Below are 42,534 nucleotides of genomic sequence, written 5' to 3' on the forward strand. Positions count from 1 at the left end.
ACGGTGGGGCCGTTTACGCTATTGGTCATGGGGCATGTGATGATCGCCGCCCCGACACGAGGAGAGGGTCTGTAATGAGCGAAGTGGAACGGCACTGCGACAAGGGGCTCGTCGAGACCAGCTCGGCGCTGCTTACAGGTGTCAGCCTACCGGCGGCGGTGATTCATGAGGCGCCCCTGACCCATAACCTGATCTGGATGCAGCGCTTCGCCGAGGCTCATGGTGCCCGACTGGCCCCCCACGGCAAGACCACCATGAGCCCGACGCTGTTCCGGCGCCAGCTCGAGGCCGGCGCCTGGGGCATTACCCTGGCCACGGCGCCCCAGTGTCGCGCCGCCTTCGCCCATGGAGTGACGCGACTGCTGATGGCCAACCAGCTGGTGGGGGAGGCCAACATGGCCATGGTGGCGGGGCTGATCCAGGCCGGGGCGGAGTTTTACTGCGTGGTGGACAGCAGCGACAACGTGGGTCAGCTGGGACGCTTCTTCGCCGATCGGGAACTGCACCTCAATGTGCTGATCGAGCTCGGTGTTCCCGGCGGGCGCTGTGGCTGTCGCAATACCGCCGAGGTCGAGGAGCTGGTAGCGGCGATCGCCGAGCAGCCGGCCCTGCGCCTGGTCGGTATAGAGGGCTATGAGGGTCTGATCGCCGGCGGCGACGAGGTCGCGGCGGTGCGTGCCTATGGGGAGCGGCTGGTCGAGACCGTCAAGGTACTGCACGGCAGCGGGGTGCTGGCGAGCGAGGCGCCTATCGTCACCGCGGCGGGCTCCCGATGGTTTGACCTGATTGCCCAGGCCTTCGACGAGGCGGAGTTGCGAGAGCACTACACGCCGGTGCTGCGGCCGGGGTGCTATGTGGTGCATGACCACAGGCTCTATGCCGATGCCATGGCCGAGGTGAAGGCGCGCGATCCGCACCTCCAGGGCGAGCTGCAGCCGGCGCTGGAGGTGTTCGCCCATGTGCAGTCGCTGCCCGAGCCGGGACTTGCCATCGTGGGCCTGGGCAAGCGTGATATCGGTCACGAGCCGGACATGCCTCTGCCGTTGCGGCACTATCCTCGCGACACGCTCGCAACGGGGAGTGGGGCGGTGACTGCGCCCGGTAGCTGGCGCGCCACGCATATCATGGATCAGCATCTCTTCCTGGAGATCCCCCATGATTCCAAGATGGGTAGTGCCGAGCTCGCGGTCGGTGATGTTATCGCCTTCGGCACCTCCCACCCCTGCCTGACCTTCGACAAGTGGCGCCACCTGCTGCTGGTGGACGAGACATTGACGGTCACGGAGTCCGTGGCGACCTGCTTCTAGAAGGCTCAGGGCCTCCAGGCCTCCTCGTTGACCAGGCTGATGGGACGCTGTCCCTGTAGGGCCCGGGTGATGTTGTCCACGGCACGCTGTGCCATGGCATCCCGGGTCTCGCGAGTCGCGGAGCCGATATGCGGCAGGGCGACCACGTTGGGCATATGGGGCAGGGGGGACTCGGGAGAGAGCGGCTCCTGCTCGAAGACATCGAGCCCGGCGGCACGCACCTGGCCCTTCTCCAGCGCCGCGATCAGGTCCGCCTCCCGCACCACTCGGCCGCGGGCAATATTGACGAAGATCGCCGAGGGCTTCATCAGGCTGAATTCACGAGCGCCGATTAGGTGTTCGGTCTCGGCGGTCAAGGGAACGGTCACACAAATGATATCCGCCTCTTCGAGTAGCGCGTCCATCTCACGACGCTCGGCCCCCAGCTCCTGCTCCAGGGCCGGCTTGGGGGAGGCGTTGGAGTAGAGCACGCGCATGCCGAACCCCAGGGCACCGCGGCGCGCGATGGCGGCGCCGATGCGGCCGAAACCGATCATGCCCAGCGTCTTGCCGTACACATCGCTACCGAACTGTGCCTCGCCGATACTGGCCTGCCAGTCGCCGCGCCTGACGAAGTCGGCCAGTTCGACGACACGGCGAGATGCCGCGAGTATCAGCGCGAAGCCGGTATCTGCCGTGGTCTCGGTAAGCACATCGGGCGTGTTGCAGAGCAGGATGCCGCGCCGTGTCAGCTCCTCCACCGGGATGCCGTCGTAGCCCACGGAGATGGTGGCGATCGCCTCCAGGTTCGAGGCGGCATCGAGCCACTCGGGGGTGATTGCGAGTCCGCTGCCGATCAGACCATGGGCCCTGGGCAGGGCGGCGAGGAAGTCGGGGTCCTCGGCAGGGGTGGCGCCCTGACAGACCTGAACCTCGAAGCGTTCGCCGAGCTGTGCCAGCTGGGCGTCCGTCAGGCGGCCATGGACCAGGATATGTTTCTTCATGCTGCACCGTTCCATTAATCAGTCATCGATGAATATCGAAGCGGGACCATTATCTGGTATCTGAAGGTATAACACCTCGCGTTCTGCCTGTGCCCTTGCGAGTCACACCGGGCAGTGGAGCATCAACCAGGGCAGATACAAAACGGGCGGCCCTGAGGCCGCCCGTAAATCATGCGAGATGTGCTTAGCGCACCTTGGGGTCCAGCTCGCCGCTTGCGTAGCGCTCGTACATCGCCTCCAGGTTGATCGGCTTGATCTTGGAAGCGTTGCCGGCGGTGCCGAAGGCCTCGTAGCGATCGATGCAGAGATCGCGCATGGCGGTGACGGTCTCCTTGAGGAACTTGCGCGGGTCGAACTCGCTGGGGTTCTCGGCCAGGAAGCGACGCACCGCGCCGGTGGAGGCCAGGCGCAGGTCGGTATCGATATTGACCTTGCGCACCCCGTGCCTGATGCCCTCGATGATCTCCTCGACGGGCACGCCGTAGGTCTCGGGGATCTCGCCGCCGTGGGCGTTGATGATCTCGAGCCACTCCTGGGGCACCGAGGAGGAGCCATGCATCACCAGATGGGTATCGGGGATGCGGGCGTGGATCTCCTTGATGCGCTGGATGGAGAGGGTGTCGCCGGTGGGCGGCCGAGTGAACTTGTAGGCGCCGTGGCTGGTGCCGATGGCGATGGCCAGGGCGTCCACACCGGTGGCCTTGACGAAGTCGGCGGCCTCTTCCGGGTCGGTGAGCAGCTGATCCATGTCCAGCTTGCCCTCGGCGCCGATGCCATCTTCCTCACCGGCCATGCCGGTTTCCAGGCTGCCCAGGCAGCCCAGCTCGCCCTCCACGGAGACCCCGCAGGCGTGGGCCATCTCCACGGTGCGACGGGTGACGTCGACGTTGTAGTCGTAGTCCATCGGGGTCTTGCCGTCCTCGCCCAGGGAGCCGTCCATCATCACCGAGGAGAAGCCCAGCTGGATGGAGCGCTGGCATACCCCGGGGCTGGTGCCGTGATCCTGGTGCATCACCACCGGGATGTGCGGAAACTCCTCCACCGCGGCCAGGATCAGGTGGCGCAGGAAGGGGGCACCGGCGTACTTGCGGGCACCGGCAGAGGCCTGGACGATCACCGGGGAGTCGGTGCGGTCGGCGGCTTCCATGATGGCGCGCATCTGCTCGAGGTTGTTGACGTTGAAGGCCGGCACGCCGTAGCCATGTTCGGCGGCGTGGTCCAGCAGCTGGCGCATGCTGATCAGTGCCATATTCTCACCTGTCGTTCGTGGTGGCGGCGGCGCCCGGAGGCAGCCGCCGCGTGGAGAGTCGTGTCGGGATTCGTCTAGTCTCTAGTCTATCAGGCCTGGGCCGCGGCGGCTTCCAGGGCGGCGACCGCCGGCAGGGTCTTGCCCTCGACATACTCGAGGAAGGCGCCGCCACCGGTGGAAATATAGGAGACCGCATTGGCGATACCATACTTGTCGATGGCCGCCAGGGTATCGCCGCCGCCGGCGATGGAGAAGGCCGGGCTGTCGGCGATGGCCCGGGAGATCACCTCGGTGCCCTTGCCGAACTGGTCGATCTCGAAGACGCCGACCGGGCCGTTCCACAGAATGGTGCCGGCATCCTTGAGCATGGCCCCCAGGCGAGCGGCGCTCTCCGGACCGATATCGAGGATCATCTCGTCATCGGCGACTCGGTCCACCGGCTTGACGATGGCCTCGGCGGCGTCGGAGAACTCGGTGGCCACCACCACGTCGCTTGGCAGCGGGATCTCCACCTTGTCCATCAGTGCCCTGGCCTGGCCGATCAGGTCGGCCTCGTGCAGCGACTTGCCCACGTTGTGGCCGGCCGCGGCGATAAAGGTGTTGGCGATGCCGCCGCCGACGATCAGCTGGTCGCACTTCTCGGAGAGCGCCGTCAGCACCTCCAGCTTGGTGGAGACCTTGGAGCCGCCGACGATGGCGGCCATGGGGCGGGCCGGAGTGGCCAGGGCCTTCTCCAGGGCATCCAGCTCGGCGGCCAGCAGCGGGCCGGCACAGGCCACCGAGGCGAAGCGTGCCACGCCATGGGTGGAGGCCTGGGCGCGATGGGCGGTGCCGAAGGCATCCATCACGTAGATATCGCAGAGGGCGGCGTACTGCTTGGCGAGCGCCTCGTCGTCCTTCTTCTCACCCTGGTTGAAGCGCACGTTCTCGAGCAGCACCACCTCGCCATCGGTCACCTCGACCCCGCCGTCCAGGTACTCCTTGACCAGCCGTACCGGGCGGCCCAGCAGCTCGCCCAGGTGGTCGGCCACCGGCGCCAGCGAGAACTCCTCGGCGGGCTCGCCCTCGGTGGGGCGGCCCAGGTGGCTCATCAGCAGCACCCGGGCGCCGCCATCCAGGGCGGTCTGGATGGAGGGCAGGGCGGCACGCAGGCGCGCATCGCTGGTCACCTTGCCGTTCTTGACGGGCACGTTGAGGTCCTCGCGGATCAGCACTCGCTTTCCGCTGAGGTCGAGGTCGGTCATCTTGCGCACGTTCATCGGGGGGTGTTCCTCATCTTGGGGAAACCGTAAGGGGATCAGGGAGCGTCGAGGGGCATGACGGCCAGGCGCCGCGTGACATCGAGCATGCGGTTGGCGAACCCCCACTCGTTGTCGAACCAGCACAGCAGCTTGATCAGGCGGCTGCCGGCCACCCGGGTCTGGGTGGCGTCCACGATACCGGAGCGTGGGTCGTGGTTGAAGTCGACCGAGGCCATGGGTTCCTCGGTGTAGCCCAGCAGGCCGGCCAGGCGTCCGCGACTGGCCTCGGCGAGCAGGTCGTTCACCTCGCTGGCGCTGGTGTCCTGGCGCACCGTGATGGACAGGTCCATGGCCGAGACATTGATGGTCGGCACCCGCATATGCAGGCACTCGAAGCGACCGGCCAAATGAGGCATCAGGCGGTTGATGCCACGGGCCAGGCCGGTGTCCACCGGCACGATGGAGTGCATCGCCGAGCGGGTCAGGCGCAGGTCGGTCTGGTGGTAGGCGTCGATCACCGGCTGGTCGTTCATCGCCGAGTGAATGGTGGTGGTGACGCCGTGTTCGATGCCGAGTGCCTCGTCGAGCACGGTGAGCACCGGCACCAGGCAGTTGGTGGTGCAGGAGGCCGCCGAGACGATACGCCGGGCGGGGACCAGTTCGTGGTCGTTGATGCCGCTGACGATGGTGGCGTCGACGTCGGCCTCCGCCGGCTGGGAGAACAGCAGGCGGCCGGCGCCGGCGTTCAGGTGGCACTCGGCCGTGGCGCGATCCTTGAAGCTGCCGGAACACTCCAGCACCAGATCGATATTGAGCTCCTGCCAGGGCAGGCGGCGGGGGTCCGGCTCGGAGAGCACGCGAATCGCCCGGCCGTCGATCATCAGGTGGTCGCCATCGACCTCGACCCGCGCCGGAAAGCGGCCATGGGTGGTGTCGTAGCGGGTCAGGTAGGCGATGGTGTCGAGCCCCGACAGCTCGTTGATGGCCACCACCTCGAGCTGTGGCTCGGCACGCTCGATAAGGGCGCGCAGCACGCACTGGCCGATGCGGCCGTAACCGTTGATGGCGATGCGATAGGCCATGGCGTCGAGCGTCTCCCCAGCGGGTAGTGAAGACCGGCGATTCTAGCGTATTTCAGCCGACGAGTCCCGGCAGCCGCCAGGCCAGCGGCAGCAGCAGGGCGGTGAGGATGCCGGTGAGGCTCATGCCCAGCGAGGAGAAGGCACCGGCGGTGGGGCTGATCTCGAAGGCGCGGACCGTGCCCAGGGCATGGCCATTGATGCCCAGCGCCAGGCCGAGCAGGCGCTCGTCCTGGATGTCGAGCCAGCGTGCCACCAGGCTGACGCAGCCGATCGCCGCCACACCGGTGACCAGCAGGCCGCCCATCAGCAGCGCCACCGAGCCGCCCAGGCGTTCGGTGATGCCGATGGCGATGGGGGCGGTGACCGACTTGGGGGCCAGGGAGGCGAGGATCTCGGAGGGGGCACCCATCACCCAGGCGATGCCTACCGCGTAGAGGGCAGCCATGGTGGCGGCGATGGGCAGGCAGAGCAGCAGCGGTCGCCACAGCTCGCGGATCTTGCCCATCTGCTGGTAGAGGGGCAGGCCCAGAGCCACCGTGGCCGGCCCCAGCAGCAGCGTCATCCAGCCGGCTCCCGCACGGTAGTCGGCATAGTCGATGCCGAACAACCATAGCGCGGTGGCCAGCAGCAGGGCGGCCACCAGCAGCGGAGGGCACCAGGCGGGGGCACGCAGGGCACGAAACAGCCGGTCGCCGGTGAAGTAGGCGGCGAGCGTGAGTGCCACGGCGGCGAGGGGGTTGGCCATCAGCTGCTCGATCAGATCACTCATGGGGAGCCTCCCGGCTGTCCGCGCTGGCATCGGCCACCAGTCGACGCATCAGCCACAGGGTGGTGAAGACGCTGAGCAGGGTGCCCAGCAGCAGGGCGACCAGGATGGCGGTGAGCTGGCCGGCGAGCTCGTCGAGGATAAAGAAGATGCCGACCACGCCGGGCATGATCAGCAGTGCCAGGGCGGCGATCAGCGGCCGGGCCGCGGCGGCGATATCGTCGAAGCCGCCGCCGTGGAGCGCTAGCCAGGCGGTGAGCAGCAGCATGCCGATCACGCCGGCGGAAACCGGCAGGCCGGTGAGGAGGACCAGCGCCTCACCGGCCAGCAGAAAGCCGATCAGCCAGAGGAAACCACGCAGTGTCGTCAAGCCAGCCTCCGGTCCTAGGGTGCCATGGGACGGTACCGTTCCAGCAGTGTGGCGGCCATGGTCACTCCTGTTGTGTGACGGCAACGCCCTGCTCGGCAAAGACCTCCTGTGCCACTCGCAGGGCGTTCAAGGCCCGCGGGAAGCCGACATAGGGGATAAGGTGAATGATGCAGCCGGCTATTTCGTCGGGCGTCAGGCCAACGTTCAGGCCGGTTACCACATGCATGCCGATCTGGGGCGTGCCCTGGGCAACCAGCGCCGAGATGGTCGTCAATACCTTCTGCTTGTTGTCGAGACCCGGGCGGGCATAGACATCGCCGAAGGCGAACTCCACCACCATCCGGGTCAGGTCGGGGGCGACATCCTTGAAGCTCTCGCCGATCTCCATATGGCCCGTGGGGCTGTTCTCGTCGGGGATGCTCAGCTCCATCAGCTTGTCCATGCCCTTTTGATAACGATCAGTTGTCATATCGCTCTCCTTTCGTCTCCGGCGGTTGCAGGTTGCATCGCCGGGCTTGGCGACGCTTGTCGCGCAAGGGTTCCACATGAAAGATTCCACAAGAAAGGGGCTCGGCAATCGCCAGCCCCTTTCAGGTGTCGCCTCGGCCTTGCCTGTCCCTCCGGCTGACCTGTTCGCGGAGGCCGGAAGGCTAGGGCCGCGTTGGCGTCGAGGTCAGCCGTCAGTGCCCTCGAGCAGCTCGGTGGCCTGATTGATCACGTTTTGCACGGTGAAGCCGAAGTGCTTGAACAGCTCGCCCGCCGGGGCGGACTCGCCATAGCTGCGCATGCCGATCACGCGACCGTCGAGGCCCACATACTTGTACCAGAAGTCGGCATGGCCGGCCTCGATGGCGATGCGACGGGTCACGGCCCTGGGCAGCACGCTCTCGCGGTACTCGGCATCCTGGGCGTCGAAGCGGTAGGTGGAGGGCATGGAGACCACGCGCACGGCGTGGCCGGCCTGCTCCAGCTCGGCGGCGGCGTCCATGGCCAGGCCGACCTCGGAGCCGGTGGCGATCAGGATCAGGTCGGGGGTGCCGTCGCAGTCCTTGAGCTCGCTCTCTTTCAGCACATAGCCGCCGCGCTGGATATTGGCCAGCTGCTGCTTGGTGCGCGACTGGTGGGGCAGGCCCTGGCGGGAGAGCACCAGCGCCGTGGGGCCGGCGTTGCGCTTGATGGCGGCATCCCAGGCGGCGGCGGTCTCGGTGGCGTCGCAGGGGCGCCAGGTGGCCAGGTTGGGCGTGGTGCGCAGATTGGTGAGCTGCTCCACCGGCTGATGGGTGGGACCGTCCTCGCCCAGGCCGATGGAGTCATGGGTGAAGACGTAGATGGCGCGCTTGCCCATCAGGGCCGCCATGCGCACCGCGTTGCGCATGTACTCCATGAAGATCAGGAAGGTGGCGCCGTAGGGGATAAAACCGCCATGCAGGACGATACCGTTCATGATCGCGCCCATGCCGAACTCGCGGACCCCGTAGTGGAGGTAGTTGCCCTCCGGGGTCTGCGGGGTGATCGCCTGCGCCCCCTCCCAGAAGGTCAGGTTCGAGGGGGCCAGGTCGGCGCTGCCGCCGAGCAGCTCGGGCAGCTGCGGCCCCAGCTCGTTGAGGCAGTTGAGCGAGGCCTTGCGCGAGGCGATGGACCCACCCTTCTCCTGGGCACGCTGCACCATGGCTTCGCTGGTGAAGGCGGTGGGCAGCTTGCACTCCATGCGGCGAGCAAACTCGCGAGCCAGCTCCGGGTGGGCCTGGGCGTAGCGCTCGAAGCGGGCCTGCCACTTCTCCTGCTGGGTCTGGCCGGCCTCGCTGGCGTCCCAGCCACGATAGATCTCCTCGGGCACATGGAAGGGCGCGTGGGGCCATTCGAGCCGCTGACGAGCGGCGGCCACCTCGTCCTCGCCGAGCGGGGCGCCATGGGTGGCGGCGGTACCCTGCTTGCCGGGGGCGCCGAAGCCGATGATCGTCTTGCAGATGATCAGGCTGGGCTTGTCATCCTGGCTGCGTGCCATCTCGATGGCGGCCTGTATCTCCTCGGGCTTGTGGCCGTCGACGTTGGGCACCACGTGCCAGCCATAGGCCTCGAAGCGCTTGGCGGTGTCCTCGGTGAACCACTCCTCGACCTCACCATCGATGGAGATGCCGTTGTCGTCATAGAGGGCGATCAGCTTGCCGAGCTGCTGGGTGCCGGCCAGGGAGCAGGCCTCGTGAGAGACGCCCTCCATCAGGCAGCCGTCGCCGACGAACACATAGGTGTAGTGGTCGACGATATCGTGACCGGGGCGGTTGAACTGGGCCGCCAGGGTCTTCTCGGCGAGTGCCATGCCCACGGCGTTGGCCAGGCCCTGGCCCAGCGGTCCGGTAGTGGTCTCGATCCCCGGGGCGTAGCCGTATTCGGGGTGGCCGGCGGTCTTGGCGTGGAGCTGGCGGAAGTTCTGCAGCTCCTCGAGACCGAGCTCGTAGCCGGTGAGATGGAGCAGGGAGTAGAGCAGCATGGAGCCGTGACCGTTGGAGAGCACGAAACGGTCGCGGTCGGGCCACTTCGGGTCGGCCGGGTTGTGCTTGAGGTAGTCGTTCCACAGCACCTCGGCGATGTCGGCCATGCCCATGGGCGCGCCGGGGTGGCCGGAGTTGGCCTTCTGGACGGCATCCATGGAGAGGGCGCGAATGGCGTTGGCCAGTTCGAAACGTGACGGCATGGGAGAGCTCCTCGCCTGCGTTCCACGCCGTACGGTGGCGGGGACGGGCTGTCTGGCTGGATCGGACGCCACGCGGGAGGGGCGTGGCGCGGTCGAATTCGGTGGCGTATTGTCGCCGACTTGACGGCGCGCTTCAAATCGTGGATGCCTCGCCACCTGCCAGCGTGTAGACTCTTGGCCCCAATATGAGGCCCACCGCGGCCTGTTTTTTGTGACTTGTTGTGACATCCGTGACTCCACGGTCGAGGACGCCATGAGCGAATACTCCCTGTTTACCTCCGAATCCGTCTCCGAGGGGCATCCGGACAAGATCGCCGATCAGATCTCCGATGCCGTTCTCGACGCCATCATCGCCCGCGACAAGCAGGCGCGGGTGGCCTGTGAGACCCTGGTCAAGACCGGCGTGGCGATCGTCGCCGGCGAGATCACCACCTCCGCCTGGGTCGACCTCGAGGCGATAGTGCGCGAGGTGATTACCGGTATCGGCTATACCTCCTCGGATGTCGGCTTCGATGGCCTGACCTGTGGCGTGCTCAACTTGATCGGCAAGCAGAGCGTGGATATCGCCCAGGGCGTCGACCGCAGCAAGCCCGAGGACCAGGGCGCCGGCGACCAGGGCTTGATGTTCGGTTACGCCACCAACGAGACCGACTCCTTCATGCCGGCGCCGATCCACTTCGCCCATCGTCTGGTGGAGCGCCAGGCGGAGCTGCGCAAGCAGGGCCTGCTGCCCTGGCTGCGCCCGGATGCCAAGAGCCAGCTCACCTTCCGCTACGATGCCGAGGGCAAGCCCTGCGCGGTGGATGCCATCGTGCTCTCCACCCAGCATGACCCTGAGATCGACCAGCAGGAGCTGCGCAAGATGGTGCGGCGCGAGATCATCGAGCAGGTGGTGCCTGCCGAGTGGCTCTCCGACCAGACCAAGTACCATATCAACCCGACCGGCAAGTTCGTGATCGGCGGCCCGGTGGGCGACTGTGGCCTGACCGGCCGCAAGATCATCGTCGACACCTACGGTGGCACGGCCCGCCACGGTGGTGGCGCCTTCTCCGGCAAGGATCCGTCCAAGGTGGATCGCAGCGCCGCCTACGCCGGTCGCTACGTGGCCAAGAACATCGTCGCCGCGGGACTCGCAGACAAGTGCGAGATCCAGGTCTCCTACGCCATCGGCGTGGCCGAGCCCACCTCGGTCGCCATCAACACCTTCGGTACCGGCAAGGTGGATGAGGCGAGGATCATCGAGCTGGTCCGCGAGCACTTCGACCTGCGACCCAACGCCATCACCCGCATGCTCGACCTGCTGCACCCCATGTATCGGCTGACCGCGGCCTACGGTCACTTCGGCCGTGAGCCCTTCGAGACCTCCTATACCTGGATCGATACCGATGGGCAGCAGCACACCGAGACCTTCACGGCCTTCCCCTGGGAGAAGGTCGACCGGGCCGCTGCCCTGCGTCAGGCCGCCGGCCTCCAGGAAGGCATGACGCAGTAGGCTCAGGCCTGCGCGAGATAATGGGCCCCGCCGGCAGCGCCGTGCGGGGCCCGTTGCTAGGGTAAGAGCAAACCCCTCGCCGAGGTGCCGCCCATGCACCTTCTACGCCTTTCGCACCTTGCTCACCTTTCGCACTCACTGCACCTGACCTGCTTGCCGGTCCTTCTTCTTCTGGTTCTGGCCGTGCCGGTTGCCTCTGCTTCCTGCCCGTCATCGCCGTCGTCGGATTCCGTCGCCACCCTGCTGGCTCGCCTGGCCGAATGGGACGACGCCTACTACCGGCGTGGCGAGTCGCTGGTGAGCGACGCTATCTACGATCAGGCCCGGGCGCGACTCGAGGTCTGGCGGCGCTGCTTTCCCGATCGGCTGCCCGCGATGGCAGCGCCGAGTTATCCCGCGGGCGAAAGCGTTCACCCCGTCCCCCAGACCGGTCTTGCCAAGCTCGCCGATGCCGATGCCGTGGAGCGCTGGTTGATGCGCCGCCCCGACGCCTGGATTCAGCCCAAGGTGGATGGGGTGGCGGTGACCCTGGTCTATCGTGATGGCCGTTTGGTGGCCGCGATCAGTCGCGGCGATGGCGTGACCGGGCAGGACTGGATCGGGCGCGTGCAGCGCCTGCCGTCGGTCCCACCCCGGCTGCCCGGGTCGTTCGATGGCGTGCTGCAGGGGGAGCTCTACCTGCGTCAGGAGGGGCATGTGCAGGCCGAGCGCGGCGATGCCGGGGCGCGTGCCGAGATCAGCGGCCTGATGGCGCGCAGGGTGCTGAACGCTGACGACGCGGACCGGGTCGGGCTGTTTATCTGGGACTGGCCCGACGGTCCGGCCGATATGGGCGAGCGCCTGGCGGGGCTCTCGAGGCTCGGCTTTGTCGATACGCTGCGCTTTACCCATCCGGTAGCGGATCTGGCCACGGTCAAGCAGTGGCGCCGCGCCTGGTTTCAGGGACCGCTGCCCTTCGCCACCGATGGGGTGGTGCTGCGTCAGGCCTCGCGGCCACCCGCCGAGGCCTGGCGGGCCGAGCCGCCGGAGTGGGCGGTGGCCTGGAAGCATCCGTCCCGGGAGGCACTGGGCGAGGTGCGCGGGGTGGAGTTTCGCATCGGCCGCACCGGGCGCATCACCCCGCTGCTCCACCTGCACCCGGTAACGCTCGAGGGGCGCACCATCCGGCGAGTCAGCGTGGGGTCACTCTCCCGCTGGCAGGCGCTGGACATTCGCCCCGGGGACCACGTCATCATTGCCCTGGCGGGATTGACCATCCCGCGCCTGGAGGGCGTGGCCTGGCGCGCTGTCGAGCGTCGCCCGCTGGTGGTGCCGGCCCCCGCTCGCTACCACACCCTGAGCTGTCTACGCCTGGTGCCGGGCTGTGAGGAGCAGTTCCTGGCGCGGCTGGAGTGGTTGTCCGGCGATCAGGGGCTGGCCATGACCGGCGTCGGCCCGGGGACCTGGAGGGCGCTGGTCGAGGCGGGGCGGGTCGAGGGACTGCTCGACTGGCTGGAGCTGGATCGACAGGCGCTGCGCCGCGCCCGTGGCATCGGTGAGGTTCGGGCAGGCTCCCTGGCGGCGACCTTCGCGACGGCAAGAGAGGCACCCTTTGCGCGCTGGTTGCAGGCGCTGGGAGCGCCGCCCGGAGTCGAGGCCGCCCTGCCGGCCGACTGGCACACCCTGGAGCGTCACGCCGAAGACGACTGGAGGGCCATGCCCGGCATAGGACCGGGGCGCGCCGAGGAGCTTGGCGAGTTCTTCGCCCACCCGGAGGTGCGGCGCCTGGCCGAGCGGCTGGGCGGGCTCGGGATCGCCGGGTTCGAGCGTTGATTGTCGACCGCCGGAATCGCCGCCTATAGTGAAGGTCACGCTTTCAGCACGTGACGAGGTGCGCCCATGAACCAGCCCGCCGTGACCACTCCCGCCCAGCAGGACTTCAAGGTTGCCGATCTCGCCCTGGCCGACTGGGGCCGTCGCGAGATTCGCATCGCCGAGACCGAAATGCCGGCGCTGATGACGATCCGTGAGCAGTATCGCGATGCTCGGCCACTGGCCGGTGCCCGCATCGCCGGCTGCATTCACATGACCATCCAGACCGCGGTGCTGATCGAGACCTTGATCGATCTCGGGGCCAGCGTGCGCTGGTCTTCCTGCAACATCTTCTCCACCCAGGACCACGCCGCGGCGGCCATCGCCGCCGCCGGCATCCCGGTATTTGCCTGGAAGGGGGAGACGGAAGAGGCGTTCTGGTGGTGCATCGAGCAGACCGTCACCGGCCCCGACGGCTGGACCCCCAATCTGGTACTCGACGACGGCGGTGACCTGACCCTGCTGCTGCACGAGAAGCGCCCGGAGCTTCTCGATGCCGTTCATGGCATCAGCGAGGAGACCACCACGGGTGTGCATCGGCTGCAGGAGATGCTGCGCGACGGCACCCTGCGTGTGCCGGCCATCAACGTCAATGACGCCGTGACCAAGTCGAAGAACGACAACAAGTATGGCTGCCGCCACTCGCTCAGCGATGCCATCAAGCGCGCCACCGACCACCTGCTGGCCGGCAAGCAGGCGCTGGTGGTGGGCTATGGCGATGTGGGCAAGGGGTCGGCGGCGTCGCTCCGTCAGGAGGGAATGATCGTCAGGATTGCGGAGATCGACCCGCTGTGCGCGATGCAGGCCTGCATGGACGGCTTCGAGGTGGTCTCTCCCTACATCGGTGGCATCAACCGGGGCGTGGAGAGCATCGACCGTGAGCTGCTGCGTCGCATCGATCTGGTGGTGACCTGCACCGGCAATATCGCCGCCTGTGATGCCGCTATGCTGCAGGCCCTCAAGCCCGGGGCAGTGGTGTGCAATATCGGCCACTTCGACAGCGAGATCGACACCGGCTACATGCGCCGCCACTGGCACTGGGAGGAGGTGAAGCCCCAGGTGCACAAGGTCTACCGCGACAGCAGGCCGGGCGACTTCGATCCCGCCAGCCGCGACTATCTGATCCTGCTCTCCGAGGGGCGCCTGGTCAACCTGGGCAACGCCACCGGTCACCCCTCCCGGGTCATGGATGGCTCCTTCGCCAACCAGGTGCTGGCGCAGCTGCATCTCTACCGGGGGCGGTTCGCCGAGCTGCCGGCCGAGGAGAAGGGCGAGGCGCTCGGGGTGAGCGTGCTGCCACGCCATCTCGACGAGGAGGTGGCCCGCTATATGGTGGAGGGCTTCGGTGGGGTGATCACCCGCATGAGCGAGGCCCAGGTCGAGTACACCGGCGTGCCGGCGGATGGCCCCTTCAAGCCGGACCACTATCGTTATTGAATGGTCGGCGTTATTGAAGGGCCCGCGCTAAAGAGGGGCCCGGTGAACCAGCTCCCCGGGGGTTCTGCCGAACTCCTCGCGAAAGGCGGCGATAAACGCCGATAGGCTCTCGTAGCCGCAGGCCAGGGCGACGTCGGTGACCCGCTCACCGGCTTCCAGCCGGGGCAGGGCGGCGAAGAGCCGGCAGCGCTGGCGCCAGCGACGAAAGCGGAGTCCGGTCTGGGCACGAAAGGCGCGGCTCAGGGTACGCTCGGCCACCCCCAGCCGACGGGCGTGCTCGCTGAGCCGGTGGGGCGCGTCGGGGCGTGCCTGGATGCGCTGACATAACCGGGCCAGTCGAGGGTCGCGGGGCCAGGGCAGCATCAGCGGCACTCGGGGGGCGGCCCGTAGACGATCCAGCAGCACCTGGGCCAGCCGGTTGTCAGCGCCCTCCAGATCATAGAGCACCGGCAGCTCGCCGAAGGCGCGAATCAGCTCGCGCAGCAGCGGCTGTACCTCCAGCACATGGCAGTCGGGCCACTCCAGGTCGCAGGCCACCGGATCGAGATAGAGGCTGCGGATCTCGCTGTCGCGGGAGCAGCGTACGCCGTGGAGGCGGCCGGGGGGAATCCATACCGCGCGGTCGGGCGGGGCGATGAAGCGCGCCTCGGGGGTGGCCACTTCGACCACCCCCCGGGCGGCGTAGGAGAGCTGGGCCCAGGGGTGGCGATGGCGGCGTGGGATGGCGCGGTTGGGTAGCGTCTCGCGATGGCCGTAGAGCGGACGGGGCAGGCGCTTCAGCTCACCGAGGCGCGTCGGTTCTGGGGGTGGGGTGTCCGTTTGTCGATACATGGTGTCTTGTTGGCGTGAAAACGACGTGACCGTTCAGGATAGTCTGTGGCGATCCCTTCGGTCATGGCCTTTCTGTCACTCGAGGTGCCCCCATGTTGTCGCGACTGCGTACCCTGTTCGATACCTTCACCCTGCTGCTGATGGCGGTGGTGGCCGTGGCCACCTTGCTGCCGGCCCAGGGAGCTTGGGAGGTGTTCTTCGTCTGGTTGACCCGGCTGGCCATCGCACTGCTGTTCTTCATGCACGGCGCCAAGCTGTCGCGTCAGGCGATCATCGCCGGCGCTACCCACTGGCGACTGCATCTGCTGGTGTTCGCCTGTACCTTCGTGATGTTCCCGCTGATCGGCTGGGCGCTCAAGCCGCTGCTGTTGCCGCTGCTGGGTCTGCCGCTGTATATCGGCATGCTCTATCTATGTGCGCTGCCGGGCACGGTGCAGTCGGCGATCGCCTTTACCTCCATCGCACGAGGCAATGTGTCGGCGGCGGTGTGCAGTGCCTCGGCCTCGAGCCTGATCGGCATCGGCCTGACTCCGCTGCTGCTGACCCTGCTGCTGGACGCCGAGGGAGTGGGCGAAGCCGCGGTGAGCCTCGATGCGGTGGGCAGGATCTGCCTGCAGCTGCTGCTGCCCTTCGTGCTGGGCCACCTGTCGCGCCCCTGGACCGGCGACTGGATCGCCCGCAACCGCGGCTGGCTGGTAGGGGTCGACCAGAGCTCCATCCTGCTGGTGGTCTATACCGCCTTCAGCGCCTCGGTGGTGGGCGGGCTATGGCAGACCGTCTCGGCCCGGGAGCTGGCGGCACTGACCCTTACGTGCTGCGCGTTGCTGGCGCTGGTGTTGTGGCTGACTGCCTGGCTGGCGCGGCGCCTGGGCTTCAGCCGCGAGGACGAGATCACCATCGTGTTCTGCGGCTCCAAGAAGAGCATGGCCACCGGCGTGCCCATGGCCCAGCTGCTGTTTACCGGCGGCGCCATCGGCCCCGCGCTGTTGCCGTTGATGCTGTTCCACCAGATTCAGCTGATGGTCTGCGCGGTATTGGCCCAGCGCTACGCCCGTCGCGAGGAGAGCGCCGCTCAGCCGGCAACCAGTGGCAGCATCAGCCCGAGGTAGTGCGGTATCAGCTGCGGCGCGGCGCCGAGCGCCAGCAGCGGCCAGAGCGCGCAACGGATCGCCACGCGGATCGCCACGCAGGCTTCGGTAAAGCGGCCATCCAGCTCGCGAATGCTGACCCTGCCCAGCGTCATGCCGATGATCATCATGCCTGGCAGGGTGTCGTTGGCCGGAAATGCCGCCAGTCCCTCCATGGCGGTCGCCAATCTCTCGCACACGTGGGGCACACGGGAGGTTAAGCCTGTGGAGCTTGTGTAAGACCGGCGGTGTCATCACCGAAGGTAACGGGCAGTGAAGCAGGAACCAGGAAGGTAACGACCTGGGAATCCCCTTCCTTTCCGCCATGGGCGGCACAATGTCCAGAAGACGTTGAGGTAGGGGAGGATGTCAACTAGTTTGTAGGTGTCTGCGATAAGAGACTTATCGCCCGAGAAGAAGACGGGAATGCACCGGTCACCAAGGCCGGGCGGGCAAGGCGAGGGATACGCATGGAGCTGCTCACACTCTTTTTCATCGTGCTGATCGCTGCCGGCCTGGGGCTATTGGTCCAGTGGCTGCCGCGGCGTCATCAACCGATGCCGCCCTACTCCCAGCGCGCGCCCTTTCTGGGCGGGGGGCTGCCCGAGACCCACGCCTGGAGCCGCTACCACGTTCGCTACTACCCCATGACGCTGCTGCTTATCGCCTTCGAGATGGAGATGATGTTCATGTATCCGTGGGCGGTGGTGTTCGTCGAGCAGGGCATGAAGGCGGTGATGGAGATGGGCATGTTCCTGGCCATCCTCTCCGTGGGCATCGTCTACGGCTGGCGCGAGGGGGTGTTCAAGTGGCAGTGAGCCGGCTCTCTCGCCTGGCGGCGCGGGCCAGGGTGCCGGTGTTCCCCGCCCTGGGCATGCATGGCGAGCCGGCGCTGCATCGTCTGGCCCTGACGGCGGGGATCGAACTGGTCGACTCGCCGCGCCATGCCAGCCTCCTGCTGGTGGCGGGCGGCGTGCCGCCGGATCGGCACGCTGCCCTGCGTCGAGTGCACGACCAGCTGCCGGCCCCTTTCGCCACGCTATGGTATCGCAGCGAGCCCCTGATCGAGCTCGCCGGCGCCACCCGGGTCGACGAGCTCGACGCCCTGCCCGAGGCACTGACGACCCTGCATCGTGAGCTGATGCAGGGCCAGCGCGGCAGCTCCCCGCGCCTGTTGCCGGACGAGCCGCCCAACCCCTGGGAAGGGCTGGGCGACGACGGTCACGGCGGCGAGGGCATGATGGGCGGCGTGCCCTACGGCCGGCCCATGGTCATGAACATGACCGATGATCTTCGCGATGGCCTGACGCTGGACTCGCTCACCGTCACCCTGGGGCCCTTCCTGCCCATGCTGCCGCCGGGGCTGAGTGCCGAAGTCACCCTGCAGGGCGATCTCGTTTACGCCTGGACGACCCAGGACGCACCGTACCCCACTGCGCTGGGGAGCGTCTTCTTTCGCGCCTTGCAGGAGCCCGTGCCCATCGCCGAACTCGAGCGGGCCCGGGCGCGCCACCACCTGAAGCGCCTGCATGTCGCCTTGCGCCTGGCCGGGCTCGAGCGCCTGGCGCTGCAGGCCTTGCGCCTGGCGTTCGAGCCACGCGTAGAGCAGGAACGCGTGACGAAGCTGCGACGCCGACTGGGGCGCAGCGGCTTCTTTCGCCTGACGACGACGGGGCAGGGCCGGCTCGAACAGGGTCAGGCCCGTCGGGTGGGTGGCGTGGCGGCGCGGGCCGCGGGGCTCGAGGAGGACCTGCGCGGCCGGGACGCCGCCTATCGCCGGCTGGGCTTCACGCCGATCCTGCAGGATGGCGGCGACACCGGCGCCCGTTGGCGCCAGACCCTGGCGGAAATCGACCAGTCCCTGCAGCTGGCGCACCAGGCCGAGCGGGAGGGGGCACATACCGAGGTGATCGGTAGCGTCGAGACACCATGCGGCCCCTGGGGCGAACACCGGTCCGAGGATGCCAGCAGATTGCTCGATGAACTGCTCCCCGGCCTGGAGTGGGACGAGGCGCTGAGCACCCTGGCAAGCCTGGATCTGGCGGCGGTTTCCGAATGGCCGCAAGAGACGTTGCAAGGCTCCACCGAAGCGTCTGGCAACGGGGCCGAGTCCTGCGAGGAGCGTCGAGCATGATCGTCAACGAGCTTATTCTGCCGGTGATTCTGGTGACGGTCGTTCTCGTGGTCGGGGCCTATCTGGTGGCGGTGATCGACGAGGCGATCGCTGGCGCCTTGGGCCTGCCGCGGGCGGCAAACGCCTGGATGGCTCCCTTGGCGCGGGGCGCCTGGCTGCTCACCCAGCAGGCCAACGCCACCGAGGCGCCGGATTGGCGGGCCTGGCGCCTGGCGCCGGCGCTCTATCTGGCGCTGGCGGCGATCGGCCTGGCGGTAGTGCCCTTCTCGCCGACGCTGATACCCACGGATCTCGTCACCGGCGTGGTGCTATGGGGCAGCATCGAGGCCCTGGCCACGGTGGTGATCTTCCTGCATGGCTGGTCCGCCAACACGCTGCTTTCGCTGATCGGCGCCTACCGCTACGTGGCCCTGGGGCTCTCCTACATCCTGATCAGCATGTTCGTGCTGATCGGCGTGGCATTGCCGGCGGAGTCGCTGCAATTTTCTCAGGTGGTGGCCTCCCAGGCGGAGCTGTGGAATGTGATTCGCCAGCCCCTGGGTTTGCCGCTGTTCCTGATCGTCGGCCTGGGTGTGACCTTCTGGGGGCCGCTCAATCTGGCCGACTCCCGGGACCTGGCCGGCGGCACGGCGTCGGCGATCTCCGGCCCGCCGCGGCTGGTGTGGAACCTGGCCCGCTCGGCGATGCTGGTGGCCTTCAGCGGTGCGGCGGCCAGCGCCTTTCTCGGCGGCTGGCTGGGGCCCTGGCTGCCGGGCCCGGTGTGGATGCTGCTCAAGATGCTGGCGGTGCTCGCCGTGCTGCTGTTGATCGGGCGGCTGGTGCCTCGTGTACAGCCCGAGCGCTGCGTGACCCTGATGTGGGTGGTGTTACTGCCGCTCTCCTTCGTTGATCTGATCTGGGCAGGCGTGGAGGCCTTGTGGTGATGGACTATCCGCTGATCGTCGATCTGTTTTTCGTGTTGCTGTCCGTTCTGGCGGTGGTCTCCGGCTGGCGGGTGTTCTGCACCGATTCGATGGTACGCGCCTCCTTCTTTCTGCTGGTGTCGTTCATCGCCGTGGGCCTGATCATGATCCTGCTGGCGGCGCAGTACCTGGGCGTGGCGATGTTCTTCATGATGGCCGTGGAGATGATGGTCATGGCGCTCTTCATGGTCATGTTCATGATGAACCCGGCGGGACTCAATCCGATGATGATGGTGCATCAGCACCGGTTTGCCATCGTCGCCGGCGCGGTGAGCTTCGTGGTGCTCGCCGCCGTGGCGCTGCTGGCGGAGTTTCCCGATAGCCCCTTGCCGGCGGATCTCGACCCGGTGACCTCGCTGGGCAACGAGCTGCTCGGCGATTCAATGCTGATCTTCGAGTCCGCCGGCATCGTGCTGCTGACCACCATGATCGGCGTGGTGGTGCTGTCGAGCCATCGCGGACGCTTTGGGGCCGCCGAGGAGGGCTCGATGCCGCCGGGACTCGCGCCCGGGGGCGAGCCGGCGGGGATGCCGAAGGAAAGTGACGAGGGCGGTGGTCATCACCATCACCACTGCCATTGATGGGGAGCCGAGCACAAGGAGGCCGAAATGACGCTGACGACTCTACTGTTGCTGGCCGCCGCGCTGATCGGTATCGGCGTTTACGGCGCGCTGTCCCAGCAGTCCTTCGTGATGCTGATGATGGGCCTCGAGCTGATTCTCAACGGCGTCATGCTCGCCGCCGTGGCCTTCTGGGCCTTGAGCGGTGCCGGGGTGCCGGAGGGGCAGCTCTTGACCATCGTGGTCATGGCGGTGATGGCCATCGAGATGGCCATGGGCTTCGCCCTGGTAGTGGCGGTGTTTCGCACTAATCAGGCAGACGTGACCGAGGGCATCACGGAGTTGAAGCACTGATGCTGTGGACGCTCGTGCTGTGGCCGCTGCTGGGCGCGCTCCTGCTCTACCCGGGAGGGCAGCGCCTGGGGCACTTGGGGCTTTCGCTTGCCACGGCGCTTAGCGTACTGGCCACCCTGGTGCTGGCCGGGCTGGCGGTAACGAGCGGCTGGCAGGGCAGCGTTGCCTGGAGCGAGACACTGGCGCTGACTCTCGAGCTCTCCACCGCCGGTTGTCTCTTCGCCATCATGGTGCCGCTGGTGGCGCTGCCGATCGTCGTCTATGCCGGCTTTCATGAGGTGACGCTGGGGGTTGACCAGCGCCGTGTCGAACGCCAGGGACGGCGACTGATGGCGCTGTTGGTGGCCTTCGTCGGCGCCATGCAGCTGCTGGTGCTGGCGGGTGATCTACTGACGCTGCTGATCGCCTGGGAGCTGGTGGGCCTGTGCTCCTGGGCGCTGATCTCTCATCACTGGGGCAGGGCGGAGGTAGCCGGGGAGGCGGCCCAGGCCTTCCTGGTCACCCGTTTCGGCGATCTGGGGCTATATATCGCCGCGGCGGCGCTGTTCGCCGGCAGCGGCGGCTTCGACTACGCCGACCTGGCGGCCCTGGACGGCGGTCTATTGAGTGTCGCGGTGGCCGGCATCCTGCTGGCGGCGGCGGCCAAGTCGGCCCAGGTGCCGTTCTCCTCCTGGCTGTTCGCCGCCATGGCCGGCCCGGTGCCGGTGTCGGCGCTGCTGCACTCGGCGACCCTGGTGGCGGCGGGCATCTACCTGCTGGCGCGCCTGCAGCCGGCGCTGTCCGCCGTTGACTGGTTCGCACCGCTGGTCATCGGCCTAGGCCTGACCACCGCCCTGGTCGGTGGCGTGGCGGGCGTCTTCCAGAATCACGCCAAGAAGCTGCTGGCGGCCTCGACGTCGGCCCAGTACGGCCTGATGTGGGTCGCGGTGGGGGCGGGCTTCCCCATGGTGGCCCTGCTGCACTTCGTCGCCCATGCCTTCCTCAAGGCGGGCCTGTTCCTGTCGGCGGGTATCGCCGAGCGCCAGGTCGGCAGCTATCGGCTGCAGGAGATGCGCCAGGGACGCCGTTTGCCGGGCATCGCCCTGGCGACCGGAGCGATGAGTCTGGCCCTGGCGGGGATGGTTCCCCTGGGGGCGGCCTGGAGCAAGGAGCGGATCGCCGCGGCGGCGGGGCAGGAGGCGATCTGGCTGGCGCTGCTCGTGGCCCTGGCCGGAGGCGTGAGCGCGCTCTATGCCACGCGCTTTCAGCTGCTGGCCTATGGGTGGCCGCCGCGTCATGCGCGCTCGGGGCTACCCCAGGGCCCTCGACCGTCCCTGGCCGAAGGCGGGGCTCTGGTGACGCTGTCCGGGGTGACGCTGCTGCTCTCGCTCGTCTGGTGGCCCGAGGCCCAGGCCTGGCTCGCCGAGGCCCTGCCCGGGCGCCTGCCGGAGGGCAAGCCCTGGGAACTGATCGTCTCGCTTACGCTGGTGGTGCTGGGCATCGCCGCGGGGTTCGTCATGGCGCGTCGCCAGCCTCGCTCGAGCGCCTGGCAGGAGCGCGCCGCCGACTGGTTCGGCCTGCCGGCGCTGATCCAGGCAGTCGTGCGGGGGTCCTTGATTCTCGGCCGCTGCCTGGCGCGCTTCGACGACCGCATCGTGGACGCCGGGCTGCGTGGCACGACGCGTCTTGCCCAGTGGCTGGCGCGGCGCCTCCTTTCGCGTTTCGACGATCGGGTCGTGGATGCCGGGCTGCATGGCACGGCGCGCCTTGCCCAGTGGCTGGCGCGGCGCCATGCCCGAGAGGGCGAGACCCTCTCCGAGGGTGTGCCCGGACTCATGACCCGCCTGAGCGAATGGGGCGGCTACTGGGCGCGCCAGGCCCAGAGCGGTCAGACCCACCACTATTACGCCGGCATCGCTATCGGCCTCACCCTCTTCCTGATCATTCTGGTGTTAGGAGCCCTGCCATGACGCTGACCCTCGCCTGGATCCTGCCCCTGGTGGGTGCCATCGCGCTCGCCGCCTTCCCGCGCTGGAGCGAGGCGCGAGCGCGTCAGTGGGCGGCGATGATGGCCGCGCTGTCGCTGCTGGCGCTGGTAATCGCCTGGATCGGCTTCGATCCGGCGGGGCCGCTGTTCCAGCATGTCGTCGAGCTGCGCTGGGTGCCGAGCCTCGGCGTGGCCTACCGGGTCGGCGTCGACGGCATCGCCCTGGCGGTGGCGACCATGAGCGCACTGCTGTTCGTCGCCGCCATCGTCTACCCCGTGGATACCCTGGGCCAGCCCCGCCAGTACTATGCCTGGCTGCTGTTCCTGGAGGCGGTCTCCCTGGGCGTCTTCCTGACCCTGGACCTGCTGCTCTTCTACGTGTTCTTCGATCTGTCCCTGGTGGGCATGTTCTTCCTTATCGGCCGCTGGGGCCACGGCACGCCCCAGGTCTCGGCGCTCAAGTTCTTCCTCTACACCTTCGCCGGCTCGCTGCTGCTGCTGCTGGCGATCATCGGCCTCTATCTGTCGGTGGAGCCGCACAGCTTCGATATGCGGGTACTGATCGAGCAGCAGCCTCTGGCGGGCACCGGGCTCTACGCGGGGCTGGTGTTCCTGGCGCTGATGCTGGGGCTCGCCATCAAGACGCCGCTGGTGCCGCTGCACACCTGGCTGCCCCAGGCCCATGTCGATGCGCCGGGGCCGGCCTCGGCGATCCTCGCCGGGGTGCTGCTCAAGATGGGGACCTACGGCATGGTGCGCCTTCCCTTCGCCATGATGCAGGAGACCTTCGCCGACCATTCGCTGACGGTAGGTATCGTCGCCCTGGTGGCGATCCTCTACGGCGCCCTGGTGGCGCTGGGCCAGAGCAATCTCAAGCGGCGCATCGCCTACACCTCGATCAACCACATGGGCTACACGGTGCTGGGGATCGCCGTGGCGGCGGCAATGTTTTCCGATAACCTGGCCGCGCGCCAGCTGGCCCTGACCGGGGCGACGGTGGAGATGGTCGCCCATGGCCTCATCACCGGGGCGCTGTTCCTGATCTGCGGCTCCTTCTGGCAGCGCAACGGCGACTATGCCCTCGATCACTACGGTGGCCTGGCCCATCGGGCGCCGCTGCTTACCGGCTTCACGGTGCTGGCGGCCTTCGCCAGCCTGGGCATGCCGGGACTGGCCGGCTTCGTCGCCGAGTTCCAGGTGTTCGCCGGCACCTTCGCCGTCTATCCCTGGCTGACGGTGCTCGGCGTGCTGGGCATCCTGATCACCGCGGCGCTGTTCCTGGACCTGCTGCGCCGGCTGTTCTTCGGCCGCCTGCCCTCCCACCTGGGCGGCTTCAAGGATCTGGCGCGCGCCGAGTGGGGGGTGCTCGCCGTGCTCTCCGCGGGCATCCTGGTGATCGGTATCTCTCCGCGTTTCCTGCTGACGCTGATCGAGGCCTCGAACGCGCTGCTGCTGGGAGGTCGCTGATGCCCATCGGTGACCTGGCACCGGAAATCGCCCTGCTCCTCGGCGCGGTGATCATCGTGCTGTACGCCGCCTTCGCGCCCCACGAACGCCAGGGCTGGGCCGCCGGACTGGCCCTGGTCGCCCTGGCGCTGGCCGGCATCCTGAGCGTGCTGCAATGGCCGCCGCCGCCGGCGCTGACCTTCTCCGGCGTCTGGGCGCTGGACACGGCGGCGGTGGCCGCCAAGCTGCTGGTGCTGCTGGCCGGCGCCATCGCCGTGGCGCTGTCGCCGGACTGGATGCGCAGCGACCGGCGCCACGGGGAGTACTATGCGCTGTGCCTGTTCACCCTGCTCGGCGTGATCATGATGGCCTCGGCCCACGACAGCATGGAGCTGGTGGTGGGCATCCTACTCTCGTCCACCGCCAGCTACCCGCTGGTGGCCTACCATCGCGGCTTCAAGCCGGCCCTAGAAGCGGCCATGAAGTACTTCCTGATCGGCGCGTTGACCAACTCGCTGCTGGTGGTCGGCGTGGTGCTGCTGTTCGGGCTGGTGGGCGACACCGACTATGCGCGCACGGCTCAGGTGCTGGCGGCGTCTCCCGATGCGGCGCCGCTGGCACTGAGCGTGGCGGTGGCCTGCATCGTGCTGGGGCTGACCTTCAAGCTGGCGGCCTTTCCCGGCCATGCCTGGATGCCGGATGTCGCCCAGGGCGCCCCGGCGCCCATCGCCGCGCTGCTCACCGTGGCGCCCAAGGTCGGCGCCGCCGTGGCTCTGGCGCGCTTCGTCAGTCTGCTGCCGGCGAGTCAATGGTGGCCGGCCATCGTCGCCCTGATCGCCGTGGTGACCATGACCCTGGGCAATCTGGCGGCGCTCAGGCAGACCGATGTGCGCCGACTGCTGGGCTGGTCCTCGGTCTCCCAGTCCGGCTATGCGCTGATGGCAGTGGTGGTGATCGGCGTCGAGCCCCAGGCGCTGGCGGCGTTGCTGGCTTTCCTGGCGGCCTATCTTGTCGCCAACCTCGCCGCCTTCGCCGTGGTGACCCATCTGCGCGGACGCACGGCCCTCGAGGACTACCAAGGCCTGGGCCGCGCCCAGCCGATCGCCACGGCGATACTGATCCTGGCGTTGCTGTCGCTGACGGGCATCCCGCCGCTGGTGGGCTTCTTCGGCAAGTTCCTGCTGTTCAAGGTGACCATCGCCGGCGGCTATACCTGGCTTGCCGTGGTGGCCGTGGTCAATACCGTGCTGTCGCTGTTCTACTACCTGAGGGTGATCGCGGTCACCATGTTCAAGCCCCTGGAAGGCGAGGTGCACGTGCTGGGTAGCGGGTCCTGGCTGGCGCTACTGGCCAGCGGCGTACTGCTCATCGCGGCGAGCCTGGGTGCGGAGGCCGGGCTGGGGCTGGCGTCCGCACTGCGTTTTGTCTCCTAGACTCGACGCACCGCCCCGTCAGAGCCCGGTCAGGCGCATCATCAGTGTCAGGTAGAGCGGTATCAGCAGCGGCGCGGCCAGGGTGGTGATCAGCACCGCCTGGGCGCCCTTGCCCGGGGCGATGCCCAGCTCCATGGCCACCACCACCACGTTGGCGGCCATGGGTACCACCCCCAGCAGCAGCATGGCCATGGCCAGTTCCCGCGAGAGCGGCGTGATGGCCTGGAGCAGCAGCACCGCGCCCAGCGCCAGCAGCGGCCAGAGCACGCAACGGATCGCCACGCAGGCCCCGATAAAGCGACCATCCAGCTCGCGAATGCTGACCCTGCCCAGCGTCATGCCGATGATCATCATGCCCAGCAGGGTGTAGGTGGCGGGAAATACCGCCAGCCCCTCCATGGCGGTCGCCGGTATCGTCAGGCCCAGGCCGCTGACCACCAGTGCCGCCAGGAAGGCGTAGATCAGCGGCAGCCGCACGATCTTGGCCAGGCTCTCGGCGACCGAGAACTGCCCCCGGGCGCTGAGGTAGAAGCCCACCGTGAACTCGTAGAGGGTGATGCCCAGCACGCAGAACAGGTAGAGGGTGATCCCCTCCGGTGGCAGCAGCACCAGGGCCACCGGCAGGCCGAAGTAGCCGGTGTTGCCGGTGCCGGCGGAGAAGGCCAGCAGGGCGCTCTCCTGGGGGGCAAAGCCGTGCCGGATCAGGCGGTGCACCAGCAGGGCGAGCAGGCTGGCGGTGACGAAGGCGGCCAGGGTCAACAGCAGGAAGCTGGGCGTGGGGCCGCCCTGAACCAGGCCGCGAAAGAAGGTCAGGGGTGCCACCAGGTAGATCAGCAGGGTCGCGATGGGGCGTGGGTCCACCGCCAGCCGGCGAGCGGCCAGCCAGCCCAGGGCGACATAGCTCAACAGTATCCACAATGGGCCCATCAGGGCGCTGGGGTCGATGGCGTGCATGCAAAATCCTTGTCTGATGACTCCGGGGCATCATGATGCCCGTGGCGCTGGCCGGGGGCCAACTTGAATGAAATCGATATGAGGCCACGAATCTTTCATTGGTGGGTCGGGTAACGACTCGTCACAATGGACACATCATGCAGACGCTTCATGAGGAGATCCGATGAGCACGCAGCAGCACCCACTGGGTATCAGCTTCGAATTCTTCCCGCCCAACACCGCGGCCGGTCGCGAGAAGCTGGTCGGTGTGCGCGACGCTCTGGCCGAGCGTGGGCCGCGCTTCTTCTCGGTGACCTATGGCGCCGGGGGGTCCACCCAGGACCGTACCCTGAATACCGTGCGCCAGGTACGTGAGGCGGGCATCACCACCGCGCCCCACCTCTCCTGCATCGGTAGCGAGAAGGGGCAGCTGCGCGAGCTGCTGGCCCGCTACCGGGAGGAGGGCATCGAAAGCCTGGTGGCCCTGCGGGGTGACCTGCCCTCGGGCATGGGCGGCGTCGGTGAATTCCGCTATGCCAATGAGCTCGTCGAGTTTATCCGCGAGGAGAGCGGTGATCACTTCGAGATCGCCGTGGCCGCCTATCCCGAGTCGCACCCCCAGGCCCCCAGCCTGGCGCTGGATGTCGAGAACTTCGCGCGCAAGGTGAAGGCCGGTGCCAACCTCGCCATTACCCAGTACTTCTTCAATGCCGATGCCTACTTCCACTTCGTGGAGCGGGCCCAGGCCCTGGGGGTCGATACGCCTATCATCCCGGGGATCATGCCGATCACCAACTACACCAAGCTGGCGCGCTTCTCCGATGCCTGCGGCGCCGAGATTCCGCGCTGGATGCGCAAGCAGCTGGAGGCCTACGGCGATGACAGCGAGTCGATTGCCGCCTTCGGTGAAGAGGTGATCTCACGCCTCTGTCAGCGGCTGCTCGATGGGGGCGCGCCAGGCCTTCACTTCTACACCCTCAACCAGGCCGCCCCGAGCCTGAAGATTGTGGACAATATCGTCGGCTGAGGCCGGCAGTGCCTGCCCTGGATTCTCGGCCAGGGAACGCAGAAGGGCCCCGCCATCCGGCGGGGCCCTTCGCGTGGTGGGTGACGGTGAGGCGTCAGCCGGCGGAGGAGGCCGGTGATCCACCTCCTCCGCCCTTGCCGTGCAGGCGGCGCTGCATCAGGACCAGGCCGGCGCCGATGGCCAGGCCGGCGATATCGGTGACTATGCCGCCGTAGATCATGAACAGCGCACCGATCAACATCACCACCCGCTGCCAGCTCTTCACCGGGCCGAAGAACCAGGCCTGGACCACCGCGGCCAGCAGGATGATGCCCAGGGTGGCGGTAACGCCGACTCGCAGGATCTGCACCCAGGAGCCCTCCATCAGCATGGCGGGGCTGTAGAAGAACATGAAGGGCACGATAAAGGCGGCCAGGCCGATCTTGAACGAGGCCACCGAGGTGCCCATGGCGTTGTCGCCGGAGATGCCCGCCGCGGCATAGGAGGCGAGTGCCACCGGAGGCGTGATCGCCGATACCACCGCGAAGTAGAACACGAAGAAGTGCGCGACCAGCGGCTCGATACCGATGCTGATCAGGCCCGGAGCGACCACCGAGGCAGCCACCGCATAGGCGGCGGTGGTGGGCATGCCCATGCCGAGCAGGATCGAGATGCACATGGCGAAGAACAGCGCCAGCAGCTGGCTGACCCCGGCCAGGCCCAGCAGCAGCGAGGAGAAGCGCGCACCGACCCCGGTCAAGGCGATCACCCCGACGATCAGGCCGGCGCAGGCGCACACGGCGATGATCTGGATCGACATGGCGCCGGCCAGTTGCAGCGCCTTGAGGATGGCGCGGATGCCCATCCTGTGAGGCGTGAGCCAGCTCACCACGGCCGCCGAGGCGGTGGCCAGGGTGCCGGCACGGATCACCGAGTAGCCCATGAACAGGGCGGCGATCAGGATGATGATCGGTGCGAACAGGTAGATCTGCCTGACCAGCCGTCGGAACTGGGGAATCTCCTCCTTGCGCATGCCGCGCATCCCCTTGCGGGCGGCCTCGAAGTCGACCATGCAGTAGATCGACAGGAAGTAGAGGATGGCGGGAATCAGGGCCGCCACGGCGATCTCGGTGTAGGGGATGCCGGTGACCTCGGCCATGATGAAGGCCCCGGCCCCCATGATCGGCGGCATGATCTGACCGCCGGTCGAGGCGGCGGCCTCGATGGCGCCGGCGCTGCGGGACGGGTAGCCCACCTTCTTCATCAGCGGGATCGTCAGCGAGCCGGTGGAGACCACGTTGCCGGCCGAGGTGCCGTTGATCATGCCCATCAGACCAGAGGCGAAGATCGACACCTTGGCCGGGCCGCCACGGGCACGGCCGGCGGCGGCGAAGGCGAAGTTGACGAAGTAGTCCCCCACCTTCGAGGCCTGCAGGAAGGCGGCGAAGATGATGAACAGGATGATATAGGTGGAGGAGACGGCGGTGGTCGGCCCCAGGATACCGGCGTCGGTGTAGACCTGGCTGAAGAAGCGGCCCACGGAGAGCCCGGGGTAGCCCAGAAAGCCCGGCAGATAGGGGCCGGCGAACACATAGAGCAGGAAGAGCACCGAGATGACCACCAGGGCCAGGCCGGCGACCCGCCGGGTCAGCTCGAGGATCAGCAGCGAGCCGGCGATGGCGGCATAGGAGATGCCCATGGGGGCAAACGGGGTGCCGGTGGAGGCGCGCAGCGGGCTGTTGAACATCACCAGCAGGTAGCCGGCCACCGCCAGGGCGCAGACCATCAGTACCAGGTCGGCGGATGACAGGGATTCGCGTACCTGGCGATAGGCCCAGGAGAGCAGGATGCCGGCGACGGTGGCCAGGATCAGCGGATAGCCGAAGTGCCAGGCCTCGATCGCCGGGGCGATGCGCATGGCCCCATCGTTCATTGCCTGATACATCATGGCCACGCGCACCAGGGCATACAGGGCCGGCGCCAGCAGGGCATAGCTCAGCCAGCGCATCCAGGCGGGGGAGCGCTCGCGGTCATGCTCGGCGAAGCGGGTGCCGGCATAGAGGCCATAGCCGAGTATCAGCGCCCCGGCGATGTGCAGGATGCGAAATGACCAGGTCTCCAGTGGATAGACGTTGAGCGAGATGAGGTGAAACAGCGAATAGGCGATGGCCAGCGCACCGAAGAGCAGCCACTGCCAGCCGGTATACAGGCGCCGGTTGGATTCGACGGCGGCCTCGTCGACGCCTTCGGCAGTGACGACCTCGACGACATCGTCGGTGCCGGTGTCGTCGCGGGATTCGGGATGTTGGGACATGAAAACACCCTTGGGTGTGAAACGGACGGCAGGCATGCCGCCCCGGGTCGCTCGGCGACCCGGGGCGGCGTCAGGGTCTTGCGTGGTTACAGCTTCAGGTTATCGGGAATCTCGTAGCCGTTCTCCTCGTACCAGCGCACCGCGCCCGGATGGAAGGGCAGCACGGTGTTGTACTGGAAGTTCTCCGGAATGCTGGTGGCCGCACTGCGATGGATATCCATCATCTTGTCGTTGTTCTCCAGGCTCAGCTTGGTGATCTCGTAGACGAAGTCTTCGGGCAGGTCGCAGCCGGCGATGGTGAAGTTCCACATGGAGACGGCACGGGCATCCTCTTCCAGGGTCTGGTAGGTGCTGGCCGGAATCATGAAGGGCGATACCGGGAACGCCTCGAGTACCTTGGCCTGCTCCTCCTCGGTGAACTCGACGATATTGATATCGGTCTGCACCTCGAGCTGGCTGACCGCAGGGATCGGGATGCCGGCAGCGAAGGCGATGACATCGATCAGGCCATCCTGCAGCTGGCCGCCCAGGTCGTTCCAGCCGCCGTTGCGACGATCGAACTCGACACCCAGCTCCTCGAGAATGGCCGGGAAGTAGGTGTCGGAGGTAGAGGCCGCCGGGCCGAAGCCGATGCTGGCGCCGTCGGGGATGTCGGCGATCGACTCGATATCGCTGTCGGCCAGGGTGGTGATGGAGAACGGTGTCTCGTACATCGGGAAGAGAGCACAGACATTGTCCAGCGGTACCCCCGGGGCGAGAGGGCTTTCGCCGGCCAGGGCCTCGGCGGCGGGCCCCATGGTGGTCAGTCCCAGGGCGATATCACCGGTGTGGACCAGGGCGAGGTTCTGGTTGGGACCGCCGGTGACCTCACCCCCGCCGGAGAGACCCAGCTCCTCGGCGATCAGGTTGGCCCAGCCGGAGCCGTAGACGAAGTAGGTGCCGCCCTGGCTGGCGGTGCCGACGGTGAAGTTCTCGGGCCAGTCACTGCGGTCCTGGGCGGCGGCGGAGGCGGCTACCAGAAGAGTGCCGGCGACGGTGCCGGCGAGCAGACGGGGGGAGAGAAGACGCATGGCGTAGCTCCTTCATGGGGTGGGTGATGACTCGGACGCGGATGCCCGAGAGATACCGTGTCATTCTGGCAGTTCGGGGCAGGAGTGTAGCGGTCATCAACGCCGCTCCATTCAACGTATACCATTCGACCCATGCCGGGGCATGGGTCGAATCGCGTGAAGAGAGAAGCATTGATTTGAATCAATCGCAATCGGCTGATGGATCCCCGGTCGTGCTGTCCGGGCCGACCAGCGGAGCGGGGAGCCGCATCGTTAGCCCTTGGGGTCGATGATCTTGACCGTCTGGAAGTCCTCGGTGGGCTCTTCTCGGTGCGTGCGATCGATACGGGTGGCCAGCTCAGGGGCGGCCTGCTCCTCGATGGGCAGCTGCTCGAAGAAGTCGCAGCTGACACACTCGCGGTAGCGGATGCCGTTCTGTTCCCAGCTGCGAATTCGGTCCATCTCGGCACAGCGTGGGCAGATGGCGCCGGCGATAAAGCGTTTCTGGATGGCCATGAAGACTCCTGTAGGCCTCGGCCCGTGGGCCGAGGCGGGGGTGACGTTGGGTCAACCGGCAGTGATGCCGCTATGACGCAGTAGCGGTTCGACACTGGGCGCGCGGCCGCGGAAGGCCTGGAAAAGCTCGGCGGCGTCGCGGGCGCCGCCCTGTTCGAGGATCTCGCTGCGGAAACGGCCCCCGGTCTCGGGGTCGAAGATGCCCGCCTCCTCGAAGGCGCTCCAGGCGTCGGCGGAGAGGACCTCGGCCCACTTGTAGCTGTAGTAGCCCGCCGCGTAGCCCCCGGCAAAGATATGACCGAAGCCGTTCTGGAAGCGGTTGAAGGAGGCCCTGGGCACCACCGAGACGGCATCACGTACCGCATCGAGCAGCGCCTGGAGCTCGCTGGCGGAGGGCGCCTCGAGCTCGTGGTGCAGGCGCAGGTCGAACAGCGAGAACTCCAGCTGGCGCACCATGCCCATGGCCGACTGGAAGTTTCTGGCCGCCTGCAGCTTCTCGAGCAGCTCGCCGGGCAACGGCTCCCCGCTGTCGACGTGACCGGCGATCAGATCGAGCCCCTCACGCTCCCAGCAGTAGTTCTCCATGAACTGGCTGGGCAGCTCCACCGCATCCCAGGCCACGCCGTTGATGCCCGAGATATCGGCGATGGTCTGGCGGGTCAGCATATGGTGCAGACCGTGACCGAATTCGTGGAACAGGGTGACCACCTCGTCGTGGGTCAGCAGCGCCGGTCGACTGCCCACCGGACGGGTGAAGTTGCAGGTCAGATAGGCCACCGGCAGCTGCAGGGCATCCCCCTCGTGGCGGCGCACCCGGCACTCGTCCATCCAGGCACCGCCGCGCTTGCCCTCGCGGGCATAGAGGTCCAGATAGAAGCCGGCGATCGCCTCGCCGTTCTCGAGGATGCGAAAGAAGCGCACGTCAGGGTGGTAGCGCGGCGCCTGCTCGTCCTCGCGGAAGGTGATGCCGAACAGGCGCTCGACGACCTGGAACAGCCCATCGACCACACGGGGGGCGGGAAAGTAGGGCCGCAGCTGCTCCTCGTTGATGGCGTGGCGCGCCTCGCGGAGCTTCTCGCTGACGTAGCCGATATCCCAGGGCTCGAGATGGTTCATGCCCAGTTGCTGAGCGGCGAAGGCCTCGAGCTCTGCGAACTCCTGGCGGGCCTGGGGGACCGCACGGGTGGCCAGGTCCTCGAGGAAGCGCTGCACCTCGGCCGGAGACTCGGCCATCTTGGTCTCCAGCGAGTAGTCGGCGTAGGTGGCAAAGCCCAGCAGCCGGGCCAGCTCGTGGCGCAGAGCGAGTATCTCCTCCATCAGCGGGGCGTTGTCGTACTGGTCGGCGTGAGGGCCTTGGTCCGAGGCGCGGGTGACGAAGGCGGTGTAGACCTCGCGGCGCAGTTCGCGATCATCGGCGTAGGTGACCACCGGGAAGAAGCTGGGGAAGTCCAGGGTGATGCGGTAGCCGGTTTCCCCCTTGGCCTCGGCGTTGGCGCGCAGGGTGGCCAGGGCGCTCTCCGGCAGGCCGGCCAGGCGGGATTCGTCGGCGAGCTCCAGGTGCCAGGCCTGGGTGGCATCGAGCAGCTGGTTGGAGAAGGTGTTGGAGAGCTCGGAGAGTCGCGCCTTGATCTCGCCATAGCGGCGCTTCTTCTCGGCAGGCAGATCGACGCCGGCGAGACGGAAGTCGCGCAGGGTGTTGTCGACGGTACGCCGCTGGGCCGCGTCGAGAGCTTCCCAGGCCGCCCCCTCCTTGAGGGCCTGCCAGACACGGAACAGCCCCTCGTGCTGGCCGAGCCAGGTGCTGTAGTCGGAGAGCTTGCCCAGGCAGGCCTGATAGGCCTCGCGCAGCTCGGGGTTGTTCATGGTGCCATTGAGGTGGGAGACCGGTGACCAGGCACGCGACAGACGGTCATTCAGCGACTCCAGGGGAGCGGCGAGGCTCTGCCAGCTGGGTGGCTCCCGCTCGGCCCGCTCGACCAGTGCCTCGATGGCTTGACGGTTCTCGGCGAGCAGCTCATCGATGGCTGGCACCACGTGCTCGGGGCGAATGGCCTCGAAGGGAGGGAGCTCATGGGTCTCGAGCAGGGGGTTGCGGGACATGCATACCTCGGGAAGAAAGTGGGATCCTTCCCTAAGATGCGGGCGGAGGCGTCGGGTTTCAATGTGCGTCGCCAGGGTTTGCCGCCGTGAGTCGGGCTGCTAGGCTTGCTGGCTTTCAAGCGTGCGGGCGGCGCACGCCGTGTTTCGGGAGATGCAAAGATGAGCGAGACGCTGGAGCGCTGGAGCACGCGGCGCGCCTTTATCCTGGCGGTTACCGGGGCGGCGGTGGGGCTGGGCAATATCTGGCGCTTCCCCTATATCACCGGCGAGAACGGCGGGGCGGTGTTCTTGGTGCTCTATGTGGCCTTCGTGCTGCTGCTGGGGCTGCCGGTGATGATGGCCGAGATCATGGTGGGCCGAGCCGGGCGGCGCAGCCCGGTGGCGTCGCTGGGGCATCTGGCCGCGGCGGCCGGAGCCAGCCGCCATTGGCGGCTGCTGGGGCTGTTCGGCGCCTTGACGGTGTTCTGCATCCTCTCCTTCTATTCGGTGGTGTCCGGGTGGTCCATCGAGTTTCTGGTGGCTTCCATCAATGGCGAGTTTCGGGGCGCCGCGCCCGCCGAGGTCGGTGCCGGTTTCGAGGCCTTCCTGGCCGACCCCGGGCGCATGATCTTCAATCACACCCTGTTTTTGCTGATGACCATACTGGTGGTGGCTGCCGGCGTGGCCAAGGGACTCGAACGCCTCAACAACGTGCTGATGCCGCTACTCTATCTGCTGTTGTTGATGCTGGCGGGGTATGCCACCACCACCAGCGGCTTCGGTACCGCGCTGGCGTGGCTGTTTCGACCCGACTTCTCGGCGGTGACCCCGCTGGTGGTGATGCACGCCATGGGGCACGCCTTCTTCACCCTGGCCGTGGGTGCCTGTGCGTTGATGGCCTATGGGGCCTACATGCCGGACCACCAGAGCCTGCCGCGTGCCGTCGGGGCGGTGGCGGTCCTCGATGTTACCGTGGCCTTGCTGGCCGGTATCGCGATCTTCTCGGTGGTGTTCTCCCAGGGCATGGACCCCGGTGAGGGACCCGGCCTGATGTTCGTCACCCTGCCCATCGCCTTCGCCGAGCTGCCCTGGGGCGCGCTATGGTTGAGCTTCTTCTTTTTGCTGCTGCTGCTGGCCACCTGGACGTCGTCGATCAATCTGGCCGAGCCCATGGTCGTCACCCTGCAGGGACTGGGGCTGCAGCGTGGGGTCTCCGCGGCTCTGGTAGGCCTGGCCGTGTGGCTGCTGGGGCTGCTGACGGTGTTCTCTTTCTCGAGCCTGGCCGAGTGGCGACCGCTGTTCGGCATGAACGGCTTCGAACTGGTCAGCACCATCCCCCCGGAGATCTTCCTCCCGCTGGGCGGGATGCTGATTGCCATCTTTGCCGCCTGGGTGCTGCCGGAGTCCACGGCGCGTCGTGCCCTGGGGGTGAGCGATAGCGGCTTTGCGCTGTGGCGGATGGTGACCCGCTGGATTGCCATTCCGTTGACGCTGGTAGTATTGGTGGCCGGGCTGGTCTGAGCCCCGCCCGATCGAAGATGAGGAGATCATGATGAGCGACTCGAAGGCCATACGGCCCTGGAAAGGCAAGCGCCCGAGCCTTGGTGAGCGGGTCTATATCGACTCGGCAAGCCTGGTGCTCGGCGATGTGACGCTGGGTGACGACTGCTCGGTATGGCCCATGGCGGTGATCCGTGGCGACATGCATCGTATCCGTATCGGCGCCCGCACCAGCGTGCAGGATGGCTGCGTGCTGCATATCACCCACGCCAGCGACTTCAATCCCGGCGGCTTTCCGCTGACCATCGGCGATGATGTGACCATCGGGCACAAGGCGATACTCCATGGGGCCACCCTGGGCAGTCGTATCCTGGTGGGCATGGGGGCCATCGTCATGGATGGGGCCGAGGTGGAGGATGAGGTCATCATCGCCGCCGGTGCCGTGGTGACGCCTGGCAAGCGGCTCGAGAGCGGCCATGTCTATGCCGGCAATCCGGCCAAGGCGCTGCGTCCCCTGAAGGAGAAGGAGCGAGAGTTCTTTCCCTACACCGCCGGCAACTATGTAAGACTCAAGGACGAGTATCTGGCCTCGAGCGACGATTAATTTACTAACCCATTGTTTCTGCATGCCCGGGCGAGCGATAATCTGGTAATTTATCCAGCTCTTTGAGGGCCGCTCCGGCATGGCCAATTTCCGCACCCACCTTGGCGTGGCCGCCGCCGGCGGAGCCGTGGTTGCCCACGGTGGCTGGCAGGCGGGGCTGTGGGATGTCTGGCAGGCACTGCCCGTGCTGGCGCTGGTGACCCTCGGCGGCATCCTGCCCGATATCGACGCCGACAGCTCACGAGCGATCCGGCTGGTATTCAACCTGCTGGCCGTGCCGGCGGTGGTGGCCGGGGCCCTGGTGCTACAAGGGCGGCTCTCCACGGGGGGGCTGCTGCTGGCCTGTGGCGCCCTCTACCTGGGGGTACGTCACCTCGCCGGCGCCCTGTTCGCTCGCCTCACCGTACATCGCGGCATCTGGCACTCGCTGCTGGCGGCGGCCTTCTGTGGCCTGTCGACCACGGCGCTCAGCTACCGCCTGTTGGCACAACCCGGTGCCATGGCCTGGGGCCATGGCGTGGCGCTTGCGCTGGGTTTCGTGCTCCACCTGCTGCTCGATGAGCTCTACAGCGTCGATCTCACCGGGGGGCGTATCAAGCGCTCCTTCGGTACCGCGCTCAAGCCACTGGACTGGCGCTCACCCGGCAACTCCCTGGTGATGCTCGCCGCCGGGGCCAACCTGTTGCCCTGGTTGCCGCCCTGGCCGGTGTTGCGAGAGCTGCTCGTTCAGGGCGTCTCGTTCTGGCGCTGAGGGGCGGCGACCGGGCCCGCTTTCAGGCATCGCCATCACGGCGTGTACCCGGCACTCGCTGGGCGCGACGCAGGGCGCGCTGGGCCCGAGTCTCGGCGCGCTCCATCTCGAGCAGTCCCTCTTCGACGAATACCAGGTGCTCGTGGGCGCGGGCCCTGGCGTCTTCGGCGCGCCCCTCGAGGATGGCGTCGAGCAGGGCGCGGTGCTGGAGCATCAGCTGGGGGCGAGCTTCCGGCCGCTCGAACAGATGGGCGAGGTTGTCGGCGATGCTGCGCTCCAGCAGATGGAAGATGCCACGTATGGTGTGCAGCAGCAGCACATTGTGGGCGGCCTCGGCGATCGCCAGGTGGAAGGCCGCATCGGCCTTGGCCTCCTCGACAGGATCGTGCCCCTGGAAGCAGGCTTCGAGCTCCTCGAAACGACGGATCAGCAGCGCCTTGTCGGTGGGGGTCGAACGCAGCGCGGCGTAGTAGGCCGAGATGCCCTCCATGGCATCGCGAAACTCCAGCAGATCCAGATGAAACTCACCGTGACGTGACAGCATCTCCAGCAAGGGGTCGCTATAGCCGCTGTTGAGCTCCTTGCTGACGAAGGTGCCGCCCCCCTGGCGGCTGATCAGCAGGCCGCGGGCCGACAGCTTCTGGATCGCCTCGCGCAACGAGGGGCGTGAGACGCTGAAGCGTTCGGCCAGCTCGCGTTCGGGGGGCAGCTTCTGGCCGGGCTGGAGGCTGCCCTCCAGAATCATCGCTTCGAGGCGTTCGGTGATCACGTCGGCCAGACGTGGTTGGCGCAGGGGAGGGTAGGCCATGGTGAGGTTCCGGCGGCTGGTGAGGTAGATAAGATAGGGTTGACGGCATCTTACGGCAAGATATTGGTAATACCAATAATCATCGGTGTGGTTTTTTCGAGAGTGCGAAAGAGTTCTTTCAGTTTCAAAAAGAGTCTCACAATTTCAAAAGGTTGGAGCCGCCAGGTAGAGAACTAGACTAATGTCTAGGCAGGGAGCAAGGAAAAAAACGGCGGGTCTCGTTTGACACTGTCGTATGAGTCTCCTTAATGTCCGCCAACTCATCTGGAAAAAATTGGTTTTACCATTTTACCAAAACACCTGGCTCGCCAGCCGATAAAGGAATCGCCGATGACTGCCGTCAAGCTCTATCCGCCGAGGCCGGACAAGGTCTATCTTTTCGGCACCTGCCTGATCGACCTTCTCTATCCAGAGGCCGGGATGGATGCCATCCGGCTGCTGGAGCGTGAGGGAATCGAGGTGCTGTTTCCCCAGGACCAGACCTGCTGTGGCCAGCCGGCCTATACCTCCGGTTATCATCATGAGGCCCGTGCCGTGGCGGCGGCGCAACTCGATCTCTTCCCCGGCCCCTGGCCGATCATCGTGCCCTCGGGCTCCTGCGGCGGCATGATGCGCAAGCACTACCCCCAGCTCTTCGCCGGTACCGATCTCGAGGAGCAGGCCTGCGAGGTGGCCGGGCGCATCTTTGAACTGACCGAGTTCCTGGTCCACGTCTGCCATCTCGACCTCGAGGATCGCGGCGAGCCCGAGAAGGTCGCCATGCATACCTCCTGCAGCGCCCGCCGTGAAATGGGGCTGGCCGACACCGGTCCCGCCCTGCTGGCAGCGCTGGGGCGGGTGGAGCTGGTCGAGCAGGCGCGGGCCAGCGAGTGCTGTGGTTTCGGTGGCACCTTTGCCGTGCGTCACCCCGAGGTCTCGGCCGCCATGGTGGAAGACAAGGCCCGGGCCATCGAGGCGACCGGGGCGCGCCGCTTCATCACCTCTGACTGCGGCTGCATGATGAACATCGGGGGTCGCTTCGAGCAGCAGGGCAAGGCGGTCAAGGGCGAGCATATCGCCAGTTACCTGTGGCGGAGGACCTCATGAGCGAACAGACGGCCGGCGTTCAAACCTATACTCCCCGTGAATTCCATCGCCAGGCTCACGATGCCCTGGGAAATCCCCAGATACGCGCCAACTTCCGCAAGGCGATGGATGGCCTGATGGCCAAGCGTCTCGACAGCTTCGATGACTGGGACCTGGATGCCCTGCGTGAGCTGGGCGCCAACATTCGCCTGCGGGCGCTTGCCAGGCTGCCTGACCTGCTGGAGAAGCTGGAGGCCAACTGCGAGGCCAATGGCATCAAGGTGCACTGGGCCGAAGACGGGGAGCAAGCCTGCCGAATCATCCGTGGCATCTGCGAGAACCATGGCGCGACCTCGGTGATCAAGGGCAAGTCGATGGTCTCCGAGGAGATGCATCTCAACGCGCATCTGGAAGAGGCCGGGATCGAGGCGCTGGAGTCGGATCTCGGTGAGTACCTGGTGCAGCTCAACCAGCAGACCCCTTCCCATATCATCATGCCGGCGATCCATCTCAATACCGATGAGATCTCCGAGATCATGCACGACAAGACCGGAACCGAGCGTACCCGGGACGTCGATGCCATGACGGCGGCGGCCAGGCAGCAGCTGCGCGAACGCTTCATGGCCGCCGGTGTAGGGGTCTCCGGAGTCAATTTCGCGGTCGCCGAGACCGGCACCCTGTGCCTGGTGGAAAACGAAGGCAATGGTCGGATGACGACCACGGTGCCTCCGGTGCATGTGGCGGTGACGGGTATCGAGAAGGTGGTCGAGCATCTGCGCGATGTGCCGCCTCTCTACTCGCTGCTCACCCGCTCGGCCACCGGTCAGCATGTCACCACCTACTTCAACATGATCAGCTCGCCCCGCAAGGAGGGGGAGCATGATGGTCCGAAGGAGGTGCATCTGGTGCTGGTGGACAGCGGTCGCTCCAGCATTTACCAGGACAATGAGCTGCTCGATACCCTGCGCTGCATTCGCTGCGGCGCCTGCATGAATCACTGCCCCGTCTATACGCGTGTGGGAGGGCATGCCTACGGCACGACGTACCCCGGTCCCATCGGCAGCATTCTTTCACCCCATCTGATGGGGCTGGAGGAGACCCGGGATCTGCCCACGGCGTCGAGTCTGTGCGGCGCCTGTGGCGAGGTCTGTCCGGTGAAGATCCCGATCCCCGACCTGCTGGTGCGGCTGCGCCGAGAATCGGTCGGCGAGGGGCGCGGCAATGTGGCCGGTGCCGGGATCAAGCGAACCCGCAAGGAAGTGGCCGCCTGGAAGGGGTTCCAGTGGTTGGCGACACACCCTGCGGCCTGGCGCGCCGGCACCTCGGTGGCCGGCAGGCTGCGGGCGCTGACGCCTGCCAGGCTGGGTGCCTGGACGCAGCATCGCAGCGCACCAAGGCCGGCGACCACTACCCTGCATGCGCTGGTCAAGCAGCATCAGGCAGCCAAGACCGACAAGGAGGAGCGCTGATGAGTGCTCGGGATGCGATTCTCAAGCGGCTGCGGGAGCGTGCGGATGGGGCGTTGAGTGCCCCCGATAGCGACTTTGCCGTGGTGACCGGCCGCGGCTGGAGCCGGGAGGAGCGGCTGGTGCGCTTCGAGCGCTGGATTGGCTCGGTGCACGGCGAGGTGGTCCATGCCGCCGAGGAGGACTGGACCGATGTGCTGGCGAAGGTGCTTGTCGACAAGGGGGTGCGCCGCCTGGCCCTGGGCAAACAGCATCCGGTCGCCGTCGAGGCGCGCCGGGCCCTGGTCAATGCGGAGGTGGAGCTGGTCGACGTCGATCGCGATATCGAACAGTGGCAGCGTGAGCAGTTCGATGATGTCGATGCCGGCCTGACCTCGACCCGTGGCGCCATCGCCGAGACGGGCAGCCTGTGGCTATGGCCCACGCCGGATGAACCGCGACTGATCAGCCTGGTGCCACCGCTGCATATCGCGGTGCTGGACGGGAGGACGCTGGAGGACACCTTCTTCGACGTGATCGAGAAGCATGGCTGGGCAAGCGGCATGCCGACCAATGCGCTGCTGATCTCCGGCCCCAGCAAGACCGCCGATATCGAGCAGACCCTGGCCTATGGTGTTCACGGCCCCCGTGAACTGGTGGTCATCGTGCGCCATGCCGACGATGTGATCGGGAGTTCTGCCCGGCAGTGAGGGCCAGGGTATGCATTGCGACGGCCCGGTGTCTGGGAGACGCCTGAAATGCCATGAGATGCAGGGGTACCATTGGGGTATAGTTGGCGTATCGCGAGGGGCCCTTCCCTCGATACACAAGGAGCATGTGCGTGCAGGATAGGATATCGAACGCCGGGAAGGTGGCGGGGCCTGATCGTCAGGGGCTTGGTCTTCACGGAAAGGTGGTTGCCGTGGTAGCGGGCCTTGCCCTGCTGGCGGGGTGCAGTGAGCGGCAGCCCGAAGAGGCTCGCTTCATGTCGGCCCCGGAGGCGACGGTCGGCGATGCGCTAAGCGGAGAGCTGACGACAGCCAGCTCCATCAATCTCAACGATGGGGCTCGCTACTCCCCGCACTGGATCTGCCCAGGCGAGGCGACTGATGGGGTGACATCCTATGTGCTGGATGCTGCCTTCCCCGGGGTGCTGACGGCGTTCGACAAGAGTGGGAGCCTGCGTGGAGTCGCCGAGGGGGAGTCGCCGTCGTTGCTGGTAGGTGCGGATCATGAGGCGTGCACGCTGGTCGTGGTGAATGGCGGCGATGCGACCTCCTTTGGCCCCTATCGTCTCGTGGCACAGGCTCACGCTTCGGCTGAGCAGCTGATCCTCGATACGCCGTTGACCGGGTCGCTCGGTGAGGATGGCAAGGCGAGTCACGTCATAACACTCGAACAGGCGGGTCGTCTCGACCTCGCGCTGTCGAGTGGCGGCGCTCTTGCACTGTCTCTGCATGGTGAAGGGCGCGAAGAGCGTGTTCAGGTCTGTGCCGACGAAGAGCAGCGCCTGGAGGCATACCTGGAGCCGGGAGACTATCGGGTCGAGGTCGCCGCTGCAGCCACCGACAATGCGCTGACTGCGACGAGTGGATGTGGAGGTGACACCCTGGTGCTGGGTAACGCCTACCGGCTGCTGGCCAGCGCCGACGATCTGTCCACCGGGATGCGCAATGAGGGGCCGCTGCGGGGAGGCGACAGCATTACCGGGGTCCTCGAAAGCGGGGCGCGTAACCGCTACCGCCTGGATATCGACGAACCTTCCGAGATTTCCATCGAGTTGAGCTCGGCACAGTTCGATGCGCTGCTGAGCCTGGATGGCGAGGGGCAGAGCCTCAGCAATGATGATGGTGGCGGAGGCATCAATGGCACGGATGCACTGCTGGAAACCGTGCTGTTGCCGGGGCGCTATGAGGTCCAGGTGTCGGGCTATGGTGCCGCAGGGGGTGACTACACTCTCGAGATGCAGCGCTCTGCCTTCGAGGGTGAGCTTCGCAACGATGGGGAAATCCTGCTGGAAGAGAGCCTGGTTGGCATTCTGGATGGCAGCGGCCCCAACAGTTATCGCCTGACACTGGAGGAGGCGGCGGGAGTCAGGGTGATGCTGGGCTCATCGAGCTTCGATGCCGTGCTTCGCCTGCATGGCAATGGTATCGATATCAGCGATGATGATAGTGGCGGAAACCTCGATGCGCTGCTGTCGGCAGTGCTCGAGCCGGGCAGCTATACCCTGGAAGCCCAGAGCTATTCGGGGGCTGGGGCCTACAGACTGGAAGTGGCCGGTGAGGCCATCGAGGGTGAACTACGCAATGGCGGCGAGGTTAGGGTCGGCGACGCTGTGGTCGGTAGCCTGAGTCCCGGGGGCGTGCTTGATTACGAGCTGGTGCTGGAAGAGGACGCCACGATTGTGCTCGAAGCGACCTCGCCGACAGTCGATACGATACTGAGCCTGAGTGGAAATGGGGTCGAGATAGAGAACGACGATGCCGATGGGCTTGGCCTCGGGTCGCGCCTTACCCAGTTCCTGGAAGCCGGTCGCTATGGCCTAGGTGTCAGGGCCTGGGACGTGGGTGGCGGCTCCGGCACCATCAGGCTTGAGGTCAGGCGCTGAGAGGGTGGCTTCGACCATTTATCAGGTCCCTGAGACTTTTTTACAGGAAGGCCTTGCGGGCCCGCGGGGAAAGCCGTAAAGTACGCATCCGCTGCCGGCGACGGGCAAACGTTGCAGGCGGTAGAAGTGGCAGAAGTGGCTGTTCTGCAATGGTTTTTTTCGCAAGGCGTCGAAAATCACCGGTTGACAGTCGCAGCAGATTCGCTAGAATGTGCGCCACTCGTGACGGCGGCTTCAAGGCCTCCGCGGCGATCCTCTCGAAACGACCCTTCAAGGGTTGAATGTCGAAAGGTGTCGGTCACTCGCAAGGTTCCTCGGAATGCTTCGCCGGGTTGACAACGACAGCCAGTCACGTAGAATACGCCTTCCTCGCAGGGCGCTGGCGAGACCGCCGCTTCTTCGGTAATTAACGAAAGCGACGGCACGACAGCAAGCGAGATGCTCCGCTCTCAACGAGACGTGAGCCGCTCTTTAACAATCGATCAGGTAATTCATGTGGGCGCTTGTCGATGGCTCGGTGATCATGTCACAGAACCATCAAGGCAAGCGACTCGTCATAGATCGCAAGAT

General features: G+C 66.7%; 37 protein-coding genes. 21 read left to right on the forward strand and 16 right to left on the reverse strand.

Annotated elements, in window-relative coordinates:
• Positions 1-74 precede the first annotated feature (74 nt).
• On the forward strand, positions 75-1,307 hold the full coding sequence (locus IOC61_RS13610; protein ID WP_195689283.1) for an amino acid deaminase: 1,233 nt from the start codon (positions 75-77) through the stop codon (positions 1,305-1,307).
• Between the two features lie 5 nt (positions 1,308-1,312).
• Here IOC61_RS13610 and IOC61_RS13615 read toward each other — a convergent pair whose 3' ends face one another.
• From IOC61_RS13615 to tkt, 8 genes are all read right to left on the reverse strand, one after another.
• Entirely contained in the window at positions 1,313-2,290 is a 978-nt protein-coding gene (locus IOC61_RS13615; RefSeq protein WP_195689284.1) for a 2-hydroxyacid dehydrogenase, read from the reverse strand.
• A gap of 184 nt (positions 2,291-2,474) precedes the next feature.
• The gene (fba, locus tag IOC61_RS13620) at positions 2,475-3,539 is read right to left on the reverse strand and encodes a class II fructose-bisphosphate aldolase (protein ID WP_195689285.1); all 1,065 of its coding nucleotides are present in this window, start codon (positions 3,537-3,539) and stop codon (positions 2,475-2,477) included.
• 89 nt (positions 3,540-3,628) lie between these two features.
• On the reverse strand, positions 3,629-4,798 hold the full coding sequence (locus IOC61_RS13625) for a phosphoglycerate kinase (RefSeq protein WP_195689286.1): 1,170 nt from the start codon (positions 4,796-4,798) through the stop codon (positions 3,629-3,631).
• Positions 4,799-4,836: 38 nt separating this feature from the next.
• A complete protein-coding gene (locus IOC61_RS13630; RefSeq protein ID WP_195689287.1) occupies positions 4,837-5,862 on the reverse strand; it encodes a type I glyceraldehyde-3-phosphate dehydrogenase in 1,026 nt (341 codons plus the stop codon).
• Positions 5,863-5,914: 52 nt separating this feature from the next.
• Positions 5,915-6,631 (reverse strand): LrgB family protein, encoded by a 717-nt coding sequence (locus tag IOC61_RS13635; RefSeq protein WP_195689288.1) that lies wholly within the window; start codon positions 6,629-6,631, stop codon positions 5,915-5,917.
• Positions 6,624-6,998, reverse strand: a complete 375-nt coding sequence (locus IOC61_RS13640) for a CidA/LrgA family protein (protein ID WP_195689289.1) — start codon at positions 6,996-6,998, stop codon at positions 6,624-6,626. The genes IOC61_RS13635 and IOC61_RS13640 overlap by 8 nt, the downstream gene beginning before the upstream one ends.
• Before the next feature lie 61 nt (positions 6,999-7,059).
• Entirely contained in the window at positions 7,060-7,467 is a 408-nt protein-coding gene (locus IOC61_RS13645) for a carboxymuconolactone decarboxylase family protein (protein ID WP_195689290.1), read from the reverse strand.
• 204 nt (positions 7,468-7,671) lie between these two features.
• Positions 7,672-9,690 (reverse strand): transketolase, encoded by a 2,019-nt coding sequence (gene tkt, locus IOC61_RS13650; protein WP_195689291.1) that lies wholly within the window; start codon positions 9,688-9,690, stop codon positions 7,672-7,674.
• A 253-nt stretch (positions 9,691-9,943) separates the two neighbouring features.
• Here tkt and metK point away from each other — a divergent pair, with 253 nt between their 5' ends.
• From metK to ahcY, 3 genes are all read left to right on the forward strand, one after another.
• Complete coding sequence (metK, locus tag IOC61_RS13655; protein WP_195689292.1) at positions 9,944-11,182, forward strand: methionine adenosyltransferase; 1,239 nt, start codon at positions 9,944-9,946, stop codon at positions 11,180-11,182.
• A gap of 93 nt (positions 11,183-11,275) precedes the next feature.
• Positions 11,276-12,994 (forward strand): NAD-dependent DNA ligase LigB, encoded by a 1,719-nt coding sequence (gene ligB, locus IOC61_RS13660; RefSeq protein WP_195689293.1) that lies wholly within the window; start codon positions 11,276-11,278, stop codon positions 12,992-12,994.
• Positions 12,995-13,060: 66 nt separating this feature from the next.
• Entirely contained in the window at positions 13,061-14,470 is a 1,410-nt protein-coding gene (ahcY, locus tag IOC61_RS13665; RefSeq protein ID WP_195689294.1) for an adenosylhomocysteinase, read from the forward strand.
• A 27-nt stretch (positions 14,471-14,497) separates the two neighbouring features.
• Here ahcY and IOC61_RS13670 read toward each other — a convergent pair whose 3' ends face one another.
• Positions 14,498-15,301, reverse strand: coding sequence for an AraC family transcriptional regulator (locus IOC61_RS13670; protein WP_195689295.1), 804 nt, complete (start codon positions 15,299-15,301; stop codon positions 14,498-14,500).
• 92 nt (positions 15,302-15,393) lie between these two features.
• Here IOC61_RS13670 and IOC61_RS13675 point away from each other — a divergent pair, with 92 nt between their 5' ends.
• Positions 15,394-16,410, forward strand: coding sequence for a bile acid:sodium symporter family protein (locus IOC61_RS13675; protein WP_195689296.1), 1,017 nt, complete (start codon positions 15,394-15,396; stop codon positions 16,408-16,410).
• Here the strand turns inward: IOC61_RS13675 and IOC61_RS13680 are convergent.
• Complete coding sequence (locus IOC61_RS13680) at positions 16,374-16,604, reverse strand: hypothetical protein (protein ID WP_195689297.1); 231 nt, start codon at positions 16,602-16,604, stop codon at positions 16,374-16,376. The two genes, IOC61_RS13675 and IOC61_RS13680, sit on opposite strands and share 37 nt — an antisense overlap.
• A 294-nt stretch (positions 16,605-16,898) precedes the next feature.
• Between IOC61_RS13680 and IOC61_RS13685 the strand changes: the two genes are divergently transcribed.
• The 8 genes from IOC61_RS13685 to IOC61_RS13720 are packed head-to-tail and all read left to right on the forward strand — an operon-like array spanning position 16,899 to position 25,283.
• Complete coding sequence (locus IOC61_RS13685) at positions 16,899-17,246, forward strand: NADH-quinone oxidoreductase subunit A (protein ID WP_195689298.1); 348 nt, start codon at positions 16,899-16,901, stop codon at positions 17,244-17,246.
• Positions 17,237-18,562, forward strand: a complete 1,326-nt coding sequence (locus tag IOC61_RS17910; protein ID WP_311429959.1) for a hypothetical protein — start codon at positions 17,237-17,239, stop codon at positions 18,560-18,562. Before IOC61_RS13685 ends, IOC61_RS17910 begins: the two co-directional genes overlap by 10 nt.
• The gene (locus tag IOC61_RS13695) at positions 18,559-19,485 is read left to right on the forward strand and encodes an NADH-quinone oxidoreductase subunit H (RefSeq protein WP_195689300.1); all 927 of its coding nucleotides are present in this window, start codon (positions 18,559-18,561) and stop codon (positions 19,483-19,485) included. The genes IOC61_RS17910 and IOC61_RS13695 overlap by 4 nt, the downstream gene beginning before the upstream one ends.
• A complete protein-coding gene (locus IOC61_RS13700; RefSeq protein WP_195689333.1) occupies positions 19,485-20,105 on the forward strand; it encodes an NADH-quinone oxidoreductase subunit J in 621 nt (206 codons plus the stop codon). The genes IOC61_RS13695 and IOC61_RS13700 overlap by 1 nt, the downstream gene beginning before the upstream one ends.
• A 27-nt stretch (positions 20,106-20,132) precedes the next feature.
• Positions 20,133-20,438, forward strand: a complete 306-nt coding sequence (gene nuoK, locus IOC61_RS13705; protein ID WP_195689301.1) for an NADH-quinone oxidoreductase subunit NuoK — start codon at positions 20,133-20,135, stop codon at positions 20,436-20,438.
• Positions 20,438-22,387, forward strand: coding sequence for an NADH-quinone oxidoreductase subunit L (locus tag IOC61_RS13710; RefSeq protein ID WP_195689302.1), 1,950 nt, complete (start codon positions 20,438-20,440; stop codon positions 22,385-22,387). The genes nuoK and IOC61_RS13710 overlap by 1 nt, the downstream gene beginning before the upstream one ends.
• Positions 22,384-23,871, forward strand: a complete 1,488-nt coding sequence (locus tag IOC61_RS13715; protein ID WP_195689303.1) for a complex I subunit 4 family protein — start codon at positions 22,384-22,386, stop codon at positions 23,869-23,871. The genes IOC61_RS13710 and IOC61_RS13715 overlap by 4 nt, the downstream gene beginning before the upstream one ends.
• Positions 23,871-25,283, forward strand: coding sequence for an NADH-quinone oxidoreductase subunit N (locus IOC61_RS13720; protein WP_195689304.1), 1,413 nt, complete (start codon positions 23,871-23,873; stop codon positions 25,281-25,283). Before IOC61_RS13715 ends, IOC61_RS13720 begins: the two co-directional genes overlap by 1 nt.
• A gap of 18 nt (positions 25,284-25,301) precedes the next feature.
• On the opposite strand, the gene IOC61_RS13725 is transcribed toward IOC61_RS13720, so the two are convergent.
• Positions 25,302-26,237: an AEC family transporter gene (locus tag IOC61_RS13725; RefSeq protein ID WP_195689305.1), complete on the reverse strand. Its 936-nt coding sequence runs from the start codon at positions 26,235-26,237 to the stop codon at positions 25,302-25,304.
• A 163-nt stretch (positions 26,238-26,400) separates the two neighbouring features.
• Between IOC61_RS13725 and metF the strand changes: the two genes are divergently transcribed.
• Positions 26,401-27,243 (forward strand): methylenetetrahydrofolate reductase [NAD(P)H], encoded by an 843-nt coding sequence (gene metF / locus IOC61_RS13730; protein ID WP_195689306.1) that lies wholly within the window; start codon positions 26,401-26,403, stop codon positions 27,241-27,243.
• A gap of 94 nt (positions 27,244-27,337) precedes the next feature.
• Here metF and IOC61_RS13735 read toward each other — a convergent pair whose 3' ends face one another.
• From IOC61_RS13735 to prlC, 4 genes are all read right to left on the reverse strand, one after another.
• Positions 27,338-29,536: a TRAP transporter permease gene (locus tag IOC61_RS13735; RefSeq protein ID WP_195689307.1), complete on the reverse strand. Its 2,199-nt coding sequence runs from the start codon at positions 29,534-29,536 to the stop codon at positions 27,338-27,340.
• An 86-nt stretch (positions 29,537-29,622) separates the two neighbouring features.
• Positions 29,623-30,606: a TAXI family TRAP transporter solute-binding subunit gene (locus IOC61_RS13740; RefSeq protein ID WP_195689308.1), complete on the reverse strand. Its 984-nt coding sequence runs from the start codon at positions 30,604-30,606 to the stop codon at positions 29,623-29,625.
• 252 nt (positions 30,607-30,858) lie between these two features.
• Positions 30,859-31,101 carry a YheV family putative zinc ribbon protein gene (locus IOC61_RS13745; protein WP_195689309.1) on the reverse strand — a complete coding sequence of 81 codons (243 nt, stop codon included), beginning with the start codon at positions 31,099-31,101 and terminating at the stop codon, positions 30,859-30,861.
• A 51-nt stretch (positions 31,102-31,152) separates the two neighbouring features.
• Positions 31,153-33,201 carry an oligopeptidase A gene (gene prlC / locus IOC61_RS13750; RefSeq protein WP_195689310.1) on the reverse strand — a complete coding sequence of 683 codons (2,049 nt, stop codon included), beginning with the start codon at positions 33,199-33,201 and terminating at the stop codon, positions 31,153-31,155.
• Between the two features lie 159 nt (positions 33,202-33,360).
• On the opposite strand from prlC, the gene IOC61_RS13755 reads away from it, so the two are divergent.
• The 3 genes from IOC61_RS13755 (at position 33,361) to IOC61_RS13765 (ending at position 36,035) form a co-directional block, all read left to right on the forward strand.
• Positions 33,361-34,701 (forward strand): sodium-dependent transporter, encoded by a 1,341-nt coding sequence (locus IOC61_RS13755; protein ID WP_195689311.1) that lies wholly within the window; start codon positions 33,361-33,363, stop codon positions 34,699-34,701.
• A 31-nt stretch (positions 34,702-34,732) separates the two neighbouring features.
• Positions 34,733-35,284: a gamma carbonic anhydrase family protein gene (locus IOC61_RS13760; protein ID WP_195689312.1), complete on the forward strand. Its 552-nt coding sequence runs from the start codon at positions 34,733-34,735 to the stop codon at positions 35,282-35,284.
• A gap of 79 nt (positions 35,285-35,363) precedes the next feature.
• The gene (locus tag IOC61_RS13765; protein WP_195689313.1) at positions 35,364-36,035 is read left to right on the forward strand and encodes a metal-dependent hydrolase; all 672 of its coding nucleotides are present in this window, start codon (positions 35,364-35,366) and stop codon (positions 36,033-36,035) included.
• A 22-nt stretch (positions 36,036-36,057) separates the two neighbouring features.
• Here IOC61_RS13765 and IOC61_RS13770 read toward each other — a convergent pair whose 3' ends face one another.
• Positions 36,058-36,843: a GntR family transcriptional regulator gene (locus tag IOC61_RS13770; protein ID WP_195689314.1), complete on the reverse strand. Its 786-nt coding sequence runs from the start codon at positions 36,841-36,843 to the stop codon at positions 36,058-36,060.
• A 330-nt stretch (positions 36,844-37,173) separates the two neighbouring features.
• On the opposite strand from IOC61_RS13770, the gene IOC61_RS13775 reads away from it, so the two are divergent.
• From IOC61_RS13775 to IOC61_RS13790, 4 genes are all read left to right on the forward strand, one after another.
• Entirely contained in the window at positions 37,174-37,929 is a 756-nt protein-coding gene (locus IOC61_RS13775; RefSeq protein ID WP_195689315.1) for a (Fe-S)-binding protein, read from the forward strand.
• A complete protein-coding gene (locus tag IOC61_RS13780; RefSeq protein ID WP_195689316.1) occupies positions 37,926-39,377 on the forward strand; it encodes a LutB/LldF family L-lactate oxidation iron-sulfur protein in 1,452 nt (483 codons plus the stop codon). Before IOC61_RS13775 ends, IOC61_RS13780 begins: the two co-directional genes overlap by 4 nt.
• Positions 39,377-40,063 (forward strand): LutC/YkgG family protein, encoded by a 687-nt coding sequence (locus tag IOC61_RS13785; RefSeq protein ID WP_195689317.1) that lies wholly within the window; start codon positions 39,377-39,379, stop codon positions 40,061-40,063. The genes IOC61_RS13780 and IOC61_RS13785 overlap by 1 nt, the downstream gene beginning before the upstream one ends.
• Before the next feature lie 131 nt (positions 40,064-40,194).
• Positions 40,195-41,964 (forward strand): hypothetical protein, encoded by a 1,770-nt coding sequence (locus IOC61_RS13790; protein WP_195689318.1) that lies wholly within the window; start codon positions 40,195-40,197, stop codon positions 41,962-41,964.
• The last annotated feature ends 570 nt before the right edge of the window (positions 41,965-42,534 follow it).

The sequence above is a fragment of the Halomonas sp. KAO genome, from assembly GCF_015595025.1.
Classification (GTDB): Bacteria; Pseudomonadota; Gammaproteobacteria; order Pseudomonadales; family Halomonadaceae; genus Halomonas.

Excerpts from the sequence above, each read along its gene's own strand:
- IOC61_RS13755 (WP_195689311.1), top strand. The coding sequence starts at position 33,361 with ATGAGCGAGACGCTGGAGCGCTGGAGCACGCGGCGCGCCTTTATCCTG.
- IOC61_RS13630 (WP_195689287.1), bottom strand. The coding sequence starts at position 5,862 with ATGGCCTATCGCATCGCCATCAACGGTTACGGCCGCATCGGCCAGTGC.
- IOC61_RS13780 (WP_195689316.1), top strand. The coding sequence starts at position 37,926 with ATGAGCGAACAGACGGCCGGCGTTCAAACCTATACTCCCCGTGAATTC.
- IOC61_RS13735 (WP_195689307.1), bottom strand. The coding sequence starts at position 29,536 with ATGTCCCAACATCCCGAATCCCGCGACGACACCGGCACCGACGATGTC.
- IOC61_RS13700 (WP_195689333.1), top strand. The coding sequence starts at position 19,485 with ATGGACTATCCGCTGATCGTCGATCTGTTTTTCGTGTTGCTGTCCGTT.
- fba (WP_195689285.1), bottom strand. The coding sequence starts at position 3,539 with ATGGCACTGATCAGCATGCGCCAGCTGCTGGACCACGCCGCCGAACAT.
- IOC61_RS13785 (WP_195689317.1), top strand. The coding sequence starts at position 39,377 with ATGAGTGCTCGGGATGCGATTCTCAAGCGGCTGCGGGAGCGTGCGGAT.
- IOC61_RS13680 (WP_195689297.1), bottom strand. The coding sequence starts at position 16,604 with ATGGAGGGACTGGCGGCATTTCCGGCCAACGACACCCTGCCAGGCATG.
- nuoK (WP_195689301.1), top strand. The coding sequence starts at position 20,133 with ATGACGCTGACGACTCTACTGTTGCTGGCCGCCGCGCTGATCGGTATC.
- metF (WP_195689306.1), top strand. The coding sequence starts at position 26,401 with ATGAGCACGCAGCAGCACCCACTGGGTATCAGCTTCGAATTCTTCCCG.
- IOC61_RS13710 (WP_195689302.1), top strand. The coding sequence starts at position 20,438 with ATGCTGTGGACGCTCGTGCTGTGGCCGCTGCTGGGCGCGCTCCTGCTC.
- IOC61_RS13775 (WP_195689315.1), top strand. The coding sequence starts at position 37,174 with ATGACTGCCGTCAAGCTCTATCCGCCGAGGCCGGACAAGGTCTATCTT.
- IOC61_RS13765 (WP_195689313.1), top strand. The coding sequence starts at position 35,364 with ATGGCCAATTTCCGCACCCACCTTGGCGTGGCCGCCGCCGGCGGAGCC.
- IOC61_RS13745 (WP_195689309.1), bottom strand. The coding sequence starts at position 31,101 with ATGGCCATCCAGAAACGCTTTATCGCCGGCGCCATCTGCCCACGCTGT.
- IOC61_RS13685 (WP_195689298.1), top strand. The coding sequence starts at position 16,899 with ATGGAGCTGCTCACACTCTTTTTCATCGTGCTGATCGCTGCCGGCCTG.
- IOC61_RS13615 (WP_195689284.1), bottom strand. The coding sequence starts at position 2,290 with ATGAAGAAACATATCCTGGTCCATGGCCGCCTGACGGACGCCCAGCTG.
- IOC61_RS13625 (WP_195689286.1), bottom strand. The coding sequence starts at position 4,798 with ATGAACGTGCGCAAGATGACCGACCTCGACCTCAGCGGAAAGCGAGTG.
- IOC61_RS13715 (WP_195689303.1), top strand. The coding sequence starts at position 22,384 with ATGACGCTGACCCTCGCCTGGATCCTGCCCCTGGTGGGTGCCATCGCG.
- ahcY (WP_195689294.1), top strand. The coding sequence starts at position 13,061 with ATGAACCAGCCCGCCGTGACCACTCCCGCCCAGCAGGACTTCAAGGTT.
- IOC61_RS13720 (WP_195689304.1), top strand. The coding sequence starts at position 23,871 with ATGCCCATCGGTGACCTGGCACCGGAAATCGCCCTGCTCCTCGGCGCG.
- prlC (WP_195689310.1), bottom strand. The coding sequence starts at position 33,201 with ATGTCCCGCAACCCCCTGCTCGAGACCCATGAGCTCCCTCCCTTCGAG.
- tkt (WP_195689291.1), bottom strand. The coding sequence starts at position 9,690 with ATGCCGTCACGTTTCGAACTGGCCAACGCCATTCGCGCCCTCTCCATG.
- IOC61_RS13610 (WP_195689283.1), top strand. The coding sequence starts at position 75 with ATGAGCGAAGTGGAACGGCACTGCGACAAGGGGCTCGTCGAGACCAGC.
- IOC61_RS13675 (WP_195689296.1), top strand. The coding sequence starts at position 15,394 with ATGTTGTCGCGACTGCGTACCCTGTTCGATACCTTCACCCTGCTGCTG.
- IOC61_RS13770 (WP_195689314.1), bottom strand. The coding sequence starts at position 36,843 with ATGGCCTACCCTCCCCTGCGCCAACCACGTCTGGCCGACGTGATCACC.
- IOC61_RS13635 (WP_195689288.1), bottom strand. The coding sequence starts at position 6,631 with ATGAGTGATCTGATCGAGCAGCTGATGGCCAACCCCCTCGCCGCCGTG.
- IOC61_RS13740 (WP_195689308.1), bottom strand. The coding sequence starts at position 30,606 with ATGCGTCTTCTCTCCCCCCGTCTGCTCGCCGGCACCGTCGCCGGCACT.
- IOC61_RS13760 (WP_195689312.1), top strand. The coding sequence starts at position 34,733 with ATGAGCGACTCGAAGGCCATACGGCCCTGGAAAGGCAAGCGCCCGAGC.
- IOC61_RS13695 (WP_195689300.1), top strand. The coding sequence starts at position 18,559 with ATGATCGTCAACGAGCTTATTCTGCCGGTGATTCTGGTGACGGTCGTT.
- IOC61_RS13645 (WP_195689290.1), bottom strand. The coding sequence starts at position 7,467 with ATGACAACTGATCGTTATCAAAAGGGCATGGACAAGCTGATGGAGCTG.
- metK (WP_195689292.1), top strand. The coding sequence starts at position 9,944 with ATGAGCGAATACTCCCTGTTTACCTCCGAATCCGTCTCCGAGGGGCAT.
- ligB (WP_195689293.1), top strand. The coding sequence starts at position 11,276 with ATGCACCTTCTACGCCTTTCGCACCTTGCTCACCTTTCGCACTCACTG.
- IOC61_RS13670 (WP_195689295.1), bottom strand. The coding sequence starts at position 15,301 with ATGTATCGACAAACGGACACCCCACCCCCAGAACCGACGCGCCTCGGT.
- IOC61_RS13725 (WP_195689305.1), bottom strand. The coding sequence starts at position 26,237 with ATGCACGCCATCGACCCCAGCGCCCTGATGGGCCCATTGTGGATACTG.